The organism is Halomicrobium katesii DSM 19301 (assembly GCF_000379085.1).
Classification (GTDB): Archaea; Halobacteriota; Halobacteria; order Halobacteriales; family Haloarculaceae; genus Halomicrobium; species Halomicrobium katesii.
On record NZ_KB905378.1, the window covers coordinates 286,098 to 342,328 of the forward strand.

The 56,231-nt window shown below is 66.4% G+C and carries 54 protein-coding genes and 1 tRNA gene (2 of these 55 cut by a window edge); 24 read left to right on the forward strand and 31 right to left on the reverse strand.

Translation table 11 applies throughout. From position 1 onward, the window contains the following. The 3 genes from cbiB to HALKA_RS0101420 form a co-directional block, all read right to left on the reverse strand. Nucleotides 1-466, reverse strand: partial view of an adenosylcobinamide-phosphate synthase CbiB gene (gene cbiB, locus HALKA_RS0101410; protein WP_044956468.1) — the 5' portion only. 476 nt of this gene lie to the left of the window's left edge; the window shows 466 of its 942 coding nt (coding positions 1-466); its start codon is at nt 464-466; the stop codon falls past the left edge of the window. Continuing rightward, entirely contained in the window at nt 463-1,104 is a 642-nt protein-coding gene (locus HALKA_RS0101415; RefSeq protein ID WP_018256318.1) for an HAD family hydrolase, read from the reverse strand. Before HALKA_RS0101415 ends, cbiB begins: the two co-directional genes overlap by 4 nt. 292 nt (nt 1,105-1,396) lie before the next feature. After that, nucleotides 1,397-2,380, reverse strand: a complete 984-nt coding sequence (locus HALKA_RS0101420) for an aldo/keto reductase (RefSeq protein WP_026190113.1) — start codon at nt 2,378-2,380, stop codon at nt 1,397-1,399. Nucleotides 2,381-3,334: 954 nt separating this feature from the next. Between HALKA_RS0101420 and HALKA_RS0101425 the strand changes: the two genes are divergently transcribed. Next, nucleotides 3,335-5,188, forward strand: a complete 1,854-nt coding sequence (locus HALKA_RS0101425) for a S9 family peptidase (RefSeq protein ID WP_018256321.1) — start codon at nt 3,335-3,337, stop codon at nt 5,186-5,188. A 72-nt stretch (nt 5,189-5,260) separates the two neighbouring features. Further along, on the forward strand, nt 5,261-6,310 hold the full coding sequence (locus HALKA_RS0101430) for a glycosyltransferase family 2 protein (protein ID WP_245545306.1): 1,050 nt from the start codon (nt 5,261-5,263) through the stop codon (nt 6,308-6,310). 105 nt (nt 6,311-6,415) lie between these two features. On the opposite strand, the gene HALKA_RS0101435 is transcribed toward HALKA_RS0101430, so the two are convergent. The 3 genes from HALKA_RS0101435 to HALKA_RS0101445 all read right to left on the reverse strand — a co-directional run bounded on the left by HALKA_RS0101435 (nt 6,416) and on the right by HALKA_RS0101445 (nt 9,246). Then, entirely contained in the window at nt 6,416-7,747 is a 1,332-nt protein-coding gene (locus tag HALKA_RS0101435; protein ID WP_018256323.1) for a hypothetical protein, read from the reverse strand. 191 nt (nt 7,748-7,938) lie between these two features. Next, nucleotides 7,939-8,793 (reverse strand): DUF7847 domain-containing protein, encoded by an 855-nt coding sequence (locus HALKA_RS0101440; protein ID WP_018256324.1) that lies wholly within the window; start codon nt 8,791-8,793, stop codon nt 7,939-7,941. 162 nt (nt 8,794-8,955) lie between these two features. Continuing rightward, nucleotides 8,956-9,246, reverse strand: a complete 291-nt coding sequence (locus tag HALKA_RS0101445) for a DUF7692 domain-containing protein (RefSeq protein WP_018256325.1) — start codon at nt 9,244-9,246, stop codon at nt 8,956-8,958. Between the two features lie 464 nt (nt 9,247-9,710). Here HALKA_RS0101445 and HALKA_RS20675 point away from each other — a divergent pair, with 464 nt between their 5' ends. After that, a complete protein-coding gene (locus HALKA_RS20675; protein ID WP_126967051.1) occupies nt 9,711-10,217 on the forward strand; it encodes a DUF3800 domain-containing protein in 507 nt (168 codons plus the stop codon). Nucleotides 10,218-11,182: 965 nt separating this feature from the next. Here HALKA_RS20675 and HALKA_RS0101455 read toward each other — a convergent pair. After that, nucleotides 11,183-11,256 (reverse strand) — tRNA-Tyr (locus tag HALKA_RS0101455). 211 nt (nt 11,257-11,467) lie between these two features. On the opposite strand from HALKA_RS0101455, the gene HALKA_RS0101460 reads away from it, so the two are divergent. The 4 genes from HALKA_RS0101460 to HALKA_RS0101475 all read left to right on the forward strand — a co-directional run bounded on the left by HALKA_RS0101460 (nt 11,468) and on the right by HALKA_RS0101475 (nt 15,997). Then, nucleotides 11,468-12,064, forward strand: a complete 597-nt coding sequence (locus HALKA_RS0101460; RefSeq protein ID WP_018256327.1) for a double zinc ribbon domain-containing protein — start codon at nt 11,468-11,470, stop codon at nt 12,062-12,064. A gap of 227 nt (nt 12,065-12,291) precedes the next feature. Then, the gene (locus tag HALKA_RS0101465; RefSeq protein WP_012807698.1) at nt 12,292-12,480 is read left to right on the forward strand and encodes a transcriptional regulator CdrS; all 189 of its coding nucleotides are present in this window, start codon (nt 12,292-12,294) and stop codon (nt 12,478-12,480) included. A gap of 2 nt (nt 12,481-12,482) precedes the next feature. After that, nucleotides 12,483-13,676: a cell division protein FtsZ gene (gene ftsZ / locus HALKA_RS0101470; RefSeq protein ID WP_012807699.1), complete on the forward strand. Its 1,194-nt coding sequence runs from the start codon at nt 12,483-12,485 to the stop codon at nt 13,674-13,676. Nucleotides 13,677-13,900: 224 nt separating this feature from the next. Further along, on the forward strand, nt 13,901-15,997 hold the full coding sequence (locus HALKA_RS0101475) for a hypothetical protein (RefSeq protein WP_018256328.1): 2,097 nt from the start codon (nt 13,901-13,903) through the stop codon (nt 15,995-15,997). A gap of 2 nt (nt 15,998-15,999) precedes the next feature. Here the strand turns inward: HALKA_RS0101475 and HALKA_RS21240 are convergent, their stop codons facing one another. Next, complete coding sequence (locus HALKA_RS21240) at nt 16,000-16,137, reverse strand: DUF7503 family protein (protein WP_018256329.1); 138 nt, start codon at nt 16,135-16,137, stop codon at nt 16,000-16,002. A gap of 237 nt (nt 16,138-16,374) precedes the next feature. On the opposite strand from HALKA_RS21240, the gene HALKA_RS0101485 reads away from it, so the two are divergent. Beyond that, nucleotides 16,375-16,959 carry a DUF7504 family protein gene (locus HALKA_RS0101485; protein ID WP_018256330.1) on the forward strand — a complete coding sequence of 195 codons (585 nt, stop codon included), beginning with the start codon at nt 16,375-16,377 and terminating at the stop codon, nt 16,957-16,959. Between the two features lie 52 nt (nt 16,960-17,011). Next, nucleotides 17,012-17,590: a HalX domain-containing protein gene (locus HALKA_RS0101490; protein WP_018256331.1), complete on the forward strand. Its 579-nt coding sequence runs from the start codon at nt 17,012-17,014 to the stop codon at nt 17,588-17,590. Nucleotides 17,591-17,683: 93 nt separating this feature from the next. Here HALKA_RS0101490 and ncsA read toward each other — a convergent pair whose 3' ends face one another. The 4 genes from ncsA to HALKA_RS0101510 form a co-directional block, all read right to left on the reverse strand. Then, the gene (gene ncsA / locus HALKA_RS0101495) at nt 17,684-18,682 is read right to left on the reverse strand and encodes a tRNA 2-thiolation protein NcsA (RefSeq protein WP_018256332.1); all 999 of its coding nucleotides are present in this window, start codon (nt 18,680-18,682) and stop codon (nt 17,684-17,686) included. A gap of 38 nt (nt 18,683-18,720) precedes the next feature. Then, the gene (locus HALKA_RS0101500; protein WP_018256333.1) at nt 18,721-19,425 is read right to left on the reverse strand and encodes an alpha/beta fold hydrolase; all 705 of its coding nucleotides are present in this window, start codon (nt 19,423-19,425) and stop codon (nt 18,721-18,723) included. Between the two features lie 66 nt (nt 19,426-19,491). Continuing rightward, on the reverse strand, nt 19,492-20,553 hold the full coding sequence (locus HALKA_RS0101505) for a DUF2332 domain-containing protein (RefSeq protein WP_012807707.1): 1,062 nt from the start codon (nt 20,551-20,553) through the stop codon (nt 19,492-19,494). A 63-nt stretch (nt 20,554-20,616) separates the two neighbouring features. Beyond that, on the reverse strand, nt 20,617-22,236 hold the full coding sequence (locus HALKA_RS0101510) for a sensor histidine kinase (protein WP_018256334.1): 1,620 nt from the start codon (nt 22,234-22,236) through the stop codon (nt 20,617-20,619). Between the two features lie 82 nt (nt 22,237-22,318). Here HALKA_RS0101510 and HALKA_RS0101515 point away from each other — a divergent pair, with 82 nt between their 5' ends. From HALKA_RS0101515 to HALKA_RS0101525, 3 genes are all read left to right on the forward strand, one after another. Further along, nucleotides 22,319-22,972 (forward strand): DUF7095 family protein, encoded by a 654-nt coding sequence (locus HALKA_RS0101515; RefSeq protein ID WP_018256335.1) that lies wholly within the window; start codon nt 22,319-22,321, stop codon nt 22,970-22,972. A 92-nt stretch (nt 22,973-23,064) separates the two neighbouring features. Continuing rightward, the gene (locus HALKA_RS0101520) at nt 23,065-23,481 is read left to right on the forward strand and encodes a CopD family protein (RefSeq protein ID WP_018256336.1); all 417 of its coding nucleotides are present in this window, start codon (nt 23,065-23,067) and stop codon (nt 23,479-23,481) included. Beyond that, a complete protein-coding gene (locus tag HALKA_RS0101525) occupies nt 23,474-23,998 on the forward strand; it encodes a DUF7965 family protein (RefSeq protein WP_018256337.1) in 525 nt (174 codons plus the stop codon). Before HALKA_RS0101520 ends, HALKA_RS0101525 begins: the two co-directional genes overlap by 8 nt. Here the strand turns inward: HALKA_RS0101525 and HALKA_RS0101530 are convergent. Together HALKA_RS0101530 and HALKA_RS0101535 are read right to left on the reverse strand one after the other, a co-directional pair. After that, on the reverse strand, nt 23,973-24,764 hold the full coding sequence (locus HALKA_RS0101530; protein WP_018256338.1) for a class I SAM-dependent methyltransferase: 792 nt from the start codon (nt 24,762-24,764) through the stop codon (nt 23,973-23,975). The genes HALKA_RS0101525 and HALKA_RS0101530 overlap by 26 nt on opposite strands. 37 nt (nt 24,765-24,801) lie before the next feature. Next, nucleotides 24,802-25,545, reverse strand: a complete 744-nt coding sequence (locus HALKA_RS0101535) for a TrmB family transcriptional regulator sugar-binding domain-containing protein (RefSeq protein ID WP_018256339.1) — start codon at nt 25,543-25,545, stop codon at nt 24,802-24,804. A 92-nt stretch (nt 25,546-25,637) separates the two neighbouring features. On the opposite strand from HALKA_RS0101535, the gene HALKA_RS0101540 reads away from it, so the two are divergent. Then, on the forward strand, nt 25,638-27,173 hold the full coding sequence (locus HALKA_RS0101540) for a sensor histidine kinase (protein WP_018256340.1): 1,536 nt from the start codon (nt 25,638-25,640) through the stop codon (nt 27,171-27,173). Between the two features lie 208 nt (nt 27,174-27,381). Here HALKA_RS0101540 and HALKA_RS0101545 read toward each other — a convergent pair whose 3' ends face one another. After that, nucleotides 27,382-28,212, reverse strand: a complete 831-nt coding sequence (locus HALKA_RS0101545; RefSeq protein ID WP_018256341.1) for a deoxyribonuclease IV — start codon at nt 28,210-28,212, stop codon at nt 27,382-27,384. An 80-nt stretch (nt 28,213-28,292) separates the two neighbouring features. Between HALKA_RS0101545 and HALKA_RS0101550 the strand changes: the two genes are divergently transcribed. Continuing rightward, on the forward strand, nt 28,293-28,583 hold the full coding sequence (locus HALKA_RS0101550; RefSeq protein ID WP_018256342.1) for a DUF8101 family protein: 291 nt from the start codon (nt 28,293-28,295) through the stop codon (nt 28,581-28,583). 29 nt (nt 28,584-28,612) lie between these two features. Here the strand turns inward: HALKA_RS0101550 and HALKA_RS0101555 are convergent, their stop codons facing one another. Continuing rightward, entirely contained in the window at nt 28,613-29,443 is an 831-nt protein-coding gene (locus HALKA_RS0101555) for a lipoate--protein ligase family protein (protein ID WP_018256343.1), read from the reverse strand. A gap of 116 nt (nt 29,444-29,559) precedes the next feature. On the opposite strand from HALKA_RS0101555, the gene HALKA_RS0101560 reads away from it, so the two are divergent. Next, nucleotides 29,560-31,191: an NADH-quinone oxidoreductase subunit D gene (locus HALKA_RS0101560; RefSeq protein WP_018256344.1), complete on the forward strand. Its 1,632-nt coding sequence runs from the start codon at nt 29,560-29,562 to the stop codon at nt 31,189-31,191. Here HALKA_RS0101560 and HALKA_RS0101565 read toward each other — a convergent pair. Continuing rightward, nucleotides 31,169-31,573 carry a hypothetical protein gene (locus HALKA_RS0101565; protein WP_018256345.1) on the reverse strand — a complete coding sequence of 135 codons (405 nt, stop codon included), beginning with the start codon at nt 31,571-31,573 and terminating at the stop codon, nt 31,169-31,171. The genes HALKA_RS0101560 and HALKA_RS0101565 overlap by 23 nt on opposite strands. Nucleotides 31,574-32,175: 602 nt before the next feature. On the opposite strand from HALKA_RS0101565, the gene HALKA_RS0101570 reads away from it, so the two are divergent. Then, nucleotides 32,176-33,018, forward strand: coding sequence for a DUF8155 domain-containing protein (locus HALKA_RS0101570; protein WP_018256346.1), 843 nt, complete (start codon nt 32,176-32,178; stop codon nt 33,016-33,018). On the opposite strand, the gene HALKA_RS0101575 is transcribed toward HALKA_RS0101570, so the two are convergent. Beyond that, a complete protein-coding gene (locus tag HALKA_RS0101575; protein WP_018256347.1) occupies nt 33,019-33,591 on the reverse strand; it encodes a cysteine hydrolase family protein in 573 nt (190 codons plus the stop codon). It abuts the gene before it with no gap. 84 nt (nt 33,592-33,675) lie between these two features. Between HALKA_RS0101575 and HALKA_RS0101580 the strand changes: the two genes are divergently transcribed. The 5 genes from HALKA_RS0101580 (at nt 33,676) to HALKA_RS0101600 (ending at nt 39,422) form a co-directional block, all read left to right on the forward strand. Then, entirely contained in the window at nt 33,676-35,133 is a 1,458-nt protein-coding gene (locus tag HALKA_RS0101580) for an Hvo_1808 family surface protein (RefSeq protein WP_018256348.1), read from the forward strand. Next, the gene (locus HALKA_RS0101585) at nt 35,126-36,457 is read left to right on the forward strand and encodes an Hvo_1808 family surface protein (RefSeq protein ID WP_018256349.1); all 1,332 of its coding nucleotides are present in this window, start codon (nt 35,126-35,128) and stop codon (nt 36,455-36,457) included. Before HALKA_RS0101580 ends, HALKA_RS0101585 begins: the two co-directional genes overlap by 8 nt. A gap of 153 nt (nt 36,458-36,610) precedes the next feature. Continuing rightward, entirely contained in the window at nt 36,611-37,576 is a 966-nt protein-coding gene (locus tag HALKA_RS0101590) for a C-terminal binding protein (protein ID WP_018256350.1), read from the forward strand. A 51-nt stretch (nt 37,577-37,627) separates the two neighbouring features. Then, on the forward strand, nt 37,628-38,551 hold the full coding sequence (locus tag HALKA_RS0101595; protein ID WP_018256351.1) for a S49 family peptidase: 924 nt from the start codon (nt 37,628-37,630) through the stop codon (nt 38,549-38,551). Next, on the forward strand, nt 38,538-39,422 hold the full coding sequence (locus HALKA_RS0101600; RefSeq protein WP_018256352.1) for a DUF4350 domain-containing protein: 885 nt from the start codon (nt 38,538-38,540) through the stop codon (nt 39,420-39,422). Before HALKA_RS0101595 ends, HALKA_RS0101600 begins: the two co-directional genes overlap by 14 nt. A gap of 22 nt (nt 39,423-39,444) precedes the next feature. Here HALKA_RS0101600 and HALKA_RS0101605 read toward each other — a convergent pair whose 3' ends face one another. From HALKA_RS0101605 to HALKA_RS0101625, 5 genes are all read right to left on the reverse strand, one after another. Beyond that, nucleotides 39,445-40,383: an NAD-dependent epimerase/dehydratase family protein gene (locus HALKA_RS0101605; protein ID WP_018256353.1), complete on the reverse strand. Its 939-nt coding sequence runs from the start codon at nt 40,381-40,383 to the stop codon at nt 39,445-39,447. Between the two features lie 241 nt (nt 40,384-40,624). After that, the gene (locus HALKA_RS0101610) at nt 40,625-41,530 is read right to left on the reverse strand and encodes a serine/threonine-protein kinase RIO2 (protein ID WP_018256354.1); all 906 of its coding nucleotides are present in this window, start codon (nt 41,528-41,530) and stop codon (nt 40,625-40,627) included. Nucleotides 41,531-41,978: 448 nt separating this feature from the next. Beyond that, complete coding sequence (locus HALKA_RS0101615) at nt 41,979-44,216, reverse strand: amino acid permease (RefSeq protein ID WP_018256355.1); 2,238 nt, start codon at nt 44,214-44,216, stop codon at nt 41,979-41,981. Then, nucleotides 44,209-44,634 (reverse strand): universal stress protein, encoded by a 426-nt coding sequence (locus tag HALKA_RS0101620; protein WP_018256356.1) that lies wholly within the window; start codon nt 44,632-44,634, stop codon nt 44,209-44,211. The genes HALKA_RS0101615 and HALKA_RS0101620 overlap by 8 nt, the downstream gene beginning before the upstream one ends. A 117-nt stretch (nt 44,635-44,751) precedes the next feature. Beyond that, entirely contained in the window at nt 44,752-45,423 is a 672-nt protein-coding gene (locus tag HALKA_RS0101625; protein ID WP_018256357.1) for a hypothetical protein, read from the reverse strand. Nucleotides 45,424-45,478: 55 nt separating this feature from the next. Here HALKA_RS0101625 and HALKA_RS0101630 point away from each other — a divergent pair, with 55 nt between their 5' ends. Continuing rightward, nucleotides 45,479-45,832 (forward strand): DUF8062 family protein, encoded by a 354-nt coding sequence (locus HALKA_RS0101630; RefSeq protein WP_018256358.1) that lies wholly within the window; start codon nt 45,479-45,481, stop codon nt 45,830-45,832. Here HALKA_RS0101630 and HALKA_RS0101635 read toward each other — a convergent pair. Next, complete coding sequence (locus tag HALKA_RS0101635; RefSeq protein WP_018256359.1) at nt 45,829-46,251, reverse strand: acyl-CoA thioesterase; 423 nt, start codon at nt 46,249-46,251, stop codon at nt 45,829-45,831. The genes HALKA_RS0101630 and HALKA_RS0101635 overlap by 4 nt on opposite strands. Continuing rightward, nucleotides 46,248-46,778 (reverse strand): peptide-methionine (S)-S-oxide reductase MsrA, encoded by a 531-nt coding sequence (msrA, locus tag HALKA_RS0101640; RefSeq protein ID WP_018256360.1) that lies wholly within the window; start codon nt 46,776-46,778, stop codon nt 46,248-46,250. The genes HALKA_RS0101635 and msrA overlap by 4 nt, the downstream gene beginning before the upstream one ends. A gap of 466 nt (nt 46,779-47,244) precedes the next feature. Here msrA and HALKA_RS0101645 point away from each other — a divergent pair, with 466 nt between their 5' ends. Beyond that, complete coding sequence (locus HALKA_RS0101645; RefSeq protein WP_018256361.1) at nt 47,245-47,946, forward strand: lipoyl protein ligase domain-containing protein; 702 nt, start codon at nt 47,245-47,247, stop codon at nt 47,944-47,946. A 24-nt stretch (nt 47,947-47,970) separates the two neighbouring features. Further along, entirely contained in the window at nt 47,971-49,245 is a 1,275-nt protein-coding gene (locus HALKA_RS0101650) for a dihydroorotase (RefSeq protein ID WP_018256362.1), read from the forward strand. On the opposite strand, the gene HALKA_RS0101655 is transcribed toward HALKA_RS0101650, so the two are convergent. The 6 genes from HALKA_RS0101655 to HALKA_RS0101680 all read right to left on the reverse strand — a co-directional run. Further along, nucleotides 49,246-49,629: a hypothetical protein gene (locus HALKA_RS0101655; protein ID WP_018256363.1), complete on the reverse strand. Its 384-nt coding sequence runs from the start codon at nt 49,627-49,629 to the stop codon at nt 49,246-49,248. A gap of 46 nt (nt 49,630-49,675) precedes the next feature. After that, the gene (locus HALKA_RS0101660) at nt 49,676-50,032 is read right to left on the reverse strand and encodes a DUF7268 family protein (RefSeq protein WP_018256364.1); all 357 of its coding nucleotides are present in this window, start codon (nt 50,030-50,032) and stop codon (nt 49,676-49,678) included. Next, nucleotides 50,032-50,961: an ABC transporter permease gene (locus tag HALKA_RS0101665; RefSeq protein WP_012807745.1), complete on the reverse strand. Its 930-nt coding sequence runs from the start codon at nt 50,959-50,961 to the stop codon at nt 50,032-50,034. The genes HALKA_RS0101660 and HALKA_RS0101665 overlap by 1 nt, the downstream gene beginning before the upstream one ends. Then, nucleotides 50,958-52,001 (reverse strand): ABC transporter permease, encoded by a 1,044-nt coding sequence (locus HALKA_RS0101670; protein ID WP_018256365.1) that lies wholly within the window; start codon nt 51,999-52,001, stop codon nt 50,958-50,960. The genes HALKA_RS0101665 and HALKA_RS0101670 overlap by 4 nt, the downstream gene beginning before the upstream one ends. A gap of 12 nt (nt 52,002-52,013) precedes the next feature. Beyond that, a complete protein-coding gene (locus tag HALKA_RS0101675; RefSeq protein ID WP_018256366.1) occupies nt 52,014-53,780 on the reverse strand; it encodes an ABC transporter substrate-binding protein in 1,767 nt (588 codons plus the stop codon). Nucleotides 53,781-53,880: 100 nt separating this feature from the next. Further along, on the reverse strand, nt 53,881-56,231 hold the 3' portion of the coding sequence (locus HALKA_RS0101680; RefSeq protein ID WP_018256367.1) for an ABC transporter ATP-binding protein. 367 nt of this gene lie beyond the right edge of the window; only the last 2,351 of its 2,718 coding nucleotides appear in the window; its start codon lies off the right edge, out of view; the stop codon is at nt 53,881-53,883.

Genomic DNA, 56,231 nt, shown 5'->3' on the forward strand with positions numbered 1-56,231 from the left:
ACGCGGCGAGTGGCGCGACCAGCCCGTCGGCGAGGTTCTCGGCCGCGCTCTCGATGGCCGCGCTCCGGACCTGACCCGCCGAGAGCGTCTCCGCGTCACGACCCGCGAGCGCCCGCAGTGACCCGCGAGCGGCGTCGAGATCCGTCGGCGTGGCCCCGATCGTCGAGCGGGCTTCCGACAGGAGCATCCGGAGACTCGTCGCGACGAACAGGGCACCACCGGCGGCAGCGACCGCGAGCCACGTCGACGCGCGCCCGGCCGCGACGACGAGGACGGCGACGGCGACCGCGGCGGTGAGCGGCACCGCCAGCGCCCCGACGGCACCGACGAGACGGGGGCGTCGCCACGCCCGATCCAGCGGCGCGACGGCACGGCCCAGCCAGGCGACCGGGTGAGCACGGGCCGGGGGCTCGGCCGCGAGCAGTTCGAGCGCCGCCGCGGTCAGGACCGTGAAGGGCGCGATCACGGTGGCTCCTCCCCGGACGCTCCGTCGGCGGCGGCCGCGAGCCACTCGGGCACCGCCGAGAGCGCCACGTCGTCGAGTACGAGCGCAGTCGCGCCGACGCGGTCCGCACCGCCGTCGGTACGGGCGTCGTCGCCGACGTGGACGAGTTCGTCGAGCGGGACCGCGAGCGCCGCCGCCGTCCGCTCGAAGATCGTCGGGTGGGGCTTGCGCCAGCCACAGCCGACGCTGGTCACGACGGAATCGACGGCGAGGTCGGCGCGGTCGAGCGTCCGTTCGACGAGGCCGGGGACGCTGCAGTTCGAGCAGACCGCCACGGGACCGTACTCGCGCGCGCTCGCGAGCGCGGTCCGAGCGCCGTCCCGAACGGTCACTGGCGAGTCGAACGCCGCCAGCGTCGCGTCGTGTGCGGCCTCGGCCTCGATATCGACGCCACGACTGGCGAGCGCGAGTCGGACGTGCTCGTCCAGCGGTGCCTCCGCGCCCCGTTCGTACTCCCGGTGTGAACTGCGGTAGGCCGCCTCCCAGTCGGACGGGACCGTCACGTCGCGGGCGGCCAGCGCGTCGGCCACGGCCGCCCACGGCTCCTCGGGTCGGTCGGCGTCTACGAGCGTGCCGAAACAGTCGAACGAGACGACCACGAGCGTGTAGTTACCGCAAGCACACTTGAACTGTGCGGTGGCGGAGCCGGCCGCTCTGACGACGGGCGTGCGCGTGGCAGACGACCGTCAGACAACGGTCAAGGTCTTGTCACACACTCGGCCGATACCTACCATATAGCGTATACATCGAGCCGCGTTTACAGTCAGATTCGATAAATGAACCGCCAGACTCGAACGCTACGGTTCGGTTTCGGAGAGGCGACGTTCGACTGCCAGATAGTCGCGTCGTTTCCCGTAAACACGGTCAGTAAACCGACACGAGGGGCGGGAACTACCAGCGGTGGTGAACGTCGTCGAAGACGTACTTCTCGTAGATATCGCGGATCGCGCCGTGGGTCTGATGAGAGAGCGGCGCGGCCTGACTGGCGGCGGCGTTCTGGCGGATGTGTTCGGGCGAGGTCGAACCGGGGATCACCGTCGACACCGCTTCGAAGTCGAGGATCCAGCGCAGCGCGGTCTGGGCCATGGTGAGCTCCTCGGGGACGTGCTCGCGGAGCGCGTCGACGGCGTCGAGCCCACGCTCGAACGGGAGCCCGGCGAAGGTCTCGCCGCGGTCGAAGGCCTCGCCCTCGCGGTTGTAGTTGCGGTGGTCGTTCTCCGGGAACGTGTCGTCGCGGGAGAGTGCCCCGGTCAGCAGTCCCGACGCCAGCGGCACGCGGACGATGACGCCCACGTCGCGGCGCTTGGCCTCCTCGAAGAACAGGTCGGCCGGACGCTGGCGGAAGGGGTTGAAGATGATCTGGACCGCCTCGACGCCGGGGAACTGGATGGCCTTCAGGCCCTCCTCGACCGTCTCGACGCTGACGCCGTAGTGATCGAGCGCGCCCTTGTCTTTGAGTCGATCCAGCGCCGCGAACGTCTCGGGCTGGTAGAAGGCGTCGGTCGGCGGACAGTGGAGCTGGAGGAGGTCCAGCGTGTCCTGATCGAGGTACTCTCGAGAGCGGTCGACGAACGCCGAGAGGTGTTCGTAGTCGTAGTCTTCGGCCACGTGGGGGTCGAGCCGGCGGCCGGCCTTCGTCGCGACCGTCACGTCCTCGTCGCGCTCGTCCAGGACGTGTGCGATGTGGCGCTCGCTGCGGCCGTCGCCGTACACGTCGGCCGTGTCCACGAAGTCGATCCCCGCGTCGAGTGCGGCACGGATCGCCTCCCGGCCCTCCTCGTCGGAAACGTCGCCCCAGTCGCCGCCAACGTTCCACGTCCCCAGTCCGACTTCCGTCACGTCGATACCTGTCGTGCCGAGTGGTCGATGACGCATACCCGACCCGACGGGTCTTGGCTACTTGTGTCTGTCACCTCCGAGGGCCCGGAAAGCCCGATGCGCTGTCGAGACCTGCGGCTGTTCCGGCACCGCAGCTGAGAGGCGTATCGAAAAATGTGGGACGGGGGCCGGACCGTGACAGGGCGAGCCGTGCGACCGTCCCACGGCGGCGAGCGATCACACGGCAGTCGTGTGGACGCCGGAAGCTGCACTCGTACGGACTTTTGTCGACCGCTCCGGGATCGACCGGGCGGCGACGTGTGGTCGACCGGTAAATCGCTACAATAATCCGTATCAGACCCACTCGGCGCGGCGGACGTCGTACCCACCGCAGGCCGGGCAGGAGTGGTACTGGACCTGGAACGTCGCCTCGCATCGCATACACAGATACGGGCGATCTCCGTCAGCGTCCCCGAGGTGGGAAACGTTTCGTGCCTTATCGAACACTCCCATTGACGACCACACCCCAGGGTTGACGCCACGTCACTAAAAAGAGAGATGATCGTTCACGTCATTTTATCCGCCTCTCTTCCCCGGGTTGTTTCGATTCGTCGCCAGACGGTACGCGATGGCGACGCGGTCGGCGGCCGACTGTCTCCGCGTTGCTCGTGAGTCCGTCGACAGAAACGATCACGGTCCGTTCGCAACTGCAACGCCCACTCGCGACGGTCGGCGCTCGAACCGACCGCGCCAGCGGCGAACGCCACGCCGTCGAGACGACGGCCCCAGTAAGGAGCGTCTACGGACCGTGCGATGTAGGCCGTAGAGACCGCCTACTACTGCCGGCTGTACGTCTGTGACGCGTTTCGCGACCCCGTATCGCGAACATCTCGAAACAGTGATAGCCGGCCGCATACCGCCACGCCGACGATCCCGCACCTCACGGCCGCGACCGCGGAGATGCGTGCCACAGTCCACAGATTCATTGTTCGTCCGGAAACACGAGAGCCCATGGACGAGGACCTCCTCGAAGCGCTGGCGAGCCTGCCGACCTTCCACCACGCGACCGTCTCCCCCGACGGGAGCGAAGTCGCCGTCTACTACGACGAGACGGGCCGCAACGAGTTGCACGTCGTCGACGTAGCGACCGGCGAGCGAACGCGGTGGAGCGACGGCGAAGTGCCCCGGAACGCCCGCTGGCACGTCGAGTGGGGAGCCGACGGCGACCGCGTCTTCTTCCACCTCGACGACGACGGCAACGAGCAAAACGACGTGTACGCGATCGCTCGCGACGGCTCGGTCGAGCCAGTTGTCCAGCTAGACGGGCAGACGGTCCTGCAAGACGTGGGCGAAGACGGCGAAACCCTGCTGGTCGGATCGACGGCGAGCGGTCAGATGCAGCTGTACCGTCACGACTGCGCGACGGGCGAGACGACCCAGCTGACGGCGTACGACCGGGCCGTCGGCGCGGGCGTGCTGTCGCCCGATTGTGAGCGCATCGCCTACGCGACCAACGAGACGGACACCTTCGAGAACACGGACACCTACGTGGCCGACGCCGACGGATCGAACCCGCGGAACCTGGCGATCGGCGAGACGGGCGCTGAGGTCGGGCCGGTCGACTGGAGTCCAGACGGCGACCGGCTGCTGGTGACGGACAACACGGCGGATCTGGGCCGGTGTGGCGTCTACGATCTGTCGACCGACGAGGTGACCTGGTACGGGGGCGAGTTCGACGAGGACGCCGAGTCCTTCCTGCCCGGTGGCGACCGGTTTCTCGCGGTTCGGACGCGCGAGTGTGGGAAAGAAGTCGTCGTCTACGACGCCCGGACCGGCGCGGCGACGACGCTCGATCTACCATCGGGCGTCGCGTCACTCGGGCGTGCGGGCAGCGCCGTCGTCGACGAGGAACGGATCGTCTGCTCGCACACGACGCCGGATCGGCGACCCGAACTGCTGTGTTACGACCTCGCGACCGACGAGACCGAGCAGCTGATCGCGGCCGACTACGGCGACCTCGATCCCGATCAGTTCGTGGACGCCGAGCACTTCACCTTCGACTCTGCGGGCGTCGCCGAGTTCGACGACCGCGCCGGCCAGGGAGTCGAGAGCGACCCGGCGTCCCGCGAGATCGAGGCGCTGCTGTACGACAGCGGCGAGCGTCCGTCGCCAGCGGTCGTGAACCCCCACGGCGGTCCGCGGGGACAGGACACTCGCGGGTTCGACCTCTACACGCAGTTCCTCTGTTCGCAGGGGTACAGCGTCCTGAAGGTGAACTACCGGGGCTCGACCGGCCGCGGCCGCGAGTTCGCACAGGCGATCTACGACGACTGGGGCGGCAACGAGCAGGCCGACATCGCGACGGGGACGACGATCCTCGCCGAGAAGGAGTGGGTCGACGACGACCGGATCGCCGTCTTCGGAGGCTCTTACGGCGGCTACTCGGCGTACTGTCAGATGACGATGTACCCCGAGCTGTACGACGCGGGGGTCGCCTGGATCGGCGTCACCGATCTGCGGGACCTCTACGAGAACACGATGCCCCACTACCGGACCGAACTGCTGGAGAAGAACGTGGGCTCGCCCGAGGAGAATCCGGCGCTGTACGACGAACGCAGCCCCATCACTCACGCCGAGAACCTCGCCGCTCCGCTGTTGGTGCTCCACGGCGTCAACGACCGGCGCGTCCCGGTCTCGCAGGCCCGACTGTTCCGAGATCGCCTCGACGAACTCGGCTTCGAGGCGGGCGAAGACGGCGACTACGAGTACGTCGAACTCGGCGAGGAGGGCCACGCATCGACCGACGTGGACCAGAAGATCCGCACGTTCCGCACGCTCGCGGACTTCCTCGAACGCCGGCTCTGAGCGAACGAGGTCGTTTCTCGCCGCCGACGTAGGAGTCACATAACGAAGGTGCGATCGGTCGTCGTCGCTCTCGTGTACGAGACACGAGCGACGGCCGACGGGGCCAGCCCAGAGACAGCCACTGTCGAGAGAGACGAGCCGGGGCCGGAGCTGTCGGTCGTCGTCGTCACCTACAACGAGGCAGCGCGCATCGCCGACTGTCTCGACGCCGTGTTCGAGGCGTGTCGCGGCGTCGCCAGCTTCGAGGTGCTGGTCGTCGACTCGAACTCGACGGACGGGACGGTCGCCATCGCAGACGACTACGACGCGACTGTCCTCCGGATCCCCGACGACGCGCTGACGACCCCCGGTGCGGGCCGCTACGTCGGCACGCAGTGGGCCCGCGGTGACGCCGTGCTGTTCGTCGACGGCGACGTGGTCCTGACCCAGGGCGACTGGCTCGTCGAGGCCCGAGAGACACTCGCGAGCGACTCCTCGATCGCGGGCGTCGACGGACACCTGAACGAACGCCAGACGGAGGCACCGACCAGCGTCGACTATCTGCACGGCGTCGCGCTGTACGACCGCGAGTCGCTTGCCGAAGTCGGCGGCTTCCACCCGTTTCTGACCGCCTGGGAGGACGTGGATCTGGGGTTCCAGCTGACGCTCGCGGGGTACGAGCTGTGCCGGCTGCCGGCGGTCGTGGGCACCCATCCCGTCCCGGAGTCGTCGCTCGATCAGTTCCGTCGCTGGCGACGGGGGTACTACCGGGCCGGCGGCCAGGTCTGTCGCAAAGCCCTGCGCCGACCGGCGCTGTGCTGGCGGTGGCTGTGGTACTTCCGAGACAAGATCGCCACCACGGCCTGGCTCGGCCTGGGGGCGCTGCTCGCGGTCGTCCAGCCGCTGCTCGCTGCCGGGTGGCTGCTCGCGACGATCGCGGCCGCCGGACTGGTCTGTCAGCGGCTCGGCGTCGACGGCGGCCTCCGACGAGCGATCTCGGCGATACTGTTCCCGCTTGGCTTTGCCCTCGGGTTCGAGACGGTCCCCGACCGGGACGCGTTCCCGCTCGACGCCGTCGAGACGGTCCGGCGCGGGTCGGTGTGTGACGCCGAGGCCTCGCCCCGTCCCTCGCCGACAGACTAATACTGCCGGCTGTAAGTCTGTACAGAATTTCGCGACCCCGTTGTCGCGAATATCTTGAAACAGTTACAGCCGGCAGTATGAGACTGTTCGCGTCTCGAAGCGCGGTCAGTTGTACGGTGTCGGCCGCAGTCGGTCGTAGACCGGATAGAGGTACTCGTAGAACTCGTAGGGCGCGTTTCGCGCGCCCACGCGAAGCAGCTTCACCCAGGCGGGCTGGGTCGACCGCTCGACGTTGTCCGCGAAGTCGTTGTCTGCCAGCCACGTGACGAACGCCTCGGCGGCGTCGTCGGGGAGTGGCTCCTCGGGCGGGAGGTGGGCCTGGATGTCCTCCCAGTAGTACCGGACGTGCTCGTCCAGCGCCCAGTCGTTCGTCTCGAAGCGCTCGACGGCGTAGTCGTACCACTCCTCGTCGACCCGGTAGCCGAAGTCGTTGGGATCGACGCCGGCCAGCAAGAGCCCGGTCGCCGTCCGGACGCACTTCTCACAGCGGTTGCAGTTCCCGCCCGCGTCGTCGTACGTACAGGTCCGGATCACGAACGGAGAACCCGTTTCGCGGGCGTAGTCGGCCAGCAGTTCCAGCTTGTCCTGGCGCGTGATCTCGAAGGCGTCGTGGTGGCCCCGCGTGCCCGCCCACCGGACGTTGTCGTCGATGTCCGGATGCGATCCCCACGGCGACCCCCGACCCGACCAGGTGACCGACTCCAGCTCGAACCCGTCCCAGTGCGTCGAGCCCATGTGGACGACGCCGTAGCCCTGACTGTAGGCCAGCGGCGCACAGACTCCGAGCAGCCCGATGCCGTGGCCGACGCCGCTGTACCACCCGCCGTCCGTGTGGTGCTTGTAGTGGACGTTCAGCATCGTGTGATCGAGGAAATCAGAGATGTCCGCCGTGACGCCGTGGGTCGGACAGTCCTCCCGCTTCGCGAATCGATCCACGTGACCCATGGCCCGCTCCCAGCGATCGTCCTCGTCGACGCCGATCACCCAGCCCTGGATCGCGATCAGCGCCGGGTCCGCATCGCGATGTCGGACGTACGTCGCGAGCGAGTCGACACCGCCGCTGAACAGCTGTGCCGTCCCCTCGAACGAGCCAGGTTCGTGACGGTGCTCCGTGATCCGCTCGGCCCGGAGCGCCCCGCCGTCGATGAACGCGGGGTACATCCGCGACAGCGTGTCTCGGACCGCATCGAGGCTGTCGAGGAACTGCCGGTCGACGGCCTCGACGACGACGGTGCTGTCGGTCGCCCACGCGACCGGACAGACCTGTGCCAGCACCGGAATCGTCGCCACTCCGAGGGGCACCTCGCTCACGTCCACATCGTACGACACAGAAAACGTCGACCCGTCGAAGAAACGCCGCAGATCCCGCGAGTACTCGACGGTGTACTCGATCGAGCGCTCCCCGATCGACACGTCCGCGACGACGATCTCAGACATCCGTTACCTCCCGCCCCGGTCGGCGTCCGTCAGTTCCCTGCGTGCTCCGTTGATCGGTCATCCACTGCCAGCCAGGGACGGTCGTGGCTTAGTTACGAGACGCCTGCCGGCCGCTCGATCCCTGGGTAGGAACAGGCTGACGGGCAGTGAGAAGGGTCACTGGAAGAACGAACGTCGGCCGTCGAGGGCAGCTATCCCTCGGTGTGGTTGTCGTAGAACGAGACCGAGAACGCCGACCGGAACGGTGTCAGGACCAGCTGCGAGAGGAGCGAGTAGACGACGATCCCGCCCTGGGCGAGGAGCGTCGCGCCCAGTCCACCGGTCTGCGTTGCATCCATCGCCGACGCCGAACCCATGCCACCGGAACCCATGCCGCCCGTGAGGATCGGGACCAGGAAGAGACCAAACACCGGTGCCGCGACCAGCAGACCGATCACGAGGTTGATGACCCCGAACCCGAGCGCCTCGAGGATGTTGTTCAGGACGACGCTGACGCTGTTGCGGAACCCGTCGATGACGCCCACGTCGTCGACGACGATCGCAGTCGCGTAGAACTGGATGAAAAACATCACCAGCAGGAAAAAGAGTACGAGCCCGGCGATCAGGACGATCGAAACGATACCGAGACCGCCCAGCATCGCGTCGCTCGTCCCGCCAGTTCCGCCGTCCGCCATGGCCATCGCGCCGAAGCCGACGACGAAGATCGCGACGATGAAGGCGATGATTCCGTAGACGAACGAGAAGACAGCCTGAATCAGGTTCCCGATTAACACGGGGGCGTACCGATCCTTGCCGACCTTCTTGAACGTCTCGAAGGAGGTCTCTCTGACCCGTCCCTCGTAGGCCATCGCCAGCAGGCCAGCGATGACGAAGGGCGTAATGAAGAACGTCACTATCTGAAAGAGCCACGGAACGATCGGGATTCCGAACGTCGAGAGGGCAGTCTGGGGGAGTACGATCACCGCGTACAACGCCCCGATCGCGAACAGGATCGGGTTCCGGCGCAGTACGCCGAACGATTCGACGAATGATTTGATCGTCGCCATATCAACCAAGCCGCAAGACACCTACAAATAAATTGATATCGGGGATGCGCGCCGCCGAGCGCGGAGCCGTCGACGGGAGGACGAACGCGTCGTCGGCAACGAGATGGTCAGCGCCGGTCGGACCTGTGGACAACGATGAATTCGGGCAGATACCCGATCGTATCAGCAGTCATCGCTGTTTCCATAGACGTGGAAACGCTGCGGATCGACAGTAGTCGTCGTCTCGATGTCGATCTCGTAGCTACCGGGCACTCTCAGTGTCTCGGCGGCCTCCCGCCTCTGCCGAACCGTCAGATCGTCGCGGGCCAGCACCTCGCGGATTCGCTCGTCGATCCGCCGGGAGAACCCGGCGGACTGCACGAGCGCCGTCGTCTTGTTGCAGTCCCAGCGCTCGGCGGCCTGCTCGATCGTCTCTGTTCGGTGCGCGTGCGTGCCGTCTCCGCGGATTCGCATACCCGCCGCCCGTGAACACGACGGTAAATAGTGGTCTGCTCGGGTAACTCGAAGCCCGATTACGGATAAAGATCGCTACGGCCCATACCCATCACGGCTCGATCACGCCGACGGCCCAACCCGATCGATCGTGAGTATGCACACACCCAGTTCGCGCTCGTGTGCATATGGGGATGAACGGATTTCTCGACGTGCGAGCCCTTGGGGTTAACAATTCAGACCCAAGCTTTGTTCTATTTCCACTATCATCAGATATGCTTCCACTTTTACCCCGGTTTGCGAACCTTCTTCAGCCTCCCACACGAACTGATTGTTAATCTAAAATGCCATATTACGGAGACATATCCGGTGATTTCCGGAACCTTCTCAACGAAGATTGTGAGGTGGTGGTTGTGGCTGTCGTTGGCGGTACTCATCATGATTGTTACCGATGTCCGAAGAGAGCGGTTCGTAATGCACCGCAGATGGATGAGGCAAAATGGTATGATATGAAGACAGTTGAAAAGAGACGGTTCATGGAATGTTTAGGCGAAAATTCGCCACCACTAGAATTCGGATATGCAGTCTTTGAGTTAGACGACTTCACCAATCTGAGATCTCATTATAAGCTATTCCAAGATGTTTCATTCCCTCCCATTTGGGATATCGCCATTCGAGGAATTGCTTATACTGAGATCCTATACGAGCTATCCGGAGACACCAATATCGAGTTCTATCCCGACCAGTTTAGATCGGGTGTACAGACAGACAAGCTTTGTGAAGTGATCGAAAACCGTCTAAAAAAGGCAGAGATCGAATGTGTATCGTCTGAACAAGTAGATGGTGTACAAGCGGCAGATTGCTTGGCCGGTGCTGTTGCAGAAGAACAGAAGGGCGGAACTCCCTGGCTAGAACACACTAATGCTGAGTCTCAAATAGCGGAATGTTCAAGTTGGACACTGATAGAACTGGAACGTCTTCTCGTCTCTTGAGAACCGGCCCGTGATTGGCCTCCCACCCACTCGCGTGCGATAGACAGAAACCAAGCGAATTTCTGCCACGACGCACGCTGAGGTGCTGTTCGCACCCCTGCAGGGTCATCGACCTTTCACGGCGTTATCGGTGATTGAACGTAGTGTCCTCACAGTGCTAAATCTTGTGGCTCGTCGATCGGTCAGTGAAATTAGAACAAAACTCCAGATATGCTATGCAGCAGGTATCGTAAAGGCACTTTGTATCCGAATGGAATTCTGAATAACGACCTGTCTTTTACTGAACCCCACCAGCCAATTGCTCGTTCGCTGTTTGAGCGAACGAGCAACCATGTACGGAAAGATCGACGTCGAAGACGCGCTGTTCGGCACGATCTTCGCCGCCAGCGCGTTCGTGACGAACGGAATCGCGGCGATCAACATCCTCGGCAACGAGCTGGACGCGGCGGTGTGGACCGTCCAGGGAACGGACATCACCTTCGCGTTCCTGCTGACGCTGGTCGCGCTGTTCGGTGCCTACGCGACGAACCGCGTCAACCGTAGCAGCGGGAAGTCCTACGAGATCGACACCGATCTGGCGAACATCGCCCGCAGAGAGGGTCGCCGTCGAGACGTACCTCGCGCTCGGGACGGCGTCGCTGGTCCTCGTGACTGGACTGAACGTCCTCGGCGCACACGAAGAGTGGGTGCGACAGGACGGCGATTCACCACTTGTCCCGCGTGGGACTCGGGATTTCGGGGGACTTCACCGGAAAGCGATTGCTCCGAGAGAGTGGCCGAAGCGCGTGCAAACACAGCTTTGGCTGTCTGCCATAGTTCAGCTGAAAACGGGATCCGTCCTCCCCAATTTGAACAGATGCCAGACGTTCCTGCTCGGTCGCTTCGCTCCCTGCGCGGGTCTGCAACTGGCGTGTTCGAATCGTGTCGGGAAATGGTTCACTGCTCACTGTCGTTCGCAGGAAAAATCCGCCCTCCCCGATTTGAACGGGGGGCAAGTCGATCTACAGTCGACTGCTCTACCAGTCTGAGCTAAGGGCGGTTGCACTCGAACGTAGCGCCGGTCCCAGACTTAACGGTTATCATTCTGTACGAGGGCGGGAGGGTCTCACAGCCACACCAGTCCGTCAGACAGCGGCGGCGACGCCCGCGTAGTTGGACGGACAGAGACGAGACGCAAAACGGTGGCAGACGGGCGTCAGACGCCGCGGGAAGATTAAAATACCCCGGCGATAATGTGTATGACGAGTCGAATGAGTAAGATCACGTTTCGCGCCGACGACGACCTCATCGATCAGCTCGAGGAGTTCGACGCTTCCAAGAGCGAGGTCATGCGCGAAGCGCTCCGGGAGTATCTGGAAGCGCCAGACGAATCGCCGGGGGCCGGCGACGCGTCCGGCGACGCCGACGGCGGCGACGGCAGCATCGACGATCTGATCGTCGACCGCGTGGACGCGATCATCGAGGAGCGCCTGAACGGCAGGCTCCAACCGCGGGCTCCCCAGGACGTGAACGTAAACATCACGCTGGAGGGCGAAAACGCCAGCCGAGAGGCGGTGTCGGACGATCAGTCGGCGGTGTCACACGACGGTCGGCACGAGTCGTCACACGCCAGCACCGATCGTAAGACACCGAGTCGCGAGGACGACAGTGCACCCGCGGGCGGACGTAAGACGTGTGGCCAATGTGGCGAAAACCTCACTGGTGATCACGTTTACTGCCCGAACTGTGGTGAGAAGGCAGCCCACCGCGTGTTCTGTGACTGCGGTGACGAGCTCCGGTCGGACTGGGGTTTCTGCCCGAGTTGCGGGCGTCGAACCCCGGCAGCGGACGTGCTCGATAACAACTAAAGTGACGAGAACGCGCATTAGAGCGACCATACTGTCGTAAACGCTGGGTTGTCATACACCCGCCACAACCTTTATTATACTACACTCTGTGGTATGTTCTGCGTAAGACGGTCGTCTTACACGGCGCGCCACACGGTGGATGTCCCGCCGTCATCCGGCGATTGCGCGGTGTAAAACGTGCGGTCGGCGTGTAAACGCCCGCCGTCTTACCGGGGAACGAGATAACTATGGAGCGTGTGACACTACGGATTCCGAAGCAGCAGATCGAAGAGGTCGAACGAATGGTCGAAACCGGGGAGTACCCCAACCGCAGCGAGGCTATCAGGTCCGCTGTGCGCGAGATGCTCGCCGAGCAGGAGGGCGGCAAAGAGCGACCATCTGAAAAACGCGAACGGCGCACCTACGTGAGGGCCTAACGATGCAGGACATCGTCAAGGAAGCCCTCGAACGCGACGAAGCGGAACAGCAGCAACTGTCCGACGCGGACGTCGACGGATTCGGTGACCCCCGAATCGTCATCGTCGGCTGTGGCGGAGCCGGTAACAACACGGTCAACCGTCTGTACAACATCGGCGTCGACGGTGCCGACACGGTGGCGATCAACACCGACAAACAGCACCTCAAGATGATCGAAGCCGACACGAAGATCCTCGTCGGCAAGTCCCTGACCAACGGGCTCGGTGCCGGTGGCGACCCCTCGATGGGCGAGCGCGCGACCGAGATGGCACAGGGCACGATCAAGGAAGTGCTGGGAGACGCCGACCTGGTGTTCGTCACCGCCGGCATGGGTGGCGGGACTGGGACCGGTGCAGCACCGGTCGTCTCGAAGATCGCCAAAGAGCAGGGCGCGATCGTCGTCGGCATGGTGTCGACGCCGTTCAACGTCGAACGCGCCCGCACGGTCAAGGCCGAGGAGGGCCTCGAACGGCTTCGCAACGAGGCCGACTCGATCATCGTGCTGGACAACAACCGCCTGCTCGATTACGTCCCGAACCTCCCGATCGGCAAGGCGTTCTCGGTGATGGACCAGATCATCGCCGAGACGGTCAAGGGGATCAGCGAGACCATCACGCAGCCGTCGCTGATCAACCTCGACTACGCCGACATGACCTCGATCATGAACCAGGGCGGCGTCGCGGTCATGCTGGTCGGCGAGACACAGGACAAAAACAAGACCGAAGAGGTCGTCAAAGACGCGATGAACCACCCGCTGCTGGACGTCGACTACCGCGGCGCGAGCGGCGGACTGGTCCACATCACTGGCGGCCCCGACCTCACGCTGAAGGAGGCCGAAGGGATCGCACAGAACATCACCGAACGGCTCGAAGCCAGCGCCAACGTCATCTGGGGCGCGCGCATCCAGGAGGAGTACAAGGGCAAGGTCCGCGTGATGGCGATCATGACCGGCGTCCAGTCGGCGCAGGTGCTCGGCCCGTCCACCCAGAAGCAGGCCGACAAGTCCCGCGAAGCGATCCAGGAAGTCGGTGACGACACCAGCTTCGACGCCAGCCAGAACGTCGAGGAGTTCGACGATCAGGGCGGCCAGAGCTACGGACACACCGACGGCGGCCGGGACACCAAAGAGAAGAACAACGGAATCGACGTCATCTGACCCGGCGACGCGGCACCCGGTTCGGACTGTCGACTCACTTTTTGGCCGCGATGACTCCCAGACACGGACGATCAAGCAGATGCCAGCGACGGCGACAGTCGAGCAACAGATATCAGTGAGTAGTAAATAGTACTTTTGTCCTGCAGGCCGTGCGTGACGTGTAGAACACCGGTCGTCCGCCGACCGCCGTCCCGAATCCTATGGTTACCGATACGACGCCGTCGATGACAGCGGTCGAAGCACCCTACGGGTTGCGACTCGCCGATCCGATCGAGGGGGCACAGTTTACGCTGCTTACCCAACGCCCAGTGACGCCGGCCTCGATCGACCCGTCGACGTTCGCGCCGCCCGTCGATACGGCCGCCGTGATTACGGCCACGACGCTAGAGACCCCCTATCAGGTCGACGCGCTCGTTCGTGACGACGAGCTCTCGATCGTCGCCGAATGTACCAGCAGCGAGCGGACCGCCGTCGGACCCGGCGAGTACTACGTCGAACTCTCCTCGGCCAAGATGAAGCTGTACCTCTACGTCGAGGGCGAGGTCGTGTTCGAGCCCGGAACCGATCAGGTGCGGCTCTCGTTTCCGGGTGCCAGCGAGCTCCGGGTCGGCGTTCGGTCGCTCCACGAGCAGCCGGCGGCGACGATCACGACGACCGACGACCTCGAAGCACTGGCGACCGCGCTGTCACAGCTGGGCTCGGCGCTGAAAACGACGAGCTGTGAGCGGTCGTTCCCGACACTCCGCGGACACCCGCCGTTGATCGAACGCGGCCCGGAGCTTTCGGTCCCGGCGGCGCTGTCCGCGCCGGAGACGGGCGTGACCATCGAGGTGCCGCCGCGGCTGGACGCGCTCTTGCCGATCGCGTCGCTGGCGTACTACCTCGGTGCGACCGTGGAAATCGGATCGCGTCCGATGCTCCACGCCGACGGCTGGTCGCACTCGCTCGACGGCGACGACGGCTTCGAGGCGACCGTCGCGCGCGTGCTCAAGCAGGTGTTCCTGCTGGACTGCGTCACCCGGACAGAGGGGATGTACGACGTGCCGCTGTACGAACGGGACCGCGTCGAAGCGACCGTCGATCTGGACTTCCCGGCGCTGTACGACCGGCCACTCGCAGACCAGGTCCGCCAGTACCTACAGGTGCCCTACGAGGCGATCGCAGAGGCGGTCCCGACGTGGAAGCTGACCGCCGACGTCGTTCCGGAGTCCACGGCACTGCCGGTGTTGCCCTTCCTCGCCGACGAGCTCGCGGTCGTTCGCTGTCCCGACGATCCCACGGCCACAGACGGCGCGAAGGCGGACCTCTCGCCGAAGGTGACCTCTTTCTTCGATACGTCGGACCGCGGGGGCGAAGCGTTCGTCAGATCGACGGCGACCCGAAGCGAGACCGCGACTCGGGGACTCGACCAGACGGTGTTCACGCCCGAACCGGCGGACAGCATCGAACAGACCTACGTCGGCGAGGGGATCCCGCTGGGCGCGAGCAAGATGAGCGTCGAGGAGTACGACCGCCGGCTGGAGTTCGACGCCAGTTCCCGCGAACGGACCCGCATTCTCGTCGTCTGCAACGACCCCCAAATGAGCGACGAGAACGTCGTCGGCGACATCTATGGCACGCGCGAGTGGATCGAGTTCGACATCACCACGCGCGAGCAGGTCACGACCGACGAACTCGCCGACCTCCTCGCCGCTGACGCCGACTTCTTCCACTACATCGGTCACGTCGATCCCGACGGCATCCGCTGTACCGACGGCCACCTCGACGCCGAAACGCTGACCGAAGTCGGCGTCAACGCGTTCCTGCTCAACGCCTGCCAGTCCTACAGCCAGGGCCGCGCGCTCATCGACGCCGGTGCGATCGGCGGCATCGTCACCCTGACCGACGTGCTGAACAAGACCGCGACGGAGATCGGCCGGACGGTCGCCCGGTTGCTCAATCAGGGGTTCTCGCTGCTGTCGATGCTCGGCCTGCTGAAAAAGCGAAACCGGCTGGCCCAGCGGTACATGGTCGTCGGCGACGGCAACGAGACGCTGGTCGAGAGTGAATCGGGATCACCGTACTCTGCCACGGTAAACCGTATTTCAGAAGATGAGCTTACACTATCGCTCAAGAGCTATCCTACAAAAAATTATCCGATTGGATCCATTAGCCGACCACATCTACCGGGGATAAATAAATACTACATTAACTCAGGTGAATTTGGCAGCTATCGCTTATCACAAACAGATCTTGAGGAATTTTTCGAGATGCAACGCATACCCGTCGTTGCTGGAGAACAGCTTTTATGGAGTGGCGATCTTCAGGTTGATATTTTGTGACTTTACGGACCAGCGAAGGTCGACATACCAGCACCAGCAGCAGCGCCGGCCTGCGTCAGCAGTAGCAGCACGGCAAAGATCATGCCGATGAGTTTCGGGTGCGATGCGAGCGTGTCCTTGACAGATTGTGTCTGGCTCATAGCCACTTGTGTACAGGGGACACAGAGAAATATATTTATCTAAAGAATAATAATAAATTATTAGTTCAATTATCTCCATCAAATACGGGAACCGGTGCAGTCCGGCGAATTGGAGCGCCACCGGGACGTGTTGTATTGGGGATCTAAGACGAGTGAAGATATTTGTCGGTGTAGAGCCATCAGTACGGTAGTGAACGACAGAACCCACACCGTGATCGTAGTGAGGAGGGCGGTGCTGTGACCGAGAACTTCGATCTCGGACCGGCCGTCGCGGACGCGACGAACGTGTTGCTGGTCGCGCCGGGCGTCGGAGACACTGCAGACCGGCTCTGCTGTGATGTCCTGACGGCCGACGGGCTGCCGGAACACGTCGTCGGGGTGACGATCAGTGACGGGCCAGAGGAGAAGGCCACGCGGTGGCGAGAGCTGCTCGGCCCGGCACCGTCGCTGTCGATGCTGGGGATCGACGGCGTGACCCGCTCGGCCGCGGTCCAGCAGGCACCGACGGCCGACGACACGACCGTCGAGTATCTCGACAGCTCCGAGCCCATCCGGGAGCTCGGCGAGCGGATCGCGACGAAGATCCACCGCGAAACCGACACCGCGGTCTGTTTCGACTCGATCACCGACCTCCAGGAGTGTATGGGACGTGAAACCGCCTTCGAGTTCCTGCACGTGCTCGGCTCGCGCGTCAGAGCCGGCGGTGCGACCGGCTACTACTACATCGATCGGACGGTCCACGACGAAGAGACGATGACGCTGTACTCGACGCTGTTCGACGCCGCGATCGAGGTCGGCTCGGACACCGACGGAGGCAACTGATCGTGCAGCGCGCACGCGTGGCGTCTCCCGGTCCGGCGATGCGAGGGAGACGATGAGCAACGCGGCGTTCGATATCTCCGTGACCGACAACGTAGTCCTGGTCTGTATCGACGACGACGGCTGTCGCCAGCGGGTGACGGCGGTGCTGCGCGAGGAGTGGCCCGTCAGGACGGCGATCGACTCGGAGGCGGCCCTCGACAGCCTCGACGAGGCGGTGTCGGTCGTCCTCGTCGACGCCAGGGACGGTATCGAACAGGCGATTCCACGCCCCCAGCGCGACGAGCGCCCGTTCGAGCTGGCGGCGCTGGTCGACGAGTCGATCGACGGAACCGACAGGGCCATCGAGTGTGTCACCAAACCGATCTCGCCGCAGACGCTTCGCGCGACGGTCGAGCGCCTCCAGCGCCGCGTCGAGTACGACCAGCTCCTCGGGCGCTACTACGCGGTCGCCAGCGAGTACGCCGCCACGGCCAGCGGACACAAGCGAGAGCCAGAGGCGGTGTCGGAGCTGAAAGAGCGGTTGTCGACGATGCGGACACGGCTCGACGAACTCGCCGACGGCCTCGACGACCACGACGCGTTCTCGGTCGCACTGGGCACGCCAGACGAGACGGAGCCGCCTGACGAGTGATACGGGGTAGTTGAGATCGTTACCGGATCGATCGTACGCCGTCGTACGGTCGACCGGGCAAACGGCGACAATAATCCGTACGAGTTCGTGAAATTACACCGCTTCCAGCGCGTCCAGCAGATTGCACTTGCGGCAGCGGTCCCGGCCCGTCGGAGCGCCACAGTTCTCGCACTCGCCGAAGTCGGCGTCGCGGTCGTCTTCGCTGCGGTAGGCCTCGGCGGCCAGCGCGGCGAGTTTCTCGTAGCCGGCCATGATCGAGTGGCGCGTGCCGGGGTGGTTCTCTTCGAGGCCGAGCATGAGGTCCTGTATCTCGCCGCGATAGGCCTCCTCGGCGTGGGGACACTCGGTGATGTGGGCCGGCAGCTCCTCGAAGCGAGCGTACAGAGCGACCTCCTTTTCTGGGATGTCACGGAGTGGTTTGGCCCGCGGGATGTGCTGGTCGGTCTCGGGACGCTCTCGGTCGGCGGGTCCGTCGCCGTCGGCGTCGAACGGGCCCAGCGACGAGTCGAAGTGCTGGGCGATCTGGGTCACGTCGCCTTCGAGGACGTTCATCAGCGCGGTCTCGGCCTCGTCGTCGAGGTTGTGACCCGTCAGCAGCTTGTCGGCGTCGAGTTCGTCGGCGTACTTCGAGAGGAGATCCCGGCGAAAGACGCCGCAGTACGCACAGGCGGCCATCCCCTCGGGATCGTCCTCGACGACCTCGTCCATGCGCACGTCGAACTCCTCGTCGTAGCTGACGACCTCGTGGCGGATGCCCAGGTCGTCGGTCAGCGTCACCGAGGCGTCGAGGCTCTCGTCGCGGTACCCCTCGATGCCCTCGTGGATCGACAGCGCGACGAGTTCGATCCGCGGGTCCTCGGCGAACACGTCCTGTAAGATCTGCGTGAGGACGACGCTGTCTTTGCCGCCCGAGAGCCCGATCACCCACGTCTCCGGGTCCTCCGGCGTGGCGTCGCGAGGCACCAGTCCGTCCTCGCGGATACGGCGACGGACGCGCTTCTCGACGGTCCGACAGAAGTGCTCTTCGCACATGTGCAGCCCCGAGTAGGCCGCGTGCATCACCGCCGGTGTGCCACACTTGTCACACTCCATCGGGTGTCCGTAGCGGACGTGGTAGGGTCAGGGTTTCGTTACGAGACGACCGCGTCCCGTCCCCGTTCGAGCGCCGACAGCAGCGTCGGGACGTGTTCGTCGCGAGACCGCGAGGAGAACAGTTCGTGGCCGCCGTCGTACAGTACCGTCCGGGCCGCGGGCATCCGCTGGCCGATGGCGCGCGTCGAGACCACGCGATCGGTCAGCGAGCAGAAGACCACCGCCTCGTCGTCGATCTCGGGGAGCGTTCGGTGCGCCCGTTTCGTCGCCCGGAGGAAGGCCGGCGAGACGCGATCCGGACCGTCGGCCAACTGCTCGTCGGTCGCGTGCTCGCCGATGAGCGATCGATCGCTGACCCCGCTGGGGAGGAGCTTGGCGTTGCCGGGAATCGAGGCGAAGAGATCGACGATCGGCCCCTGACGCGACGGCGGGTCGCCCCACCACGGACTGAGATACGTCGTCGTCACCGCGTCGAGGTCGGCGTGGGCAACGGTGAGACCGCCGGCACTGTGGGCCAGTACGGCGGGATCGTCGAGGTCGGCGGCGTAGGACTCGACCGGTCGGACCCACTGCTCGGACACGTCGGTGACGTGTGGCGGCAGGGTCGCAGTGTGGACTCGCCGGCCGTCGGCGGCGATTCGATCGATCAGCCAGCGGACCGGTTCGTGTGCCGGGCGATTCCCCCAGCCCAGGACGAACAGACAGTCTGGGTCGGACGCCTCCCCGAAGGTGTGAAACTCCATGGACAGACGACGGCCGCCACAGTCAAAAAGCCGGCCGGAGCCCACGGCGAAGCCGTTGTCGGCCGTTTACCGGTCGCCGTCGGCGTGCCACTCGATCCACTGTCCGTGGGGGTGATATCGAGCCAGTCGGTCGGTCGTGAGTGTCCCTGCGACCGAGCGGTGCCAGCGGAGATCGAGTCCGTCGCCCGGATCGTCGAAGGCACCACTACCGGTGAGCCAGTGGAGTTGCCGCTCCCGGGCACGGGTGGCGATCAGGTCCCGGAGATTCGCTCTGACCTCGTCGGGCAGCTGGTAGAGCACGAGCGTGCTGTAGACGACGACCGGCACGTCTGCCGGGATCGTGTCGAGGATTCTGGGGAGCTCGTCGATTGCGTCTCCCTCAATCAGCCGTGGTGGATCGCGCCGAGCGACCGCGACGGCATCGGAGAGGGCGGCGCGCCGCTGGTCGTGTTCGGGCCAAGTCAACGCCCCGAGCCACTCGACGTCGGCCTCGTCGGTCACGTCCATCGGATTCAGATCGACGCCGACGCGAGAGTGGACACCGGGGGGATCGACCGGCAACGGCGGAGTCCCCTCCTCGACGGTGGCTCGAATCGTCACCGGCGCGTCGGACCGTCCGACCCGGCGAACGTCCTCGTCGAGATCCCTGCCACGGAACGCGTAGCCGTAGCGGTCCAGCGCGAGGTTCAGCCCAGCACTCGGACCGATCTCGACGAGCGCGATCTGGCCCTCAGTCTGGGCTGTGACGTGTGCGATCGCCGGATAGAGGACCGCACAGCGGCCCACCTCGTTCGTCTGTGTCCGACGGTCGGTGAGAAGCGGACGCAGTGCCCCCGCGTACGTCCGGCAGAAATCCCGCAGCGCCGGTCCGAGATCCCCGTCGGGCGGGCGCGGATCGTCGGTCACGCTGGAGTAGTAATTGGCCAGTGGATGGTCGACGCCGCGCCGGACCACACAGTGGACGGCGGCGAGAAAGACGTTCGCGACGGCTCGGTCCGCGGGAACCGTCTCGGCGAGCGTGAGGAGTTCGGGTTCGTCGGCGACAATTCGACAGAGCCGTTCGTACAGCGGCGAAGTGTCGGCAGTCCACTCGGCCAGGTCGAGGAACGGCTCTCGAAGGTCCGTCATACGGGTCGTTCCAGTGGGCCGGACAAGACAGTTGCCGTCGGGTGGGAACGAGCACCACAGCCGTCACTCCTCGCGGACGCGTGGCAGCGTGATCGTGACGGTCGTGCCGTCGTCGACGGTGACCGCGATGGTGCCATCGAGCCACTCGACGACCCACTTGACGACCCACAGCCCGAGGCCCGAACCGTGGTCGGTCGGCGTCTCGACGAACGACTCGGTGAGGACTCGCCGCTCTACGTCGGGCAAACCGGGGCCGTCGTCGTCGACCGTAATCGAGACCCTCTCGGGCGTCGTGGTCACGTCGATCGACACCGTCGGCTCCGCACAGCCGTGGATGATCGCGTTGCGGATCAGTTCGTCGGCGACGACGCTGACGAGGTCCCCGTCGGGGACGAGGGCGGTCTCGGAGGACGACTCCGTCGCGACGGTCGCGTCGGGGTACTCGTCCCGGAGGTCTGCGACCGTCTCCTCGACCAGCGGTCCGATCGGTCTGGGCGGGGACTCCGAGCGGTCCGTCCGGAGCGACGTCTCGACGATCCGTGCGTGATCGGCGAGCTTCAGCAGCGACTCGCCGCGGCGTTTGATGAGGCTCGCGTCCTCGATCAGACGCTCCTCTTCTGCGGACTCCTCGATGCGAGCGGCCGTCCCAGAGACGACTGTCATCGCGTTCCGGAGGTTGTGTCTGAGCACGCGGTTGAGCACCGTCACCTCGACGCGGCGGCGAGCCAGCGTCTCGCTGAGTTCGTTGAAGTGTGCGGCGACGTTTGTCCACTCGGTCGGCCCCGACAGGGAGACCGTCGTGCCGTACTCGCCGGCCACCAGCGCGCTCAGCCCGCCCTGGAGACGCTCGAAGTTGGCGACGTACTCCCGGTAGAGCCACCACCCGAACACCGACAGCGACGCGAGGACGAGCCCTAGGGTCCCGAGGCCCAGCAGCGTGATCGACTGGAGCTCCGACCGAACGGCGCTCTCGGTCCGTGTCGTCGACACGGTCCAGCCTGTCCGGTCGACGGTCGCGTTGGCGACGGCGACTGCCCCCTCGTCGCCCGGCTGGGGACCCCGCTGGTACAGCGTCGTGCCGTTGGCCGCGACGAGGACGCCGCTCGCGGTGCTTTGCTCCTGGCGGATCGGCGCGAGGAAGTCACCCCGACGAACGTGAAACGCCGCGTTGAACGTCCCGACGATCGACCCATCGGAGTGGATCGGGGCACTGATCGTGACGATCCGGTTGCCACTCTCCGCGGAGACCGGTTCGCTGACGTACGTCTCGCCGGCCATCGCCCGCTGGAAGTACTCCCGGTTGCCGAACTGCTGGCCGACGAGGGCGCGGGACTGAGCCGGCGCAGTTCCCTCGGAGTACAGCGCCGTCATCGTCCCGTTGGCGGCGATGACGGACGCGCCGCTAAAGGAGGTCGACAGGACGAACGACCGGACCGACTCCGCCTGTTCCTGTGAGTGGTGGTCGGCCAGCGCGGGGGTCTCAGTCCACAGGCCGACCGTCTGCCCCTTCTCGGTGAGGAGAACGTCGAGCTGGGAGGCCATCGTCTCGCTGACGCGTTCGAGGGCGGCCTCCTCCTGTGCGATCGTCGCATCGCGATACAGCGTGAAGCCGGCCAGCGAGAGCACCGAGAGCACCACCGTCAACACCAGGAACGCGACGAGGAAGCGTCGCCGAAGTCGCATTGTCGGCAGTTTCGCCACGGAACACATAAAGAGTGGGGCCACGACGGCAGACATATTTCCCTGTGACCGGTAGGGTCGGGCGATGAGCGAACTCGCGCGCGAGGCGGCGATCGATCGAGCCGTCGAGATCGTCGACGCCGTCGCCGAGCAGACCATGCCGGTACCGGTACGAGAGGTCTGGGTGTACGGCGACGTGGCACTCGGACTCGATCCGATCGACCGACTCGACGTGTATCTGACGAAGGACATCCTGCTGCGCGACGACGCAGACCGAGAGCCCGAGTTTCGCGAACGACTGGGCGTCGAGGGCGTCGGCAAAACCGTCCGGGCTGCGTGGGCCGACGAGCACCCCGAGTACGTCCGTGCGAACGCCTCGGGCCACGCCGCGCCCGAGCGGTGTCTGGCGGCCCACCTGCTCGACGAGAACGAACCGATCCACCTCGAAGTGTGCAACGCCTCGTTCGAGGACAACGTCACCCAGCGCCTGAAGGGGGCCCGCGCACGCGGAAACTACGAACAGCTGCTCGATCCCCGCGGGGTCTGTCTGTGGGCCGAGGGCCAGCGCAGCGACTCGGCCGTCCGCAAGCTCCGAGAGAGCGAACTCGCATTTCCCACGCTGTCAGGCGCACTCGAAACGCTGGGTATGGACCCGGCGGAAGCCGACGAGGCCGCCGACGCCGTCCGAGAGTACCGGGAGCGACAGAGCGGAACGACGGTCCGGGGCGACGTGGTCTGATACGGACACACGACCGAGAGATCCCAACAGCAGGTGGCGACAGCCACAGTCGACGCCACAGCTATTTTGCGCCGGGCCGTGAACCGCCGACGATGAGTCAGTCCCTCCACCTCGCGATCCGAACCGTCCACGTCCTCGCGATGGCGCTGCTGGTCGGCGGCGCGGCCGGGCTCTGGGCCGCGGCCCGACGGCGCGTCGACGACCTCCACGTGCTGGCGAAAGGCTACGAGTGGCTCTTCTGGGCCGCGCTGGGCGTGTTGGTCCTCACGGGCGTCGGCAATCTCGGTGCGCTCGGTGCGCCCGGCCCCGGCACTCGCTGGGGGCAGACGCTGCTCGCGAAGCTCGTGGTCGTCGCTCTGTTCGTCCTCGGCTCGGCCGTCCGAACGCTGGCCCTCACCCGGACCGACCGCTCGACGCCACTCGCCGCCTGGAGTCGGCGGGCGTACGGGCTGACGACGGTGACACTGCTCGGGCTCGTCGTCCTGGCGGAGGTGCTGGCCCATGGCTGAGGCCGCGGCTACGTCCCAGAGCACGCGCGAGACGATCGGACGACCGACGACGACGCTCACCGCGTGGACGCTCGCGACCACGAACACGGTGGGATTCGTCCTCGCCGTGCTGGTCCCCGCCTACGCCAGCGGCGGGCTCTCGGACGTGTTGCCCTCGCTGAACACGGCGGTCGGCGTCGCGGCGTTTCTCGCGCTCTGGCTGGTCGTCGGAGTGACGACCCACTGGCTGCTGGGCCACGTCGACCCGTCCAGTGACTCCCCGGTTCGGCTGACGCTGTGGGCCGGGAGCTGCGGGGCTCTCGCTGGCATCGTCTTCCTGGTCGGGATCGTCGTCGGGCTCGGTGTCCCGGCGGCAGTCGTCGGCTCGTTCGGACTGCGGACGGTCGTCCTGCTCGCGGCCGTCGGGACGCCGGTCGCCGCCATCGTCGGGGCCGTCGTCGGCATCGCGGCGGGACTGCTGGACGTGGTCTTGCTCCGGATCGCCGGCCGGGTCACTCCCCCGTCCGACCGACGGTGACGAAGAAGGGGACCGTCTCGGTCCGCTCGTACTCGCCGGCACCCATCTGATCGATCACGTCCCGACCCATCGACCGCCAGGCGTCCCGGAGCCGATCGAACTCGTCGTCGGGGACCGACGCGGCCAGCACGTCGGCCCGGTCTGCCAGCCCCGCGCCCGTCGCCTTGCGCTGTGCCGCGGTGAGTGCGGTCTCCGAGTACGGCGGTGCGACGGTGAGTCGCTGATCGTACCGCCGGGTCGAGACCACGTCCAGCCCGGCGTCGGGAAAGAGATCGGCCGCGCGCGCTCCGAGCGCCACGTCGGTGTCGACGCCGTCGAGGTAGAGCCGGCGCGCCCGTCGGGCCAGCGTCGGTTCGGCGTCGACCGTCGACTCGACGCTGACGGCGCTGTTGTCCGGTTCGATGACGGCGACGCGGTCGCTGGCGACTCTGGCGAACTCCGCGAGTGCCGCCGCGGGCTCCGGGAGGTTGATCAGGAGTGCCTGACACACCACGATGTCGACGGCGTCGTCCGCGACGGGCAACCGCGTGGCGTCGCCACGAACGACCGGCTGGGGGACGGTCGACAGCAGCGTCTCGTCGGCGTCGACGCCGATCACGTCGCCGGGCGACTCCTCGCGGAGCACCGCGGTGAGTTCGCCGCTGCCACAGCCGACATCGAGCACTCGCCGGGCGGTGTCGAGTTCGAGATCGGCGAGCGCCTCGCGGGAGTCGCCCCACATGTCCCGGCGCGTGCGTTCGAGGTAGTCGGCGTCGAATCTGCGCACGGCCGGGGTTGTCGTGCGACCGGCAAAAGGAGCCCGGTCACGCGCGTCGGAGCGACAGCCGTTCGGCGGCCACGTCCTCCAAAACGGCGTGGGGGCCACCGATCCACTGACGCCCGTCGTCCTCGACGAGGATGGAGTTCTCGATGGGCAGTGAGGAAGACGCGGGATACACCATCCGCTGGTGGACGTTCAGGACGCGGCCGTCGACGGTGCGTTCGGCCCCGGTCTCCGGATCTCGGCCCGTCGCACGGCATCGGATCGGCACGTCCTCGCGGAGGCACAGCGCGACGTTCGTCACGGCGTGTCGGATACCGTCGTACGTCGCGGGGAGTGCCGGCACTGCCCTGGCGTGGATCTCCGACGCGAACATCCAGAAGTTCGTGACGAAGTCTCGGTAGAGACCATGTGCGACCTCCTGAAAGTCGAACGTGGTGGCGACATCGTCGGAACCGTCGTCGGTGATCGAGGAGCCGTTGCCGATCAGTCCGCGTTCGTTGTCGACACAGCAGAACACGGGCGCGATGTCCTGCGACCTGCGTGCGACCGTCGACCGGCCCGCGAGCGACGGCAGTTCGCGTTCCGAGCGCTCGTCGTGTGGCGGGTCCCAGACCAACACGAGGACGAGCAGCCCACGATCGACGGCCGCCGAGAGCGTCGCGTCGAGGTCCGGTAACACCGTGTGTGGCACCGAGAGAGCGACCTCTGACGCCGCACCGTCGACCAGCGTTCGAATCCGGTCGAGGATGGCGTCGCGCTCGATCACCTCGGTGTCGACAGTCATCACCGACAACAGGTACCAGATGCCGATAAAACCACCTATCACTGAGGGTGATAGAGCACACGTTTTTATCGCTTGGATTCGGCAGTTCCCGCATGGACGAGGGGACGACGGTGCTGTACGTGGGGGGGTACGGTAGCACCGAGCCACGAGAGCACCTCGAAGCCGCGGGGTTCGAGGTCGAAAGCGTCGTCGGAGCGGCCGACGCGCGGGCCGCCGTCCGGGAGAATCGATCGATCGAGGTCTGTGTCACCAGATACGAGGTCCCGCGAGCCGACGGGATCGAGTTCCAGGGCGGGCTCGCGGTCGTCGACGCGGTCGAGGCCGAGCGGCAGTCCCTTCCGGTGATCCTCTTTACCCGGATGGCCAACCGCGACGTGGCACGCGAGGTCTCAGGGCGAGACCTGTTCGACTACATCCCGATCCAGTCGGGCGACGCGCCCTACGATCGGCTGGTCCGGCGCACTCGAACGGCCGCGAGTCGGTACCGAACCGACCGGCGCGTCGAACAGCTGTCGCGGATCAACGAGATCGTCCGAGACGTGAACCGCGAACTCGTCCGGGCCGACGACCGCGCAGGCGTCGAGCGAGCGGTCTGTGAGGAACTCACACAGCGGGGTGCCTACGAGTTCGCCCGGTTCGAAGGCGGCGAGGAGACCACGGCCCACGGCGGCGAGGCGGACGGCGAGACGGTCGACCCGGACGCCCTCGCGAACCACCTCGGGGCAAGCGGGCCGGGCGTCGTCGATCTGGACGAGCGCTGGCAGCCATACACCGCGGGCATCGTCGTCCCGGTCGCCATAGACGGGGTCGAATACGGCCGAGTGTTGCTGTGTACGACCCGCCCGGACGCCCTCGACGAGACCGAGCAGGAAGTGCTCGGAGAGCTGGGCGAGACGATCGCCGACGCGCTCGACGCCATCGAGACCCAGCAAGAACTGGCCGTCCGCGAGCGGGAACTCGCAGAGCAGAACCGCCGGCTCGAACGCTTCGCCTCGATCGCCAGCCACGACCTCCGGAACCCCCTCCAGGTCGCCGACGGCTACGTCCAGCAGCTCCGAGAGGAGTCCGACGACGAGCGCCTCGACGAGATCAGCCAGGCGCTGGGACGCATCGGCACCATCATCGACGACGTGCTCGCGCTGGCCCGGAGCGGGGACGGTGCGATGACGAAGGCGGCCGTCGACCTGACGGCGGCCGTCGAGCGGGCCTGGGAGACGGTCGACACCGGCGACGCGACCCTGGAGTGTGCGGTGTCGGGGACGGTCCAGGCCGACGAGGACCGCCTCGCGCGGCTCTTCGAGAACCTGTTTCGCAACGCCATGGAGCACGGCTTCACGGCGTCGGCGACCCAGAATCGGCGAGACGGCGAAAGTAGCAGGGATCTAACCGTCCGCGTCGTCCCGACCGAGAACGGCTTCGCGGTCGAGGACGACGGCGTCGGCATCCCGCGAGAGAAGCGAGAGTCCGTCGTCGAGCTGGGCCACTCGGAGGGCGGTGGGACGGGGCTCGGGCTGGCGATCGTGGCCCGAATCGCCGAGGCACACGACTGGACGGTCACTGTCGAGGAGAGCGATGCCGGCGGTGCCCGGTTCGTCTTCGCCGTCGGCGAGCCGGTGTCCGGCGCGTAGGCGTCGGCCGAGCGCACCCCGTCGCGGCTCTGATCTATGGTAACAATTGATACGGAAAGTTGTAGGTCTTTACCAGATCGACCGCACGACGGCGTGCGGTCGACTGGGTAAACGCCTACAACCGTCCGTATGAAACGATTTACACACCGATCGCACTGCAGTCGTGCGATCGGGTGTGCATTGATTTTCAATGGCTACTATAGCAGTGTCAGGCGTTCCCCAGCTCTCTGGCGCGTTCGATGTTCCACTCGAAGCCCCGGCCGTCCTCGGTCGGGGTCTCCAGAACGAAGGGCACGTCTTCGAGGGCCTCGTGGGTCAACAGCGCGGCCATCCCCTCCTCGCCGATGTACCCCTCGCCGAGGTGGGCGTGTTCATCCTTGTTGGTGCCACACTCGTGTTTCGAGTCGTTGAGGTGGATGCAAGCGAGGTTGTCGAGTCCGACCACGTCGTCGAACTCGGCGATAGTCTCGGCGACGCCTTCGGCCGTCGAGATGTCGTAGCCCGCCGCGAAGGCGTGGGCCGTGTCGACACAGACTTCGAGGTCCTGCTCGGAGCGGTCGAGCACCTCTGCGAGGTGTTCGAACTCGCCGCCGAGTTTCGTCCCGCTGCCGGCGTCGGACTCGACGAGCACCGTGACGCCGTCGGGAATCGTCAGTTCGTCCAGCGCGCTCGCGGCGTTGTCGAGACCGCCCTCGACGCCGGCCCCCGTGTGCGCACCGAGGTGGACGTTAACGTACTCGACGCCGAGTGTGTCGGCGGCGTCGACCTCCTTTTGCATCGAGTCGATCGACTTCGCCCGGAGGTCGTCTTTGGGGGTACAGAGGTTGACGAGGTACGACGAGTGGATGACCCACGGCCCGACGCCGTGTTCGTCGCTGCGTTCGCGGAACTGTTCGGCCTCCTCGTCCTCGATGTTCGGGTCCTGCCAGACCTGTGGCGAGTGGCTGAAGATCTGGCCGCAGTTCCCACCGTAGTCGACCTGTTCGTCGACGGCGTTGTACGCTCCGCCGGCGATCGAGGTGTGTGCTCCGACGCGCATACCGGTGGATACGGACGGTCGATCAAAGCACTTCCGAAGGCACCGCCGGGTGTTTTCAACTCGGGGTCCCAAGGTCGAGTGTGCCAGCAGACGCGCTCCCGCCGGACGTGTACGCCGTCCTCGACCAGTTGCTCACCGAGGCCAGTCGAGCGGTCGCCAGCGGCGACCACGAGACCGCGTCCAGCGCCGTCGACAGCGCGGCGACGGTGACCGAGAACAAGGTGCCACCGGGCCCACAGCGGCGACTGCTCGGACACTGCTGTGAGACGGTGACCGACCTGCTCGAAGCCGAAGACACCGACGCGGCGCTGATCCGAGAGTACCTGCGAGCGACGAGCGAGCGACTCGTCGTCGAGGCCGGCGGCTCCTGAAGCCGTCAGGCCGGCAGCTCCTGAGGCTGTCAGGCCGTCGGGTCCGTCCGCTCGTGGGTCCAGGCGTCCGTCTCGAACTTCTCGCTCGCGCGCTCGCGCGCACGCGAGCTGAGCTCCTCTGGCCACGACGTTTCCGCGACGGTCCCACCGAGCGTCGTCTCGACCCACTCGCGGAGTGTGTCACGGAGCGTCGCGACGGCCGCCGATCGGGAACGGTCGACGTACTCCTCGATGCCGCCGACCCGGTCGGCGAACGCGTCCGGCTCCGGCTCGCCGGTGAAACAGGCACAGTGGCGCGCCGGGGTCGTCTCGAAGGTGAGCGAGCCGTGTTGCACGACGGCGTCGCGCTGGCGGTACTGGGCGTTGCCGCTGATCTTGCGGCCGTCCGGGCCGACCACGTCGTGTGCCGGGTGTAACGCCCGGAGGTAACAGGCGGGCTGGTACACGGCCGGTCGCTCGTCGCTCGCGAAGGCGGCGTCGACCCCCATTCCCTCGAAGGCATCGAGGATCGGCTCACAGAGCAGTTCGTAACACGCCAGCAGGTCGCCCGGAACGGCGTCGCCCGGCACGACGATCGAATAGGAGATGTCGCCGTCGGCGTCGTGGTAGATCGCACCCCCGCCCGTGGGGCGGCGCGTGACGGTGATCCCCTCGCGCTCGCAGTACTCCCAGTCGATCGTCGCCGGATCCTGGTTGTAGCCAAGCGAGAGCGTGCTGGGCTCCCAGCGGTAGAGCCGAACCGTCGCCAGCCCGCCGTCGGCGACCGTCTCGGCGGTGACCTCGTCCAACGCCATGTTCGTCGCCCCGTCGTGTGCGCGTTCGTCGACGAAGCGCCACGACAGGTCCCCCAGATCGGTCATGGGACGGCCTACGGCCGGAGCCCCGAAAGCGGTTGTGGGCGGCGTCGTCGGCGCACATAAATCGGCCTCGCAATCGAGGCACAACGCCGAGGCCAGTCCCCGGCGTACCGCTCGACATGCAACAGGCCACGAGAGCAGCCACAGAGCCGCTGTCGGTGCTCCCCGAATCTGCCGTCGTCGGAACCGAGGACCACGAGAACGCGCCAGCGATCGTCGTCCGTGCCGACGCGGTCGAGTCGGTCCTCTCGACGCTGAAGACGGAGGCGGGCTACGACCACTGCGCCTGCGTCACGGCACAGGAGTACGGCGATCGCTTCGAGACGATCTATCACCTCCGGACGTACGACGACCCGACCGACGAACTCTCGGTCGTCGTCCCGACGTTGCACGACGACCCCCACTCCGAGAGCGGGGCGGGCGTCTACGAGACGGCGGCGTGGCACGAGCGCGAAGCGTACGATCTGCTCGGCATTACCTACGAAGGACATCCGGATCTGCGACGGATTCTGCTGCCCGAGACCTGGCAGGGCCATCCGCTCCGGGAGTCGTACAATCAGGACAAGCCACAGATCGTCCCGTTTCGCGAACACGAGCGCATTCTGGAGGACCGCCGTTCCGGACCGGACACGATGCACCTCAACATGGGGCCACACCACCCCTCGACCCACGGCGTCTTGCACCTGCGCGTGACGCTCGACGGCGAGACCGTCGCGGACGTGACTCCCGAGATCGGGTTCATCCACCGCTGTGAGGAGCAGCTGTGTCAGCAGGGTACCTACCGCCACCAGATCATGCCCTACCCCGACCGGTGGGACTGGAGCGGTGCCGGGCTGCTCAACGAGTGGGCCTACGCGCGCGCCGCGGAGGACCTGATCGGCGTCGACGTGCCCGAGTACGCACAGGTGATCCGGACGATGAGCGCGGAGCTGTCGCGGATCCTCTCGCACTTCCTGGCGATCGCGGCCTACGGACTGGACGTGATCTCGGAGTTCACCGCCGTGTTCCAGTACGGCATCCGCGACCGAGAGATCGTCCAGGACATCCTGGAAGACCTCACCGGCCAGCGGCTGATGTTCAACTACTTCCGGCTGGGCGGCGTCGCCTGGGACCTGCCCGAGCCCCGCGAGACGTTCTGCGAGACCGTTCGGTCGTTCCTCGACGACCTGCCCCAGAAGCTCGAAGAGTACCACGACCTGCTCACCGGCAACGAGATCCTCCAGATGCGGACCGTCGACACCGGCGTGCTCCCACCAGAGACGGCCAAGGCATACGGCTGTACGGGGCCGGTCGCGCGTGGCTCCGGCGTCGATTACGACCTGCGCCGGGACGATCCGTACGGCTACTACGACGAACTCGACTGGGACGTGGTCACCGAAGACGGCTGTGATAACTTCTCGCGTGTGCTCGTGCGCCTGCGCGAGATCGAGGAGTCGGCCACGATCATCGATCAGTGTGTCGACCTGCTCGAAGAGTGGCCCGAAGACGACCGCACGATTCAGGGCAACGTCCCCAGAACCGTCCGCCCCGACCGCGACGCCGAGATCTATCGGGCAGTCGAGGCCGCCAAGGGGGAACTGGGCATCTACATCCGCTCGGACGGCACCGACACACCAGCACGGTTCAAGATCAGAGGCCCCTCGTTCTCGAACCTCCAGTCACTCCCGGAAATGGCAGAAGGCGAGTACGTTCCCGACCTGGTCGCCTCCATCGGAAGCCTCGACACGATTATGGGCGAAGTCGACCGGTGAGAGTCCGCGGCAGCCGGATCGTGCCGCTGCACTCGAACAGTCGGTCGTCGATCACGCCCGCCCGTCGCAACACGCCCAGTCGGACGCCGTTCGGTACGCGGTCGGGTACCGCCAAGTCGGCCGCGTCCAGCAGTTTCTGGAACTTCCGGGACTGGCCGGCCACTTTGCCCGCCAAACTCCCACCGCCGCTCGCCGCCGCCGGCAGGATCGTCCCCGCGCTGTAGCCGAGCGACCACCCCGCCGCGAACTCTGCAAAGTACTGCTCACCCCTGTCGAAGGGATTTCGGTCGGCCTGTTGCTCCCGTATCTGCTGGGCCATCATCGCCGGAATCTGGGCGAGGATCTCCGGCCGTTCGAGGATGGCCTCGCCGAGCTGGACCATCTGGTCGACGAAGCCCAGCGGTGGTGTTCAGATAAGAAATCAGGATCAGAAACCTCGAAGCACCGAAAGTCCTCGTCGCGCTCCGGCATTCTGTGACGGATATCTTCACTTCGTTCAGATAGTGCCGCCACAGAATGCCGGACCACGACTCGCCATTTCATCCGCCAGGAGAGCACGCTCTCCTGAGCCTGTGCTCACCCTGTTCGCACAGACGCCAGGATTCGGCCGTTGAGCCGTCTAGACCCTGGTGGATGAAAGGGCGAGCGCAGTTGCGGGAACCCCGACGATGCAAGCACCGACTGGAGCGCAGCGAGTCGCGGGACCGCAACTGCGCGAGGGCTTTCGGTGCTTCGAGTTTCTGATCCTGATTTCTTATCTGAACACCACCCTGGCGAACAGGCGACACTCGCTCGTCGCGGCTCGCGTGTCGCGCTGCTCCCGCACCCGTTTCCGAGGGCTCGCTGCGCTCGCCCTCGCGACGGGGCGTGTCGCGCTCCCGCTGGACCCGCCGCGGCGGTGCTTAGATCACGGGCAACGCTGACCCGTCCTCCCTTTTGAACCCCGGCGACAGACACATGTCGCTGCCAGCCAACTGAGTGGTGATGGTCGTCACGCTGTCGTCGGACGCACTCGCGCAGTACTATCGGTTCTCGCTGTACAACTCCCCGTTCGTGGCCCACGACGACGGCCGCGCGATCGACCTCTACCCCTCCGGCGCGGTCGCACCGTCGCCGGTCGCGGGCACCGTCGTCGAGACGAAGCAGGTGCGTGCGCCGCCCCAGCCCTACGCTGCCGAGCACGACTACCTCCTCCTGATCGACACGGGCGAGTGGATGGCTCGTCTGCTGCACGTCGAGCCGTCCGTCGCGCCCGGCGACGAGGTGGGCGTCGGCGATCTGCTGGGCGAGACGGTGCGAGCGGGCTTTTTCGCGCCGTGGGTGCCCGATCACGTCCACCTAGAGTACCGCGACCACGAGACGAATCCCTACCGGGCAGACGGCTCGGAGCCGCTCGCCGTCGCGGTCGACGTCGAGCCACTCCCCTGGGACGGCACCGGCACCGTCGTCGATACGGGGGCAACGTGGGCTCGACTCGACGCACCGGCCCATCCAGCGCCCGGCGAGCGCTTCGTCGGACTGGCCAACGGGGGGCCGGGTGACGGGAGAGCTGGTGTCGTCGACGGCGGGCTCGCTCACTACGAGGCGGGTGGATTACTCGGGCACTCGCCGTCCGATGCGACCGAGCGGGCGGTCGTCGTGGCCGGCGCGCCGGTCGGGACGGCGACCGGCCGGACCGTCGCGTGGGACGACGTGACGGTGCTCGCAAACGGCGATCCGATCACCGGGCTGGCGCTGTTCTGTGCCCGCGATCGGTTCGGCGTCAAACTCGTCGGCGACGGCGTCGACTTCCAAGAGGGCGAGGAGGTGACCGTCGAGTGCCGGTGATCAAGCGAAGGTGATCTCGCCGCGCTCGGTCACCTCGCCGAACAGCCAGCCTGCGTGGTCCAGTGCGTACTCGCGGTGGTCGTCCTCGATCGCGCCGATGGCGTCTTCGACCAGCACCGGGCGGAAGTCGCGCAGGCCGGCGCTGGAGGCCGTGTGCAACACGCAGACGTTCGCGAGCGTCCCACAGACGACGAGGTCCTCGATCCCGTGGGCGTCGAGCCACCCCTCCAGCTGGGTCTCGTAGAAGGCGTCGTAGGTGTGCTTGACGACGACGAGGTCGTCATCGGTCGGCTCCAGTTGTGCGACCAGCTCCGTCTCCCAGGACCCCTCGACGACGTGCTCGCCCCAGCGGTCGAACTCGTCGTAGTAGTGTGCGTCTTCGAACTGTTCGGGCGGGTGTACGTCGCGGGTGAAGACGACGCTGGCACCGGCCTCGCGTGCGCGCTCGACCAGCGCGCGGCAGGGCTCGATGGCCGCCTCGCTGTCGGGCGCGTACAGCGCCCCGTCCGGGTGACAGAAGCCGTTTTGCATGTCGACGACGACGAGTGCGGTTCGTGCTGGCTCGAACTCCATGGCGGACGCTACGACCCGCCGGCCCAAAGCGTTGTGGCCCGTACTGCGCGTCATTTTTTACGCTGCGGCCCCTGCTTCCGGTACATGTATCGCGCCGCCCTACTCGCTGCGCTGCTCGTTCTTGCCGGCTGTCAGGCTCCGTCGGCCGGCCCGTCGGCGGCGTCCCCCGTACACGAGACGACGGGGACCGACGCCCCCGAGCCGACGGCCACGCCCACATCTGCCGACACTGACGACGGCCCGCCCGATCCCGAGTCCGATCGGCTCGGCTGGGAGAACGGATACTGGCACAACGAATCGCTGGACGTGACCAACAGCGACGGCCTCAACGAGAGCGAACGCGAGGCCGTCGTCGCCCGCTCGATGGCCCGCGTCGAGTGGGTCCGAGAACGCGAGTTCGACGAGACGGTCCCGGTCAGTGTGATCGACCGGTCGACGTACCGGAACCGCTCTACCCCCGCGTCGAACGCGACGAGCGCGCGCTTCGACAACGGCAAGTTCGAGGCTTTGTTCCTGATCGGCGAGGACAGGGACGCGCTGGCGGCACAGAACGCCGCGCTGAGCCAGAGCGTGCTCGGCTACTACAGTCCGGCCCGCGACGAGATCGTCATCGTCGCCGACAGCGAGACGCCACAGCTCGACGGCGAGGCGACGCTCGCCCACGAACTGGTCCACGCCCTGCAAGACCAGCAGTTCGACCTGACCAACGGGACCGTGACGACCCGCGACGCCTATCAGGGCCGCAACGGGATCGTCGAGGGCGACGCCTCCTTCGTCGAGCGGCGCTACACCGCCAACTGCGGCGCGACCTGGTCCTGTCTCGACTCGGCCGACAGCACGCAAAGCGGCGGTGGTGACGGTCACTTCGGACTGAACTTCCTCCAGTTCTTCCCCTACAGCGACGGCCCTGGCTTCGTCGAGCATCGCTACGAGGCCGGCGGCTGGGCGGCCGTCGACGCCGCGTTCGCGGACCGGCCCGACGGTGCGACGGAAGTGATCTACCCCGAACAGTACCCCGAGTGGGAGCCGGCGACCGTCTCCCTGCCCGACCGCAGTAACGACGAGTGGGAGCGGGTTCGACCGCCGGGACGCGCCGACTACGCCGTCGTCGGCCAGTCCGCCATCGCCGCGTCGCTCGCCTACACCGTTACCGACGACTACGAAGACGCCAGCGTGGTGCGGGCCCGCGACGTGATCAACTTCGAGGCCGACGGCAAAGTCGCCGGGGACGATCCGTACAACTACGACGTACCGGCCGCCCGCGGCTGGGCCGGCGGCAAACTGTTCGTCTACGAGAACGGCGAGCGGTCGGGCTACGTCTGGCGGACCCGCTGGACCAACGAGAGCGAGGCGGCCGAGTTTGCAAGCACCTGGAGCGCGGTCGTCCGCCACTGGGGCGGCGAGGAAACCGGGGAGAACGTCTGGACGATCGCCGAGGACAGTCCCTTCAACGACGCCGTCAGGATCGAACGCTCCGGCGCGACGGTGACGGTCGTCAACGCGCCCGACGCGGCGACACTGGAGGCGGTACACGATGCGTAGGGTCGCAGCGCTCGCCCTGCTGGTCGTCCTCGCGGGCTGTCTCGGTGCCGTGAACGACCTGAACCCCGCCGACCGCGACCGCCCGGCCGACGAGGACCCGATCGGCTGGGAAGACGGCTACTGGTACGACGACAGCGTGTCGGTGACCACCGAGGACGGTCTCAACGCCAGTGAACGGGCGGCGGCCCTGGCCCGGAGTAAGGCCCGCGTCGAGCGGATTCGCGACCGGGAGTTCGACGGCAACGTCAGCGTCGAGGTGATCAGCCGCGCCGAGTACCGCAACCAGTCGCTCGGTCCCGGCGGGACCGGACCGGACGATCCCTGGAACGATCAGGTGTGGGAAGCACTGCTGCTGGTCGGCGAGGACTCGGGCACCAGCGAGGCCATGGGCGAGACCTACAACGCCTCGGTCCAGGGGTACTACAGTCCGGCCTCGGACAACATCACGATCGTCAGCGACTCGCCGACGCCGACCGTCGATCGCTCGACGCTGTCTCACGAGCTGGTCCACGCCTTGCAAGACCAGTACGACAACCTGGAGTCGTCCCCGGAGACCCAGGACCGCCAGCTCGCACGGCAAAGCGTCACCGAGGGCGAGGCCAACTACGTTCAGTGGACCTACGAGGACCGCTGTGAGAACCGCTGGCAGTGTCTCTCTCCACCCGGCGGCGACGGCAGCGGTGAGAGCTCCGGCGGCGGCGCGCCGACCGACGGCGTCTTCGTGACGATCTACCAGCCCTACGCGACCGGGCCGGGACTGATCGACCAGCAGTACGGCCGGAACCGCTGGGACGGCGTCGAACGACTGTACGAGAACCCGCCCGACAGCACCGAGCAGGTGATCCACCCGGACCGGTACCCCGACGAAGAGCCGGTGAACGTGACCGTCCCCGACCGCAGTAGCGACGAGTGGGAGCGGTTCGACCACGAGCCGGTCGCGGACACCGCCGGTGAAGCGTCGATCTTCGCGATGCTGTACACCAACGACGCCGTCGAACCCGAGCAGTGGTTCCGGTACCGCAGCGACGCCTCTGCGGGCTGGGGCGGGGACTCGATCGTCCCCTACCGCGACGGATCGGGTGGCTACGGCTACGTCTGGACCATCGAGTGGGACTCGCCGGGCGACGCCAGGGAGTTCGAGGCGGCTTACACGTCGATCCTCGACGACAAGGGCGCGTCGCGACCGAGCGAGACCGTCTACCGGGTCCCCGACTCCGACGCCTTCGGGGACGCCTTCCGAGTCACTCGCTCTGGAAGTCGGGTCCGCATCGTCAACGCTCCGACGGTCGACGATCTCGGCGACGTACACGAGCGACCGTCGTAACGCCGCCCCTCCGAGACGTCTCGCACAATCCCCGATTCGATATCGCGCATCTCGGTTTATCTGACCGTCCCCGCGGCGGTTCTGTCACCCGCCGTTATCGCGACCCCGGAACGCGATCGGGGATTTTTACCGTTCTTGAGCCCCAGTACCGGTATGAGCGAAGTTCTCGTCAGCGACGACCCGATGCTCGATCCCGGCGTGCTCGCCGACGCGTTGCCCGACGCGACGATCCGAACCGAACCGCTGCCCGACGAGCGCGCCATCGTCGCGGCCGCTCGCGACGCCGCGGCGCTGGTGGTCGACGTGAACACGCCGGTGCCCGCGGGCGTCTTCGAGCAGCTGCCCGCACTCCAGATCGTCGCTCGCGCGGGCGTCGGCTTCGAGAACGTCGACGTGAAGGCCGCGGCCGAACACGACGTGGTCGTCACCAACGTCCCGGAGTACTGTACCGACGAGGTCGCGACCCACGGGCTGGCGCTCCTGTTGGACTGCGTGCGAAAGATCGCCGAGTACGACCGCGCGACCGCGGCCGGCGAGTGGGCCTGGGAGGACGGGCGACCGGTCCACCGGTTCCCCGACACGACGCTCGGGCTCGTCTCCTTCGGCCCGATCGCGCGCCGACTCCGCGAGCGCGTTCGCGGGTTCGACCTCGACGTGATCGCGTACGATCCCTACGTCGATCCCGAGGAGATGGCCGCGGCCGACGTAGAGGGAGTCTCCTTCGAGGAGCTGCTCGCGCGGGCGGATCACGTCTCCCTGCACGCGCCCCTGACCGACGAGACCGAGGGACTGATCGACGCCGACGCGCTCGGGGCCATGCGGGACCACGCGATCGTCGTCAACACCGCCCGCGGCGGTCTGATCGACGAGGCGGCGCTGGCCGACGCACTCGCGGACGGCGCGATCGGCGCTGCCGGGCTCGACGTGTCCCGCCGCGAGCCCCCGGCCGACGACAGCCCGCTGCGCGCGCTCGACAACTGCATCCTGACGCCACACGCCGGCTGGTACTCCGTCGAGGCGCGCGAGGAGCTCAACGAGACCGTGGCTCGCAACGTCGCGGCCGCGCTGGACGGCGAGACGCCGCCGAACCGAATCGACCCGGACCTCGACTGGCTCTGACCGTCCTCGTCGTCGTGGCTTTTTATCCGAGCACGCCAACGACCCTAGCGAATGGCGAATCCGATCGACAAATACGTCAAGACGCTGTTGACCTCCTACACGGTCATCATCGTCGTCGCCCTCCTGATCGGTGCCACGGTCGGCCCCGCCGTCTCGTCGGCGCTGTTCCAGAGCGACGACGAGGGGACGATCGCCGCCGTGACCATCCAGGGACCGATCAGCGGCCCCACCGCCGACGAGGTGACCCGGCAACTCCGAACGCTTCGGACGGACGATTCGATCGACGCCGTGGTCCTTCGCATCGACAGCGGCGGTGGGAGCGTCGCGGCGAGTGAGGCACAGTACCGGGCGGTCAAGCGACTCGCCCGCGAGAAACCGGTCGTCACGAGCGTCCGGGGCGTCGCGGCCTCGGGTGCGTACTACACGGCCCTGCCCAGCGACGAGATCTACGCGACGCCGGGCGGACTGGTCGGGAGCGTCGGCGTACGCGCCCTGATTCCCCAGCCCGACGGCGTCCCCCGCTCCGTGACGACCGGCCCCGACAAGGCCGGCGGGCTCACCGGTGACGACATCCGTGGCCAGGTCGAGACGCTCAAGCGCTCGTTCGTCGATTCGGTGTACGCCGAACGCGGCGATCGACTCTCCCTGTCGCGGACGGAGCTGACGAACGCGAAGGTGTACTCCGGCGCGGCCGCCGTCGACAACGGACTCGCCGACGAGATCGGCGGACTGGAGACGGCCATCGCCGCCGCGGCGGAGAAGGCGGGCCTCGACTCCTACGACGTGGTGTACCGCTCGACGACGCCCGGCGTGCTCTCTTTGCTGCTCGGATCGGACGCCAACAGCACCGACGCCGGCCAGGTCGATCGCGCGTCGCTGTTGACGACGCGTGGCATCGAACGCCCCCAGTACCTGATGCTCTGGGGCGATCTGAACACGTCCGCTCGGGAGGTGCGTGCCAGTGGAGCTGCGTGACGCGGCGCTCAAAGCCGGCGTCTTCGTCGCCGTGTTCCTGGTCGTCGCCACCCTGACCGGGCTCGGATCGATCCCCGTCCCGGTCGACGGGAACGAGACCGCGCCCCTGACCGTCCAGAGCCATCAGCCCGAGGCGATCCTCGCGGACTCGTCGGCCGAAGCCGGCGAGATCGAGCCCGACGCGACCGCGAGCGAGAAGACCGTCGTCATCGACCAGAGCCACAACAACAGCGTCGCGCCCGGCGACATCAGCCCGCTCGTCACGAGCCTGACGGCGGCCGGTCACGACGTACAGTTCTACACCGACGCGATGGCCGACCGCCAGTCCCTCGGCGAGACGCTCTCGGATGCCGACGCGTTCGTCGTGGTCGCCCCGAACGACCAGTACAACGAGAGCGAACGGCGTCGCGTCGAGCAGTTCGCCGACGACGGCGGTCGCGTGCTGCTGGTCAACGAACCCCCGCGACAGGCCGCTCGCGGGGCCACCGCGTCGACCCCGATGACGAATCTCGCCGGAGCCTTCGGGCTCGGATTCGACGGCGGCTACCTCTACGATCTGCGCGAGTACGACACCAACCACCGGGCCGTCTACGCGACCCCAACGAGCGAGACGGCGCTGACGGAGGGTGTCGACCGAGTCACGGCGTACACCGCTCGCCCGGTCGTCGGTGGCTCCTCGCTGCTCGATACCAACGAATCGACCGCGCTCTCGACGACCCGTCGTCAGGCGCGGTACTCGGTGCTCGCCCGTCAGGGCAACGCCGTCGCGCTGGGCGATCGCTCACTGCTGGGCCCGGACTACGCCTACACCGCCGACAACGAAGTGTTGATCGGGAATCTGATCGAGTTCCTGGTCTCGGGCTCGCGGTAGCGGGCGTTCACGTCTCTGCTCGTCACTCTCTGAAACCGGCAGCGACGGCGGCGAGACCGTCTTCGTACGTCGGATACTCGGGCTCCCAGCCGGTGGCTTCGCGGAACGCCTCGTTCGACGTTGGCATGGAACTCGTCAAGAAACGGACGTTGTCTCTGCCGACGAACAGCCGAGCGAGCCAGCCGGGCATCCGACCGGGCTGTTCGGCGTCGAGGTGGTCAGCGAACGTTCCGAGGAAGTCGGCCAGCGTGACCGGTTCGTCGTCGACGACGTGGTACGTTCCCTCGACGCCCTCTTCGACAGCTGCGACGAACGCGCTCGCGGCGTCGTCGACGTGTATCGGCGAGAGAACGACGTCTTTCCGTCCCAGTAGTCCACCACCGACGACCGGCATGTCGCCGCTTTCGAGGTTCTCCGCGATGGTCGCGGTCTGCTCGGCGTCGGCGGCGTAGAACCACCCACACCGGAGGATCGTCGTATCGAACTGGCCGTTCTCAGCGGCCGCCGCCGCGATGTCCTCCGCGTCGGCGGCCGATTCGGTCGTGCGGTCGGTGTTTCGCGGTGCGGACTCGTCGAACGGCGAGCCGTCGGGCTGACGGGCGACCCAGACGACGCTCTGCTGGACGTACTGGTCCGCGCCGACGCGTGTGGCTGCGGTGGTGAGACTCTCGACGCCCGCACGCCGGAGCCGATCGTTTTGCTCCCAGTCTCCCGCGCTCGGTTTCGTCGCCGTCGGGATCGCAGTCGCGGCGTGGATCACCACGTCTGCGCCAGTCGCTCCGTCGACCAGCGACTCCGTGTCGAACAGATCTCCGCGGTGGGGTTCCCCGCCACGATCTCGCACGATCTCGTCGCCCCGCTCGTCTCGGGTCAAACCGACCACGGTGTGGCCGTGTGCGCCACACCGATCGACCAGTCGTTTGCCCAGATCACCCGTCGCGCCGGCGACGAAGACCCTCATACGAGGTTCCGGACGTGGCTCGAATATACTTCTGTCTATCCGGTGTCACTCCGAACGGCCACTTCTCTATCGCGGTATGTGATTTATCTGTGCCCGCTGCTCTCACCTGTCGCTCCGATTTCGCTCGGCCGTCGTCTACACATCCAGAAATCCGCCGTTCATACGGAAAGTTGTAGGTCTTTACCAGATCGACCACACGCCGTCGTGCGGTCGACTGGGTAAACGCCTACAACCGTCCGTATCAGTCGTGGTCAGACAGCGACTCGAACTCGCCTGCGAGCAACGCGTCGGCGACAGCGTCGACCTCGATGTCGTCGACGAACCGGGGGTATTTCCGCTGGAAGTACCCGAGGATGTTCTCCACGTCGCGGGCCAGCAACTCGTCGGCGTTCGCGTGGTCGGTGAGCACGGCCTGGGGCCAGTCGAAGATCGTGATCCCGTCGGAGCCGACGAACACGTTGTACTCGCTCATGTCCGCGTGGACGTACCCGTCGTCGTAGGCCGTCCCCATCTCCGTGAGTATCAGTTCCAGCACGGGTCGCACCTGCTGGTCGTCGAGTTTCGTTCGCGAGAGCTCGACGCCGTCGATCTTCTCCATGACGATCGCGTGGCGGTTGGTGTCGATCGGCTGGGGGACCCGAACCTCCGGGTACAGCGCCTCCAGTGCGTCGTACTCGCGCTCGGCGGCCTTCCGTGCGGTGTACTGCCAGGAGACGTGATCGCGGTCGGCGGTGTACTCTCGTTCCTTGTTGACTTCCCGGAACTGGGTGTACCCCTCGCGGTGGAACTTCAGGGCCATTGGCTTGTAGGAGCTGACTTCGAACACGTCGCTCTCTTTGCCGACTCCCAGCGGGGCACCGAAGCCCTCGATCGTTCCGCGTTCGACGAGCGCGTGCAACGCGAGGGCGTCGTACCCCTCGAAGGTGAGTTTGAACCCCTCGTACTGCATGGTCTTGCGCTCCAGGAAGCCCCGATCTTCACAGCGGTCCAGTCGGTAGTCCACGTCTTCGGCGGTCAGTCGCGAGAACTGCGGGAGCTTCTCGCGGTCGACGTACTCCGAGAAGCGCATTCCCTGCTCGACGCCCGAGAGGAGATGAAAGTCCTCGGGTTCGAGATCTGCCATCTCGCGTGCGACGTTCTGGACCATTAGCGCCCCGTAATCGTCCGACTCGTATAAGTTCGGCGCGTCGGGCGTGCAGCCAGTAATAAATCAGATAGCGCTATATTGAATTGCCGTCGGCGCTGGCAACTGAGCACTCGACGACCAGTGTCGGTTCGGGGAGATCGCTTCTGGACGACCGGGCGGCGTCTCTGTCTCTATCGGTCTCCAGTTCCAGACGCACCGTCGACGCCACGGCGGGGCCTCGCCGGCCGGACCACTGTGGCGTCTCCAACCTCGCTCTCGGACCGGGCGACTCATACTGCCGGCTGTCACTGTTGCAAGAGATTCGCGATCACGGGTCGCGACATTCGTTACAGACGGGCAGCCGGCAGTATCACGACTTCCGACGTTCTGTGAACCCGGTCACTCGCTGTATCGGTCACCGCAGACAGCGTTCGAGGGCCGAGAAAACCACTGAACCCTCGATACCCTCTCAGAACAGCCGTTCGAGCAGCCCCCGGTCCCGGTGGGTCTCCGCGAGGAGGACCGAACACTCCACGTCGTCGACGACATCCAGCACGAGTGACTTGGAGACGAGCCGACGCAGTAGGCCTTCCTCGGTCGCACCGATGAGGAGGAGCGTCGCGTCGTCGGCAGCGTTGCGGATGGCCGTCTCGATGTCGCCGGATTTGACGAGCCGTTCGGCGTCCGTCAACCCGTGTTCGACTGCCCACTCTTCGAGGAACTGCGCTCCCGCCTCGGGATCGTCGTCGACGTTGAGCAACGTCACTTCGGAGTCGTACTCCGCTTGCAGCAACTTTGCGACGGTCGCCGACAGCTCGGAGTCCGGACCGCCGGCTGTCGGGAGCAGAATGCGCGACGGATCGAACCCGCGATCACGGAAGACCAGGAAGTCACAGGGGACCGACTCGGTGAGTTCGTCCATGGCTGACTCGGCCCGCCCCGGCGAGCCGTGTGCGTCCGGACCCCATCCCATCACGACGAGGTCGGCGGTGTGTGAGCGAGCGGCGTCGAAGATGGCCTCGTAGGACTTGTGCGAGATGATCGTGTTGGTCTCGACGTCGACGCCGAACGTCTCGGCGTCTTCTCGGGCGTTTGCGAGCAATCTCTCGGACGTTTCGTCGATCTCGTCGGATCTGTCGGCAGCGGCCGCAAGCGCTGTCTGGCTGGGAACGGTCACGATGTGGGTTGCGAGTACGGAGCCACCGCGCTGTTTGGCGATAGCGCTCGCGAGGGTGATGAGGTCCTGCTCGTTCTCGGGATTGGCGAGCGGCACCATCACGCGGTACTGTCCACCGTCGGGTTGGACGCCGGCAGCGGCGCTGACTGCCGCGTCGGGCAGCTCTTCGGAGCGCGAAATGATGTGTTTCGAGAGGATTCCCTGCTTTTCCGCGCGTGAACGGGCGTAAAGCCCGTACCACAGGACCGCTGCCGCGGCGATGCCAAAGGAGAGCAACAGCGCGTCTCCGGCGACGAACACCAGCAACGCAAAGGAGAACACGACACCGAGGATCGGCAAGAGGGGGTACAGCGGCACCACGAAGTCCGGGGTGTACTCTTCGGGATTCACGTAGCGCATCACGATGAGTGCGAGGTTCAGTAGCCCGTAGATGATGAGGTGGAGCCCCGACGCGGCACCCGACAGCAGCGTTATGTCGCCGATCACGATGAACAGGAGAATGAGCCCCCCGGTGATGCTGATCGCCCTGTAGGGGGTACCATAGCGTGGGTGAATCTCGTTGAGGGCCGGCGTGACGATTTTGTCACGTCCCATGGCGAAGTTGATACGCGACGACGCGAGGATCGACGCGTTCGCGCTGGAGGCGGTCGCGAGCAGGCCACCGAACAGCAGTGCCCCGCCCATCACGGCTCCCTGAATGTAGTCGCCGACCTCGACGACGGCGATGGGGTTCTCGGCGTCGGAGCTGATGATGTCCGCGATGAACCCCTGTGGGACGGCCGCGCTCATGATCACCAACACCAGTGCATAGATGACGGTCACGATGACGACGCTGCCGATGACTGCCCGGGGCAGGTTCTTCCCGGGATCTTTGATCTCCTCGGCCACGCTCGTGATCTGGACGAAGCCGAGATACGAGACGAAGATGAGCCCCGTCGTCTCCAGTGTGGTGACCACGTCGGTCGCGGCCGGGAGGTTCGACGGCTCGGCCCGGAGCGTTCCCAGAAACGTGAACACGGTGAGGATTCCGATGAGCAAGACGACGATGACGTTCTGTAGCCTGCCGGTCTCCTTGGCACCGACGTAGTTGATCAGGATGAAGAACGCACCACCGGCTAGCGCGGTCAGCTTGACGACGGTGATCGAGACCGGACCGACGCCGACGCTGCCCGAGAGTCCGAAGATGCGAGCGATGTACCGCCCGAAGCCGACCATGTAGAACGCGCTGGCGAAGGCGAGCCCGAGCCAGTTCGCCCAGCCGGCGACCGAGCCGAACAGCGGACCGAGGGCGTGGTTGACGTAGTAGTAGGCCCCGCCGGATCGAGGCATCGCGGTGCCGAGTTCACTCGCCGACAGCGCCGTAAACATCGCGATGACACCGCCCAAAACGAACGCGACCGACGCGAGCGATCCGGACTTGAGAATCGCCTCTCCGGGGAGCACGAAGATGCCCGCGCCGATCATCGTCCCGACGCCGATCGTCAGGGCGGCAAGCGGCCCGAGGTCTTTGGCGAGTTCTTCCTCACTCATGGTTGTGTGGCAGGGCGATGACGGGACGTGTCGCCTTCGTCACCAGCTTCAGCGACACATCGCCGGAGAGAAACTGCATGAGCCGATTCCCGCCACGGGACCGATAGGCGATCGAGGTGGCATCGACCTCGTCGGCGGCCGCGAAGATCGCTTGGACCACGTCCCGTCCGTAGGCAGTGTGCTCGTTGGCGTCGGGGAACACCGACCGGACGGCGGCGTACGACGCTTCGGCCACCTCTTCGGACTGTTCGACCGGTGATTTGTCCGGCACACCATCACCTTTCTCCACGACGTGCAGCGCCGTCACCTGTTCCGGGTCGTACGGTTCGAGCGCTCTCGCCGTCGCCAACGCGTCATCGTCAGTAGCGACCGGCACCAGCACGTGTCCGAGGATATCTCTGCCGTTGGTGCTGTCCATACTAGTCAGTACAACGTCTCTCTGTTAACGGTGTGTATCTACCGGTTTCCGTAGTATCTCCGGCGGTCCTCTGAACGGCTCGGAGGGAGCCGGTGAGTCCTTCTCTGCGGCGTCGCGTTACGGCCCGAAACCGCCGGCAGAGAGTTCGTACGGATCGTAGTCGGGACGACTGTCGGTCCCACGTGGGCAGTCGAAGCGCTCCCGATACTGCTCTCGACGCTCGCCGGCCCGTTCGGAGAACAGGAGCAAGACGCCGTAGGGCTGGCTGAACGACGCGGCGTCGACCGGATCGGGATCGAGGAAGACGGCGTCGGTCGTCGGCGCGTCGGCGCTCGCGACGGTCGTCAGCTTCTCCTCCATCGGGAGCAGCCCGGCCAGGACCGACGGCACGAAACTCCCGCCGGGCAGTGGACTGCGGGGCTGCACCCAGCACTCTCCGACCGGCTGGCCGTCCGCTTCGATCACGCTGTGTGCCGGCCCACGGCTCTGCGTGTCCCAGGTCTCTCTGGCGATCTGGGGCAGTTCCACGTCGGTGGCGAACCCAACGTCGACGCCGTCGATCCGATCGAACTCGCGCAGCGTCCAGGCCTCCTCCTCGTCCGTGGGATCTCCGGCGACTCGCCCTTCTATCAGGTCGCCCGTTTCGAGCCCGTCGATCGCGGGCTGTCGTTCCCCGTATCCCTGCTGGTAGATCGTGTAGAGTCGCGTCCCGTCGGTGTCGAAGAGGTTGACGTGGGGGACCGCCTCGACGACCCGATAGACCCGAAAGCGACTCGACCGCTCGTCCATACGCCGACAACGCGCTCCGTCCCCATGTCCCCGTCGGTCCCGGAGCGGGGGGTTGATGACGCTACCCGCCGAACGGCGGCCCGTGAACGGACCCGACGACACCGAACCGCCGTCGAACGACCCGACGATCAGCTGCCGGCGGTGTGGCCGCGAATGGGACCTCGGCGAGGAACTGGACGCCGTCGGCAACCAGGCCTTCGAGCAGTTCGCGCTGGACCATCGCCATCACACCGGCCACTTCCCCGACGGCGTCGCGACGTGGCGCGTCGAGTGTCGCCACTGTCCGGAGACGGTCGAACGGATCGAAGAAGGTGGGGCAAAGCGGTGGGCTCACACCCACATCAGACACACGAACCACGCGGTGACAATCCACGGGACGGACGGCACCGAGCGCGTCCTCGAACCCTAGAGCCCCTCGAACTCGCCGATCGATTCGCGCCAGCTGTCGGGGATCGGGACCGACGAACCCTGCCCGCGGTCGTAGGCGACCATCGTCGTCTCTCCGGTCGCGGCCACCTCGCCGTCGGCGGTCCGGATCTCGTACTCGAAGGGGAAGCTCTTCTCGCCGAGGCGCGGGACGCGGACGCCGACTGTGACCTCGTCTGCCAGTCGGATCGGGCGCTCGAAGTCCAGTTGGAGGTTCGCGACGACCATCCCGGTCTCCTCGCCGCTCCCGGTGATATCGGCCGCCGCACCGCCGACGACGGTTTCGAGGTAGTCGACGCGGGCCTCCTCGACGTAGCTCCCGTAGAGCGCGTTGTTGACGTGACCGTACGTGTCCAGGTCGTTGTATCGCACGTCGACCGTCGTCGTGAACTCGAAGCTCATGCCAGTAGCTCCCGGAACTGCTCGTTGAGCTTTTGAAGCTTCGGATCGATGTTGACCGCGCAGTACCCCTGATCCGGGTTGCGCTCGTAGTAGTCCTGGTGGTACTGCTCTGCGGGATAGAACGTCTCTAGGGGCTCGACCTCCGTGACGATCGGATCCGAATACCGGTCGCCGAGGTCGTCGATCATCGCTTCGACGGTCTCGCGCTGGGCCTCGTCGTGGTAGAAGACCGCCGAGCGATACTGGCTGCCCACGTCGGGGCCCTGTCGGTTCTCCGTCGTCGGATCGTGCGTCGCGAAGAAGACGGTCAACACGTCCTCGTAGTCGATCACGTCCGGATCGTACTCGACCTGAACGCACTCGGCGTGGCCGGTCTCGCCCGAACAGACGGCGTCGTAACTCGGGTCCGCGACGTGGCCACCGGCGTAGCCCGACGTGACGGACTCGACGCCCTCGATCTGTTTGAACACGGCCTCGGTACACCAGAAACAGCCACCGGCAACCGTGGCGGTCTGTGGTTCACTCATCGCTCTCCGGTACGTGCTATGGATACAAAACCTGTGTGTCCGCTGGGCTCGTAGTGTTCAGATAAGCGACTGTCAGCGTAGTGGTGCAGACACCGAAAGCCCTCGCGCAGTTGCGGTCCCGCGACTCGCTGCGCTCCAGTCGGTGCTTGCATCGTCGGGGTTCCCGCAACTGCGCTCGCCCTTTCATCCACCAGGGTCTAGACGGCTCAACGGCCGAATCCTGGCGTCTGTGCGAACAGGGTGAGCACAGGCTCAGGAGAGCGTGCTCTCCTGGCGGATGAAATGGCGAGTCGTGGTCCGGCATTCTGTGGCGGCACTATCTGAACGAAGTGAAGATATCCGTCACAGAATGCCGGAGCGCGACGAGAGCTTTCGGTGTCTGTACCACTACGCTGACAGTCGCTTATCTGAACACTACCTTCGCCAGCGCCCGGAGAGTTATTTCCGTCCAGCCCCTCCGAGAGGTATGCGCGTACTGCGTGGCCGGGCCGCCGATCACGAGAGCGACCACGAGCGAACGTGCCAACTGACCGCGGCCGTCGCCGACAGTCGCGTCCCCGCCCTGCGCGTCTGGCGTCCCCACAGACAGGTCGCGTTCGGCCGTCGTGACGCCCGCGAGGACGGGTACGAGCGCGCCCGCGGCATCGCTCGCGAGCGAGGGTACGCAGTCCTCGAACGGTCCGTCGGCGGGCGAGCGGTCGCGTACACCGGGACGACAGTCGCGGTCGCGCTCGCGGTGCCGACCGACGGCGATCGCTCGGGTATCCAGCGTCGTTACGACGACGCCAGCGCTCGGCTTCAGTCGGCACTCGATGTCCTCGGCGTCGACGCCAGCGAGGGAGAGCCACCGGACTCGTTCTGTCCGGGTTCACACTCGCTGCAGGCCGGCGGGAAGATCGCCGGGATCGCCCAGCGAGTCCGCCAGCGCGTCGCCGTCGTCGCGGCGGTCCTGGTCGTCGACGACCGCGACGAGATCGCGACCCTCCTCGATCCGGTGTACAGCGCTCTCGGCGTGCCCTTCGATCCCGAGAGCGTCGGGAGTATCGCGCTCGCTGGCGGCCCTGCCGACCCGGATGCCGTGATCGAGGCGCTCGTCGCTACCTTCGTCGGCGACCGCTCGACGGCAGTTGAGCACGCCTCCGACGAGACGGAACTCCGAGACACTTAGGGACCGCCACCGCCGAAGGGGCGTATGCTCATCCAGAACGCGACGCTCGCGGACGGGCACACACGGGACGTGCGTGTCCGCGGGGAGACGATCGAAGCGGTCGCCGAAGACCTCACGGCCGACGACGACGAGCAGGTGATCGACGCGACCGACCGCCTCCTCCTGCCGGGTGCCATCGACGCCCACGTCCACTTCCGCCAGCCCGGCTACGGCCACAAGGAGAGCTGGGCCAGCGGTTCGCGGTCGGCCGCGGCCGGCGGCGTCACGACCGTCGTCGACCAGCCCAACACCGACCCGCCGACGGTCGACGGGGCCGCCTTCGATCAGAAGGCCGAGCTGGCCGGCGAATCACTCGTCGACTTCGGCATCAACGGCGGCGTCACGGACGACTGGGAGCCCGCGGAACTGCTCGATCGGCCTCTGTTCGCGCTCGGAGAGGTCTTCCTCGCGGACTCGACCGGCGACATGGGGATCGACGCCGACCTGTTCGAGGACGCACTGGTCGCGGCGGCCAAGCGGGACGTGACCGTCACCGTCCACGCCGAGGACGCCTCGCTGTTCAATCGGGCGGCGAGAGATCGAGACGACGCCGACGCCTGGAGCGCGTTCCGGACCGCCCGCGCGGAAGCCGCCGCCGTCGAGCGAGCCTGCGAGGTCGCGACCGAACACGACGCCCGGATCCACATCGCTCACACCTCCACACCCGAGGGGATCGACACCGCCAGCGACGCCGGGATGACGACCGAGGTCACGCCGCATCACCTCCTGCTCTCGCGGTCGGACCTCGACGAGCTGGGCACGCACGGCCGGATGAACCCGCCGCTGCGCAGCGAGAAACGCCGCCGAGAGGTGTACGACCGCGTCGTCGACGGCACCGTCGACATGATCGCGACCGACCACGCGCCCCACACCCGCGAAGAGAAGGACGCCTCAATCTGGGACGCCCCCTCCGGGGTGCCCGGCGTCGAGACGATGCTCCCGCTCTTGCTGGCCGAGGCCCGGACCGGCGATCTGACCTACGAACGGGTCCGGGATCTCGTCGCCGCGAACCCCGCCGACGTGTTCGACCTGCCGGAGAAGGGCCGGATCGCCGAGGGCAACGACGCCGACCTCGTGCTGGTCGACACCGACGACGTGCGCGAGATCGGCGGCGACGGGCTCCACTCGAACTGCGGGTGGACCCCCTTCGAGGGGTTCGACGGCGTCTTCCCGAAGTGGACGACGGTCCGTGGCACGGTCGTCTACGACCGGTTTGACGACGAATTCACCGATCACCAGGGCGAGAACGTTCGAGCCTGATCAGACGATCCCGTCTCGAAATCGCTCGATCCGGGAGGTCGGGACGGGCCAGACGACCCCGAACAGTAGTCTGTTCGTCAGGATGCCGCTCCCGACTCCGAACTGCAGTGCCGCGACGGTCGGGACCGGCGGGTTGACGACGAAAACGGCCAGGAGACTCGCGGCCACGACGGCGACGACCACGGCTGTGAACCCCCACGTGGAGTCGTCCGGTGTGTAGCCCCGATCCCCCGCGATGGCGAATCCGACTGTCCCCAGTGCGGTAGCGACCACGAGCCACCAGTGCTCGACGAGGGTCCCCGTTTCCGCGAGTCCCAGCGCCGCGATGATCTGTACGACGCCGAGAAAGCCGTCGAGCAGTGCGATTTTCGCCCGAGTATCCATGAACGGTGTTCCGGCGGCCCGGTGTTAATTGTGCGGGAGAGCCCACTCAAACGAGTGCCGCTGTCGCGCTGACCCCGAGCATCGCGCCGAACCCGAATCCGGTGATCCGGGCCATCGCGCGCCGGGAGTCGGCCTCGGTCCAGTCGCCCGCCGCGTCGAGGTGTCGTTGCATCGCCTCGACACCGCGGCCGGCGAGGACCGAGCCCGACCAGCCAAGCAGTCCGAAGCCGAACGCGAGCGCTCCGAGGGCGAACGCCTTGCGGGTGCCAAAGAGCGTGCCCTCGGCGTAGAGGGCGAGCACCGCGACCGCAATCGAGCCGGCGAGGGCCCCTGTGGCCAGCGCGGAGCCGACGATCCGGGCCCGCGGGCGTGCCCAGTCGGTCGCGGTCCGGCCGACCGCCATCAGTCGATCGCCTCCCGCATTCGCGGATCGAGCGCGTCCCGCATCCCGTCGCCCAGCAGATTGAATCCCAGCACCGTGACCGCGAGGAAGAGTCCGGGGAAGAAGGAGAGCCACCACCGGCCGGTCAACAGGCCGTTGTCGACGCCGCGAGAGAGCATCAGTCCCCACGACGGCGTGCCGGCCTGAGCACCGAATCCGAGGAAAGAGAGGGCCGCGAGGTCGATGATCGCCAGTCCGAAGTTCAGCGTCGACTGGACCGTGATCGGCGCGAGCGTGTTCGGGAGGACGTGGCGCACGAGCACGCGGGGATCGGTCGCGCCCAGCGCGACCGTCGCGTCGACGTACTCGTCTTCGAGCACCGTCAGCGCAGCTCCCCGAATCACGCGAGCGAAGCGGGGCGTGTACACGAGCGTCAGGGCGGCGACGGCCCGCCAGAGACCCAGTTCCCGCGGGAAGATGGCGACCAGCGCCAGCGCCAGCAAGAGCGGCGGGAACGCCAGCAACACGTCCATCGTCCGCATCACGACGTTGTCGGTCACGTCGCCGTAGTACGCCGCGACGATGCCCAGGCCGACGCCGACCACGGTCGAGGTGCCGACCGTGATCGTGCCGAACTGGAGCGCGAGCCACGCGCCGTAGAGACAGCGCTCGTAGATGTCTCTGGCGGCCGAGTCAGTGCCGAACAGGTACTGGTCAGCCGGGCCGGTGCCGGTCCAGCCCGGCGGCGCGCGGTCCGGGACCGCCGTCCCCAGTCGCGAACTGGCGAGTGCCTGGGGATCGAGCGTGATGCGTGCGTAGAGTGCGATCGCCAGCATGCCGAGAATGATCGTCAGGCCGACGAGTGCGAGCCGGTTCGACAGGAGCTTCGAGAGGAACGGCGACGCTCGAAGCCGATCGACCGCGCCGCGCCGTCTGGTTTCGGTGCTCATTGTTGAATGCGTGGGTCGAGGTAGCCGTAGGTGATGTCGACGACGAGGTTCACGAGCGTAAACAGCAACGCGAACGTCAGCACGGTGCCCTGGACGACGGGGTAGTCCAGCGCGCCGATGGCGGTGACGATCGTCAGGCCCATCCCGTTGATGCCGAAGACCGTCTCAGTGAGGACGGCACCGCCCAGCAGCGTCCCGAACTGGATCCCGATGATCGTCACCACGGGGATCAGCGCGTTCCGGAAGCCGTGTTTCAGAACCGTGATCCGAGCGCCCTGGCCCTTCGCCCGGGCGGTGCGCATGTAGTCCTGGCGCACCACTTCCAGCATCGACGAGCGCATCATCCGCGAGATCAGCGCGGTCGAGTAGATCCCGATCACCAGCGCGGGCAAGAAGAGGTGATGCACCGCGGAGGTAAAGGCCGTCCAGTTGCCAAGCAGGAGCGAGTCGACGGTGACCAGTCCGGTCAGGGGAAGCTCTCGGCCGAGGAGGTGCCAGCTGTCGGGTAGGAACAGCGTCGAGTCGATGCGGCCGCTCGTGGGAAACCAGTCGAGATACGTCGCGAAAGCCAGGATCAGCAGCGGTCCGGACCAGAAGATCGGGACCGAGATACCCGTGAGCGCACCGATTCGGGTGACGTGATCGGTCAGCGAATCCTGGCGGATCGCAGAGAGGATCCCCAGTGGAAGCCCGAGGAAGATGCCCGCCAGCTGGCCGAGAATCGCCAGTTCGAGTGTGACCGGGAGCCGGTCGAGCAGGACCGATCGGACCGGTGCGCCGCGGCTGATGCTGTAGGACTGTCCGAAGTCGAATTGTGCTGCGTCCCCGAGAAAGGAGAGGTACTGTATCCACAGCGGCCGGTGGAGGCCGAGCTCTCGGCGGACCTGTTCGAGTTGCTCCGCGGAGGCTCGCTGGCCGGCGATCACTCTGGCAGGGTCGCCCGGAGCCAGATGCAGGATCGCGAAGACGACCGTCGCGACGCCGAACAGCACCGGGACGAGCAGGGCGATCCGCTTCAGGACGAACCGTATCGAGGCCATGTCGACTCGTGGTTACTGCAGTTCGACGGTGTTGAGGTACGGTCCGCCGACGGAGCTCACCGTGTAGGTGTCCTCGACGACGGCCTCGTTGATCGCCCGAAGCGTCTCGGCGTAGTCGACGAACACCCACGGAGCCTCGTCGTGGGCGAGCTGGTTGGCCTCCTGGTACATCGTATCGCGCTCGTTCGCGTCGTAGGTCGACTGAGCCTCCCGGACCAGTTCCATGTACTCGGTGTTGGCCCACGCCGAGACGTTCAGCGTGTTGTACCCGTCAGTGTCGAAGCTGATCCAGTCCTGTCCGTCCGGAACGTCGTCGAGCGGGACCTGTGGGTCGAGCAGGACGTAGAGAAAGTTGTCGGGATCGGCGTTGTCTGTGTACCACCCGAGGAAGCAGGCGTCGTGGCGGCCCTGGTCGGTGTAATCGAGATAGGGGCCGAAGTCCGAGAACTGGTTGATCTCGACAGAGAGACCGATGTCCTGCAGATCGGAACGGACCTGGTTGGCCGTCTGGACCGGACTGGGGTTGTAACCGCGCGGGTTCGAGAACGTCGCTAGCTCGAACTCGAAGCCGTCGCCGTAGCCCGCTTCCTCCAGCAGCGACCGGGCCTCGTCTTTGTCCGTCGGGTAGGGATCGAGACCGTCGTTGTGTCCCAGCACGTCCGGCGGCAGCGGCTGGGAGGCCTGGGTGGCAAAGCCCTGGTAGATCTGGTTGACGATGGCCTCGGTGTTGACCGCGAGCGAGACCGCACGCCGGACCCGGCGATCCCGGAACGGCTCCATCCGTTCCATGTTCATCGCCATGTAGCCGACGTTGATCCCGTTCTTGCGCAGTAGCGTCGCCGTGTCGCTGCTGTCGGCCCGCTGGAAGCCGTCGGAGTCGAGGTTGTCGGTGACGTGTGACGCGCCGTTGATCACGTCCTGAACGCGCGTGCTGTTCTCGGAGATGGTCTTGAAGACGACAGAGCCGACGTTCGGACCGGGACCCCAGAACGACTCGTTGGCCGTCAGGCGGATCCGGTCGTTGGGGTTGTCCAGCTGGTCGAACGCGAAGGGGCCGGTCCCGATCGGTTCGGTGCCGAGCCCGACCTGCGCGTCCGGGCTCGCGTCGAAGCTCTCGATCTGGGCCTTCGAGAGCACCGCCGCCGCGAACATCGCGAGGTTGCGCAGGAAGGGCGCGTAGCGCTGGCTCAGTTCGATCGTCAGTTCGCCGTCCTGGCTGGCGTCGACCGATTCGATCCAGTTGCCGAGCGTGAAGGGGCCGTATCCGGATCGGTTGGCGTCGCCGAGGTAGTAGTCGTATTCGGGATCGGTAAAGCGCCGGAAGGTCGCCTCGAAGTCCTCGGCGGTGAACGGCTCACCGCTGTGGAAGGTCACGTCCTCCCGAAGCGTGAGCGTCGCCGTCGTCCCCTCCAGCGAGTAGTCGGTCGCGAGTCCGGCTTCCAGTTCGCCCCCGCTGCCGGCGGCGAACTGGATCAGCGTGTCGAAGATCTGGTTCGTCACCTTCGCGACCTCGCCGCTCGTGGTCTGCTGGGGGTCGTAGTTCTCCGGGTGGTCCCCACGGGCGTAGACGAGCGTCTGGTCGCCGGCAGTGTCGTCGCCGCCGTCGTCACCTTCGGCGGTGGTCGCGGCCTCGTCGGTCTCCATCTGTTCATCGCCGCCCTCTGTCGGCGTCTCGTCGTCACCGTCGTCGCCGGCACAGCCGGCGAGCGTTACCGTGACGGCACCAGCACCGGCCGCCCTGAGGAAGTCGCGTCGTCCGAGTGGATCGTCAGACTGCATGCCCCAAAATGACAATAGAACAACTATAATGGTATGTGCGGGCCGACTACCGTTCGAGTCCGATCGGTAGCGACGTAGTTACCACACGCGTACCGAGCGCTCACGATCGGTCGATGTCGCCGTTCTCGACCAGGTGGCAGGCCGCCGGATGGGCGCGGTCGCCGAGTTCGGGATGGGACCGCTCGCAGACGCTCTCGAAGCGGTCACGCAGGACCGTCTCGGCCCCGTCCCAGTCCTCTGTCGCGAGGTGCTCGAACGACTCGGCGACGACCTCGCGGTTCCGGCCCGTCGGCGGGTGCTCGAACAGATCCTCGAACAGCGCGGATTTGAACGCCGAGCGAGACGCTCGCTCGTGGGGCCGCCCCCCGTCCGCGACGGTCGCGCTCGTCTCGCCCGCGGCCGCGTCCCACGCCGCGTCGAGGTCGATCCGTTCGTTTTCGACGCGCTGGCGGTAGTCCATCACCTCGCGGAACGTCGCCTGCTCGATCTCGATGTCCTCGGGCGGGATGACCGACGGACAGCGCGTGTGGAACCGACAGCCACTGGGCGGGTCGATCGGGCTGGGCACGTCCCCCTTCAGAATGACGCGATCCGAGTCGGCGTCGGGATCGGCCACCGGGATCGCAGACAGCAGCGACTTCGTGTACGGGTGTTTGGGGTCGTCGAACAGGGCCGGCGTGTCGGCGACCTCGACGATCTCGCCGAGGTACATCACGGCGATCCGGTCACAGATGTGACGGACCACGGAGAGATCGTGGGCGATAAAGAGGTAGGTGAGGCCGAACTCGCCTTGCAGATCCTCCAGGAGATTGATGATCTGGGCCTGGACGGACACGTCCAGCGCCGAGACGGGCTCGTCACAGACGATGAAGTCGGGATCGACCGCGAGCGCGCGTGCGATGCCGACGCGCTGGCGCTGGCCGCCCGACAGCTCGTGGGGATACCGGTCGAGCTGTGCCACGTCGAGTCCGACGGCCGCGACCAGTTCCTCGACGCGCTCGCGGCGCTGTTGTCGCTTCGACCGCTCGTCGTCCGCGTCGGGCAAGTCGTGGATCTGGAGCGGCTCCGTGATCGTCTGTCGGACAGTCATCCGGGGGTCGAGACTCGACAGCGGGTCCTGAAAGATCATCTGCATGTCTCGGCGCTTCCCGCGCAGCGCGTCCGAGTCGAGGCCGGCCAGATCGTCCCCGGCGAACAGCACGGTGCCGTCGGTCGGCTCCAGCAGCCGGAGGATCGTCCGGCCAGTCGTCGACTTCCCACAGCCCGATTCGCCGACCAACCCCAGGGTCTCCCCCTCGTAGACGTCCAGCGAGACGCCGTCGACGGCCCGCACGGCGTCGGGGACGCGCCCGAGATACTTGTCGAACAGATCCTCCGCCCGCGAGAAGTGCTTTTTCAGGCCGTCGATCTCGACGAGCGTGCGGTCCGTCCGCGTCGTCTCGCTCGCGGCCACGCCGTCCGCGTCGCCGCCGTAAGCGTCGGCGTCGAACGACTCGAAGATGCACTTCGAGCGGTGGTCGACGCCCTCGGGCCCGTGCTGGAGATACGGGATCTCGCCCCGGCGGCAGTCGTCGGTGGCCCACGGACACCGCGGCGCGAAGTGACACCCCTCGGGCATGTCGATCAGGCTCGGCACCGACCCACCGATGGGAGTGAGTCGCTCTGTGTCCGCACGGGGGATCGACTCCAGCAGCGTGTAGGTGTAGGGGTGTGACGGATTGTGGAAGATCTCCCCGACTGGCCCTTCCTCGACGATCTCTCCGGCGTACATCACCGCCACGCGGTCGCAGGTCTCGGCGACGACGCCGAGGTCGTGGGTGATAAAGAGCACCGCCATCCCGAGATCCGCCTGGAGGTCGTCGATCAGATCCAGAATCTGGGCCTGGATCGTCACGTCCAGTGCCGTCGTCGGCTCGTCGGCGATCAGGAGCGTCGGACGACAGGCCAGCGCGATCGCGATCAGCACCCGCTGGCGCATCCCGCCGGAGAACTCGTGGGGGTACTCGTCGATTCGAGTCGTCGGCTCCGGAATCCCGACGGCATCGAGCAGTTCGAGCACGTCCTCGCGGACCCGTCCCGTCACGGCGTTACCACCGACGACGGGGAGGATCTCGCGGAGCGCGTTGGCCCAGGAGTCCGATCGCTGTCGGCCGTAGCGGTGTAGCAACAGGCTCTCCGCGATCTGCTGGCCGACCGTCAGCGCCGGATTGAGCGAGGTCATCGGATCCTGAAAGATCATGCCCATGTCCCCGCCCCGCACGTCGCGGAGCACCCGCTCGGGGGCGGCCCGGAGATCGACGTAGCCGTCCCGGATCGTGACCGGAGCCGTCCGCGGCTGGGCGGAGTCGGATCCAGTCCCGGAGGGCGTCGTTCCGCGGTCGGTCTCGTGCTCTCCAGTCGAACCGACCGGCCCGAGTGCTGTCGCCGGCTCGCTCCGGACGAACCGCCGGG

Excerpts from the sequence above, each read along its gene's own strand:
- HALKA_RS0101420 (WP_026190113.1), bottom strand. The coding sequence starts at position 2,380 with ATGCGTCATCGACCACTCGGCACGACAGGTATCGACGTGACGGAAGTC.
- HALKA_RS0101425 (WP_018256321.1), top strand. The coding sequence starts at position 3,335 with ATGGACGAGGACCTCCTCGAAGCGCTGGCGAGCCTGCCGACCTTCCAC.
- HALKA_RS0101435 (WP_018256323.1), bottom strand. The coding sequence starts at position 7,747 with ATGTCTGAGATCGTCGTCGCGGACGTGTCGATCGGGGAGCGCTCGATC.
- HALKA_RS0101440 (WP_018256324.1), bottom strand. The coding sequence starts at position 8,793 with ATGGCGACGATCAAATCATTCGTCGAATCGTTCGGCGTACTGCGCCGG.
- HALKA_RS0101445 (WP_018256325.1), bottom strand. The coding sequence starts at position 9,246 with ATGCGAATCCGCGGAGACGGCACGCACGCGCACCGAACAGAGACGATC.
- HALKA_RS20675 (WP_126967051.1), top strand. The coding sequence starts at position 9,711 with ATGGATGAGGCAAAATGGTATGATATGAAGACAGTTGAAAAGAGACGG.
- HALKA_RS0101460 (WP_018256327.1), top strand. The coding sequence starts at position 11,468 with ATGAGTAAGATCACGTTTCGCGCCGACGACGACCTCATCGATCAGCTC.
- HALKA_RS0101465 (WP_012807698.1), top strand. The coding sequence starts at position 12,292 with ATGGAGCGTGTGACACTACGGATTCCGAAGCAGCAGATCGAAGAGGTC.
- ftsZ (WP_012807699.1), top strand. The coding sequence starts at position 12,483 with ATGCAGGACATCGTCAAGGAAGCCCTCGAACGCGACGAAGCGGAACAG.
- HALKA_RS0101475 (WP_018256328.1), top strand. The coding sequence starts at position 13,901 with ATGACAGCGGTCGAAGCACCCTACGGGTTGCGACTCGCCGATCCGATC.
- HALKA_RS21240 (WP_018256329.1), bottom strand. The coding sequence starts at position 16,137 with ATGAGCCAGACACAATCTGTCAAGGACACGCTCGCATCGCACCCGAAA.
- HALKA_RS0101490 (WP_018256331.1), top strand. The coding sequence starts at position 17,012 with ATGAGCAACGCGGCGTTCGATATCTCCGTGACCGACAACGTAGTCCTG.
- ncsA (WP_018256332.1), bottom strand. The coding sequence starts at position 18,682 with ATGGAGTGTGACAAGTGTGGCACACCGGCGGTGATGCACGCGGCCTAC.
- HALKA_RS0101500 (WP_018256333.1), bottom strand. The coding sequence starts at position 19,425 with ATGGAGTTTCACACCTTCGGGGAGGCGTCCGACCCAGACTGTCTGTTC.
- HALKA_RS0101505 (WP_012807707.1), bottom strand. The coding sequence starts at position 20,553 with ATGACGGACCTTCGAGAGCCGTTCCTCGACCTGGCCGAGTGGACTGCC.
- HALKA_RS0101510 (WP_018256334.1), bottom strand. The coding sequence starts at position 22,236 with ATGCGACTTCGGCGACGCTTCCTCGTCGCGTTCCTGGTGTTGACGGTG.
- HALKA_RS0101515 (WP_018256335.1), top strand. The coding sequence starts at position 22,319 with ATGAGCGAACTCGCGCGCGAGGCGGCGATCGATCGAGCCGTCGAGATC.
- HALKA_RS0101520 (WP_018256336.1), top strand. The coding sequence starts at position 23,065 with ATGAGTCAGTCCCTCCACCTCGCGATCCGAACCGTCCACGTCCTCGCG.
- HALKA_RS0101525 (WP_018256337.1), top strand. The coding sequence starts at position 23,474 with ATGGCTGAGGCCGCGGCTACGTCCCAGAGCACGCGCGAGACGATCGGA.
- HALKA_RS0101535 (WP_018256339.1), bottom strand. The coding sequence starts at position 25,545 with ATGACTGTCGACACCGAGGTGATCGAGCGCGACGCCATCCTCGACCGG.
- HALKA_RS0101540 (WP_018256340.1), top strand. The coding sequence starts at position 25,638 with ATGGACGAGGGGACGACGGTGCTGTACGTGGGGGGGTACGGTAGCACC.
- HALKA_RS0101545 (WP_018256341.1), bottom strand. The coding sequence starts at position 28,212 with ATGCGCGTCGGAGCACACACCTCGATCGCCGGCGGAGCGTACAACGCC.
- HALKA_RS0101555 (WP_018256343.1), bottom strand. The coding sequence starts at position 29,443 with ATGACCGATCTGGGGGACCTGTCGTGGCGCTTCGTCGACGAACGCGCA.
- HALKA_RS0101560 (WP_018256344.1), top strand. The coding sequence starts at position 29,560 with ATGCAACAGGCCACGAGAGCAGCCACAGAGCCGCTGTCGGTGCTCCCC.
- HALKA_RS0101565 (WP_018256345.1), bottom strand. The coding sequence starts at position 31,573 with ATGGTCCAGCTCGGCGAGGCCATCCTCGAACGGCCGGAGATCCTCGCC.
- HALKA_RS0101570 (WP_018256346.1), top strand. The coding sequence starts at position 32,176 with ATGGTCGTCACGCTGTCGTCGGACGCACTCGCGCAGTACTATCGGTTC.
- HALKA_RS0101575 (WP_018256347.1), bottom strand. The coding sequence starts at position 33,591 with ATGGAGTTCGAGCCAGCACGAACCGCACTCGTCGTCGTCGACATGCAA.
- HALKA_RS0101580 (WP_018256348.1), top strand. The coding sequence starts at position 33,676 with ATGTATCGCGCCGCCCTACTCGCTGCGCTGCTCGTTCTTGCCGGCTGT.
- HALKA_RS0101585 (WP_018256349.1), top strand. The coding sequence starts at position 35,126 with ATGCGTAGGGTCGCAGCGCTCGCCCTGCTGGTCGTCCTCGCGGGCTGT.
- HALKA_RS0101590 (WP_018256350.1), top strand. The coding sequence starts at position 36,611 with ATGAGCGAAGTTCTCGTCAGCGACGACCCGATGCTCGATCCCGGCGTG.
- HALKA_RS0101595 (WP_018256351.1), top strand. The coding sequence starts at position 37,628 with ATGGCGAATCCGATCGACAAATACGTCAAGACGCTGTTGACCTCCTAC.
- HALKA_RS0101605 (WP_018256353.1), bottom strand. The coding sequence starts at position 40,383 with ATGAGGGTCTTCGTCGCCGGCGCGACGGGTGATCTGGGCAAACGACTG.
- HALKA_RS0101610 (WP_018256354.1), bottom strand. The coding sequence starts at position 41,530 with ATGGTCCAGAACGTCGCACGCGAGATGGCAGATCTCGAACCCGAGGAC.
- HALKA_RS0101615 (WP_018256355.1), bottom strand. The coding sequence starts at position 44,216 with ATGAGTGAGGAAGAACTCGCCAAAGACCTCGGGCCGCTTGCCGCCCTG.
- HALKA_RS0101620 (WP_018256356.1), bottom strand. The coding sequence starts at position 44,634 with ATGGACAGCACCAACGGCAGAGATATCCTCGGACACGTGCTGGTGCCG.
- HALKA_RS0101625 (WP_018256357.1), bottom strand. The coding sequence starts at position 45,423 with ATGGACGAGCGGTCGAGTCGCTTTCGGGTCTATCGGGTCGTCGAGGCG.
- HALKA_RS0101630 (WP_018256358.1), top strand. The coding sequence starts at position 45,479 with ATGACGCTACCCGCCGAACGGCGGCCCGTGAACGGACCCGACGACACC.
- HALKA_RS0101635 (WP_018256359.1), bottom strand. The coding sequence starts at position 46,251 with ATGAGCTTCGAGTTCACGACGACGGTCGACGTGCGATACAACGACCTG.
- msrA (WP_018256360.1), bottom strand. The coding sequence starts at position 46,778 with ATGAGTGAACCACAGACCGCCACGGTTGCCGGTGGCTGTTTCTGGTGT.
- HALKA_RS0101645 (WP_018256361.1), top strand. The coding sequence starts at position 47,245 with ATGCGCGTACTGCGTGGCCGGGCCGCCGATCACGAGAGCGACCACGAG.
- HALKA_RS0101650 (WP_018256362.1), top strand. The coding sequence starts at position 47,971 with ATGCTCATCCAGAACGCGACGCTCGCGGACGGGCACACACGGGACGTG.
- HALKA_RS0101655 (WP_018256363.1), bottom strand. The coding sequence starts at position 49,629 with ATGGATACTCGGGCGAAAATCGCACTGCTCGACGGCTTTCTCGGCGTC.
- HALKA_RS0101660 (WP_018256364.1), bottom strand. The coding sequence starts at position 50,032 with ATGGCGGTCGGCCGGACCGCGACCGACTGGGCACGCCCGCGGGCCCGG.
- HALKA_RS0101665 (WP_012807745.1), bottom strand. The coding sequence starts at position 50,961 with ATGAGCACCGAAACCAGACGGCGCGGCGCGGTCGATCGGCTTCGAGCG.
- HALKA_RS0101670 (WP_018256365.1), bottom strand. The coding sequence starts at position 52,001 with ATGGCCTCGATACGGTTCGTCCTGAAGCGGATCGCCCTGCTCGTCCCG.
- HALKA_RS0101675 (WP_018256366.1), bottom strand. The coding sequence starts at position 53,780 with ATGCAGTCTGACGATCCACTCGGACGACGCGACTTCCTCAGGGCGGCC.